Annotated in this window: 48 protein-coding genes (2 of these 48 only partly in view); 28 read left to right on the top strand and 20 right to left on the bottom strand. The window is 56.0% G+C overall.

Annotated elements, in window-relative coordinates:
* The 5 genes in view from glgB to glgP are tightly spaced (at most 18 nt apart) and all read left to right on the top strand, a layout consistent with a single transcriptional unit that may run on beyond the window.
* On the top strand, positions 1 to 742 hold the end of the coding sequence (gene glgB, locus HV242_RS21790) for a 1,4-alpha-glucan branching enzyme (RefSeq protein WP_020884557.1). It extends 1,445 nt beyond the left edge of the window; the window shows 742 of its 2,187 coding nt (coding positions 1,446-2,187); its start codon lies off the left edge, out of view; it ends in the stop codon at positions 740 to 742.
* Positions 739 to 2,712, top strand: coding sequence for a glycogen debranching protein GlgX (gene glgX, locus HV242_RS21785; protein ID WP_050737695.1), 1,974 nt, complete (start codon positions 739 to 741; stop codon positions 2,710 to 2,712). The genes glgB and glgX overlap by 4 nt, the downstream gene beginning before the upstream one ends.
* A gap of 17 nt (positions 2,713 to 2,729) precedes the next feature.
* On the top strand, positions 2,730 to 4,025 hold the full coding sequence (glgC, locus tag HV242_RS21780; protein WP_020884559.1) for a glucose-1-phosphate adenylyltransferase: 1,296 nt from the start codon (positions 2,730 to 2,732) through the stop codon (positions 4,023 to 4,025).
* Positions 4,025 to 5,458: a glycogen synthase GlgA gene (gene glgA / locus HV242_RS21775; protein WP_014171982.1), complete on the top strand. Its 1,434-nt coding sequence runs from the start codon at positions 4,025 to 4,027 to the stop codon at positions 5,456 to 5,458. Before glgC ends, glgA begins: the two co-directional genes overlap by 1 nt.
* Positions 5,459 to 5,476: 18 nt before the next feature.
* On the top strand, positions 5,477 to 7,924 hold the full coding sequence (glgP, locus tag HV242_RS21770) for a glycogen phosphorylase (RefSeq protein ID WP_014171981.1): 2,448 nt from the start codon (positions 5,477 to 5,479) through the stop codon (positions 7,922 to 7,924).
* A gap of 87 nt (positions 7,925 to 8,011) precedes the next feature.
* Here the strand turns inward: glgP and glpD are convergent, their stop codons facing one another.
* Positions 8,012 to 9,520, bottom strand: a complete 1,509-nt coding sequence (glpD, locus tag HV242_RS21765) for a glycerol-3-phosphate dehydrogenase (protein ID WP_020884561.1) — start codon at positions 9,518 to 9,520, stop codon at positions 8,012 to 8,014.
* A gap of 252 nt (positions 9,521 to 9,772) precedes the next feature.
* Here glpD and glpE point away from each other — a divergent pair, with 252 nt between their 5' ends.
* The 3 genes from glpE to HV242_RS21750 are packed head-to-tail and all read left to right on the top strand — an operon-like array spanning position 9,773 to position 11,758.
* Complete coding sequence (gene glpE / locus HV242_RS21760) at positions 9,773 to 10,105, top strand: thiosulfate sulfurtransferase GlpE (protein ID WP_020884562.1); 333 nt, start codon at positions 9,773 to 9,775, stop codon at positions 10,103 to 10,105.
* Between the two features lie 47 nt (positions 10,106 to 10,152).
* Positions 10,153 to 10,983: a rhomboid family intramembrane serine protease GlpG gene (glpG, locus tag HV242_RS21755; RefSeq protein WP_047954777.1), complete on the top strand. Its 831-nt coding sequence runs from the start codon at positions 10,153 to 10,155 to the stop codon at positions 10,981 to 10,983.
* Between the two features lie 16 nt (positions 10,984 to 10,999).
* The gene (locus tag HV242_RS21750; RefSeq protein ID WP_008503060.1) at positions 11,000 to 11,758 is read left to right on the top strand and encodes a DeoR/GlpR family transcriptional regulator; all 759 of its coding nucleotides are present in this window, start codon (positions 11,000 to 11,002) and stop codon (positions 11,756 to 11,758) included.
* Positions 11,759 to 11,842: 84 nt separating this feature from the next.
* Here HV242_RS21750 and malT read toward each other — a convergent pair whose 3' ends face one another.
* On the bottom strand, positions 11,843 to 14,548 hold the full coding sequence (gene malT, locus HV242_RS21745; protein WP_050737694.1) for an HTH-type transcriptional regulator MalT: 2,706 nt from the start codon (positions 14,546 to 14,548) through the stop codon (positions 11,843 to 11,845).
* A 585-nt stretch (positions 14,549 to 15,133) separates the two neighbouring features.
* Between malT and malP the strand changes: the two genes are divergently transcribed.
* Together malP and malQ are read left to right on the top strand one after the other, a co-directional pair.
* On the top strand, positions 15,134 to 17,527 hold the full coding sequence (gene malP, locus HV242_RS21740) for a maltodextrin phosphorylase (protein WP_050737693.1): 2,394 nt from the start codon (positions 15,134 to 15,136) through the stop codon (positions 17,525 to 17,527).
* A 9-nt stretch (positions 17,528 to 17,536) separates the two neighbouring features.
* Positions 17,537 to 19,618, top strand: coding sequence for a 4-alpha-glucanotransferase (gene malQ, locus HV242_RS21735; protein ID WP_025202852.1), 2,082 nt, complete (start codon positions 17,537 to 17,539; stop codon positions 19,616 to 19,618).
* Between the two features lie 52 nt (positions 19,619 to 19,670).
* Here malQ and gntT read toward each other — a convergent pair whose 3' ends face one another.
* From gntT to gntX, 3 genes are all read right to left on the bottom strand, one after another.
* Positions 19,671 to 20,987 carry a gluconate transporter gene (gene gntT, locus HV242_RS21730; RefSeq protein WP_014171973.1) on the bottom strand — a complete coding sequence of 439 codons (1,317 nt, stop codon included), beginning with the start codon at positions 20,985 to 20,987 and terminating at the stop codon, positions 19,671 to 19,673.
* Between the two features lie 307 nt (positions 20,988 to 21,294).
* Complete coding sequence (nfuA, locus tag HV242_RS21725; RefSeq protein ID WP_003861601.1) at positions 21,295 to 21,870, bottom strand: Fe-S biogenesis protein NfuA; 576 nt, start codon at positions 21,868 to 21,870, stop codon at positions 21,295 to 21,297.
* 61 nt (positions 21,871 to 21,931) lie between these two features.
* On the bottom strand, positions 21,932 to 22,615 hold the full coding sequence (gene gntX / locus HV242_RS21720; RefSeq protein WP_032679118.1) for a DNA utilization protein GntX: 684 nt from the start codon (positions 22,613 to 22,615) through the stop codon (positions 21,932 to 21,934).
* Between the two features lie 36 nt (positions 22,616 to 22,651).
* On the opposite strand from gntX, the gene bioH reads away from it, so the two are divergent.
* Both bioH and HV242_RS21710 read left to right on the top strand, forming a co-directional pair.
* Positions 22,652 to 23,425: a pimeloyl-ACP methyl ester esterase BioH gene (gene bioH, locus HV242_RS21715; protein WP_063858539.1), complete on the top strand. Its 774-nt coding sequence runs from the start codon at positions 22,652 to 22,654 to the stop codon at positions 23,423 to 23,425.
* 111 nt (positions 23,426 to 23,536) lie between these two features.
* The gene (locus HV242_RS21710; RefSeq protein ID WP_020884569.1) at positions 23,537 to 23,806 is read left to right on the top strand and encodes a YdgH/BhsA/McbA-like domain containing protein; all 270 of its coding nucleotides are present in this window, start codon (positions 23,537 to 23,539) and stop codon (positions 23,804 to 23,806) included.
* A gap of 30 nt (positions 23,807 to 23,836) precedes the next feature.
* Here the strand turns inward: HV242_RS21710 and feoC are convergent, their stop codons facing one another.
* The 5 genes from feoC to greB all read right to left on the bottom strand — a co-directional run bounded on the left by feoC (position 23,837) and on the right by greB (position 29,848).
* Complete coding sequence (gene feoC / locus HV242_RS21705) at positions 23,837 to 24,076, bottom strand: [Fe-S]-dependent transcriptional repressor FeoC (RefSeq protein WP_014171968.1); 240 nt, start codon at positions 24,074 to 24,076, stop codon at positions 23,837 to 23,839.
* A gap of 10 nt (positions 24,077 to 24,086) precedes the next feature.
* Positions 24,087 to 26,405, bottom strand: coding sequence for a Fe(2+) transporter permease subunit FeoB (gene feoB, locus HV242_RS21700; protein ID WP_181616869.1), 2,319 nt, complete (start codon positions 26,403 to 26,405; stop codon positions 24,087 to 24,089).
* 30 nt (positions 26,406 to 26,435) lie between these two features.
* Positions 26,436 to 26,663 carry a ferrous iron transporter A gene (gene feoA / locus HV242_RS21695; RefSeq protein WP_020884570.1) on the bottom strand — a complete coding sequence of 76 codons (228 nt, stop codon included), beginning with the start codon at positions 26,661 to 26,663 and terminating at the stop codon, positions 26,436 to 26,438.
* A gap of 292 nt (positions 26,664 to 26,955) precedes the next feature.
* Positions 26,956 to 29,286 carry a Tex family protein gene (locus tag HV242_RS21690; protein WP_014171965.1) on the bottom strand — a complete coding sequence of 777 codons (2,331 nt, stop codon included), beginning with the start codon at positions 29,284 to 29,286 and terminating at the stop codon, positions 26,956 to 26,958.
* Positions 29,287 to 29,374: 88 nt separating this feature from the next.
* Positions 29,375 to 29,848, bottom strand: a complete 474-nt coding sequence (gene greB / locus HV242_RS21685; protein WP_014171964.1) for a transcription elongation factor GreB — start codon at positions 29,846 to 29,848, stop codon at positions 29,375 to 29,377.
* Between the two features lie 232 nt (positions 29,849 to 30,080).
* Between greB and ompR the strand changes: the two genes are divergently transcribed.
* Positions 30,081 to 30,800, top strand: a complete 720-nt coding sequence (ompR, locus tag HV242_RS21680) for an osmolarity response regulator transcription factor OmpR (protein WP_006177890.1) — start codon at positions 30,081 to 30,083, stop codon at positions 30,798 to 30,800.
* Positions 30,797 to 32,143: a two-component system sensor histidine kinase EnvZ gene (gene envZ / locus HV242_RS21675; RefSeq protein WP_050737690.1), complete on the top strand. Its 1,347-nt coding sequence runs from the start codon at positions 30,797 to 30,799 to the stop codon at positions 32,141 to 32,143. Before ompR ends, envZ begins: the two co-directional genes overlap by 4 nt.
* A gap of 47 nt (positions 32,144 to 32,190) precedes the next feature.
* On the opposite strand, the gene pckA is transcribed toward envZ, so the two are convergent.
* From pckA to HV242_RS21650, 5 genes are all read right to left on the bottom strand, one after another.
* Positions 32,191 to 33,810 (bottom strand): phosphoenolpyruvate carboxykinase (ATP), encoded by a 1,620-nt coding sequence (gene pckA, locus HV242_RS21670; protein WP_014171961.1) that lies wholly within the window; start codon positions 33,808 to 33,810, stop codon positions 32,191 to 32,193.
* A 353-nt stretch (positions 33,811 to 34,163) separates the two neighbouring features.
* On the bottom strand, positions 34,164 to 35,042 hold the full coding sequence (gene hslO / locus HV242_RS21665) for an Hsp33 family molecular chaperone HslO (protein ID WP_014171960.1): 879 nt from the start codon (positions 35,040 to 35,042) through the stop codon (positions 34,164 to 34,166).
* Positions 35,043 to 35,066: 24 nt separating this feature from the next.
* Complete coding sequence (gene hslR / locus HV242_RS21660) at positions 35,067 to 35,468, bottom strand: ribosome-associated heat shock protein Hsp15 (protein ID WP_014171959.1); 402 nt, start codon at positions 35,466 to 35,468, stop codon at positions 35,067 to 35,069.
* Positions 35,465 to 36,148, bottom strand: coding sequence for a GMP/IMP nucleotidase (gene yrfG, locus HV242_RS21655; RefSeq protein ID WP_025202858.1), 684 nt, complete (start codon positions 36,146 to 36,148; stop codon positions 35,465 to 35,467). Before yrfG ends, hslR begins: the two co-directional genes overlap by 4 nt.
* Positions 36,149 to 36,215: 67 nt before the next feature.
* Positions 36,216 to 38,351, bottom strand: a complete 2,136-nt coding sequence (locus HV242_RS21650; protein ID WP_032679110.1) for an intracellular growth attenuator family protein — start codon at positions 38,349 to 38,351, stop codon at positions 36,216 to 36,218.
* A 326-nt stretch (positions 38,352 to 38,677) separates the two neighbouring features.
* On the opposite strand from HV242_RS21650, the gene nudE reads away from it, so the two are divergent.
* Entirely contained in the window at positions 38,678 to 39,238 is a 561-nt protein-coding gene (nudE, locus tag HV242_RS21645) for an ADP compounds hydrolase NudE (protein ID WP_014171956.1), read from the top strand.
* 72 nt (positions 39,239 to 39,310) lie between these two features.
* On the opposite strand, the gene mrcA is transcribed toward nudE, so the two are convergent.
* A complete protein-coding gene (mrcA, locus tag HV242_RS21640; RefSeq protein ID WP_020884575.1) occupies positions 39,311 to 41,863 on the bottom strand; it encodes a peptidoglycan glycosyltransferase/peptidoglycan DD-transpeptidase MrcA in 2,553 nt (850 codons plus the stop codon).
* Positions 41,864 to 41,982: 119 nt separating this feature from the next.
* On the opposite strand from mrcA, the gene HV242_RS21635 reads away from it, so the two are divergent.
* The 12 genes from HV242_RS21635 (at position 41,983) to trpS (ending at position 51,975) form a co-directional block, all read left to right on the top strand.
* Entirely contained in the window at positions 41,983 to 42,759 is a 777-nt protein-coding gene (locus HV242_RS21635; RefSeq protein WP_050737689.1) for a type IV pilus biogenesis protein PilM, read from the top strand.
* Positions 42,756 to 43,250 (top strand): PilN domain-containing protein, encoded by a 495-nt coding sequence (locus HV242_RS21630; protein WP_050737688.1) that lies wholly within the window; start codon positions 42,756 to 42,758, stop codon positions 43,248 to 43,250. The genes HV242_RS21635 and HV242_RS21630 overlap by 4 nt, the downstream gene beginning before the upstream one ends.
* 3 nt (positions 43,251 to 43,253) lie before the next feature.
* A complete protein-coding gene (locus tag HV242_RS21625; protein WP_050737687.1) occupies positions 43,254 to 43,715 on the top strand; it encodes a HofO family protein in 462 nt (153 codons plus the stop codon).
* Positions 43,705 to 44,109 carry a HofP DNA utilization family protein gene (locus tag HV242_RS21620; RefSeq protein WP_063157143.1) on the top strand — a complete coding sequence of 135 codons (405 nt, stop codon included), beginning with the start codon at positions 43,705 to 43,707 and terminating at the stop codon, positions 44,107 to 44,109. The genes HV242_RS21625 and HV242_RS21620 overlap by 11 nt, the downstream gene beginning before the upstream one ends.
* Positions 44,021 to 45,259 carry a DNA uptake porin HofQ gene (hofQ, locus tag HV242_RS21615; RefSeq protein WP_050737686.1) on the top strand — a complete coding sequence of 413 codons (1,239 nt, stop codon included), beginning with the start codon at positions 44,021 to 44,023 and terminating at the stop codon, positions 45,257 to 45,259. Before HV242_RS21620 ends, hofQ begins: the two co-directional genes overlap by 89 nt.
* 286 nt (positions 45,260 to 45,545) lie before the next feature.
* Positions 45,546 to 46,067, top strand: a complete 522-nt coding sequence (gene aroK / locus HV242_RS21610) for a shikimate kinase AroK (protein ID WP_003861630.1) — start codon at positions 45,546 to 45,548, stop codon at positions 46,065 to 46,067.
* 57 nt (positions 46,068 to 46,124) lie between these two features.
* A complete protein-coding gene (gene aroB, locus HV242_RS21605; RefSeq protein ID WP_044866298.1) occupies positions 46,125 to 47,213 on the top strand; it encodes a 3-dehydroquinate synthase in 1,089 nt (362 codons plus the stop codon).
* A 92-nt stretch (positions 47,214 to 47,305) separates the two neighbouring features.
* Positions 47,306 to 48,625: a cell division protein DamX gene (gene damX / locus HV242_RS21600; protein ID WP_032680152.1), complete on the top strand. Its 1,320-nt coding sequence runs from the start codon at positions 47,306 to 47,308 to the stop codon at positions 48,623 to 48,625.
* A 67-nt stretch (positions 48,626 to 48,692) separates the two neighbouring features.
* A complete protein-coding gene (gene dam / locus HV242_RS21595) occupies positions 48,693 to 49,505 on the top strand; it encodes an adenine-specific DNA-methyltransferase (protein ID WP_014171946.1) in 813 nt (270 codons plus the stop codon).
* Between the two features lie 41 nt (positions 49,506 to 49,546).
* Positions 49,547 to 50,224 carry a ribulose-phosphate 3-epimerase gene (gene rpe, locus HV242_RS21590; RefSeq protein WP_014885523.1) on the top strand — a complete coding sequence of 226 codons (678 nt, stop codon included), beginning with the start codon at positions 49,547 to 49,549 and terminating at the stop codon, positions 50,222 to 50,224.
* A complete protein-coding gene (gph, locus tag HV242_RS21585; protein ID WP_020884582.1) occupies positions 50,217 to 50,978 on the top strand; it encodes a phosphoglycolate phosphatase in 762 nt (253 codons plus the stop codon). The genes rpe and gph overlap by 8 nt, the downstream gene beginning before the upstream one ends.
* On the top strand, positions 50,971 to 51,975 hold the full coding sequence (trpS, locus tag HV242_RS21580; protein ID WP_047355665.1) for a tryptophan--tRNA ligase: 1,005 nt from the start codon (positions 50,971 to 50,973) through the stop codon (positions 51,973 to 51,975). Before gph ends, trpS begins: the two co-directional genes overlap by 8 nt.
* Positions 51,976 to 52,077: 102 nt before the next feature.
* Here the strand turns inward: trpS and HV242_RS21575 are convergent, their stop codons facing one another.
* The 4 genes from HV242_RS21575 to nirB all read right to left on the bottom strand — a co-directional run bounded on the left by HV242_RS21575 (position 52,078) and on the right by nirB (position 56,770).
* On the bottom strand, positions 52,078 to 52,248 hold the full coding sequence (locus HV242_RS21575) for a YhfL family protein (protein ID WP_063858540.1): 171 nt from the start codon (positions 52,246 to 52,248) through the stop codon (positions 52,078 to 52,080).
* A 145-nt stretch (positions 52,249 to 52,393) separates the two neighbouring features.
* Positions 52,394 to 53,767, bottom strand: a complete 1,374-nt coding sequence (gene cysG / locus HV242_RS21570; RefSeq protein WP_020884584.1) for a siroheme synthase CysG — start codon at positions 53,765 to 53,767, stop codon at positions 52,394 to 52,396.
* 136 nt (positions 53,768 to 53,903) lie between these two features.
* A complete protein-coding gene (gene nirD / locus HV242_RS21565; protein WP_049023795.1) occupies positions 53,904 to 54,230 on the bottom strand; it encodes a nitrite reductase small subunit NirD in 327 nt (108 codons plus the stop codon).
* Positions 54,227 to 56,770 carry a nitrite reductase large subunit NirB gene (nirB, locus tag HV242_RS21560; protein ID WP_063858541.1) on the bottom strand — a complete coding sequence of 848 codons (2,544 nt, stop codon included), beginning with the start codon at positions 56,768 to 56,770 and terminating at the stop codon, positions 54,227 to 54,229. The genes nirD and nirB overlap by 4 nt, the downstream gene beginning before the upstream one ends.
* 240 nt (positions 56,771 to 57,010) lie before the next feature.
* Between nirB and HV242_RS21555 the strand changes: the two genes are divergently transcribed.
* Positions 57,011 to 57,671, top strand: the 5' portion of a protein-coding gene (locus HV242_RS21555; RefSeq protein WP_050737684.1) for a cytosine deaminase. Its footprint extends 656 nt past the window's final position; only the first 661 of its 1,317 coding nucleotides appear in the window; it begins with the start codon at positions 57,011 to 57,013; its stop codon lies beyond the right edge, outside the window.

Here is a 57,671-nt window from a genome sequence, read left to right as displayed (position 1 = left end):
CCTGGGGTGGATGCACGACACGCTCGACTACATGAAGCTGGATCCCGTCTACCGCCAGTATCACCATGACAAACTCACCTTCGGGCTGCTCTACAACTACACCGAGAACTTCATGCTGCCGCTGTCGCATGACGAAGTGGTGCATGGCAAAAAATCCATTCTCGACCGCATGCCGGGCGATGCATGGCAGAAGTTCGCCAACCTGCGCGCCTACTACGGCTGGATGTTCGCCTTCCCGGGTAAAAAACTGCTGTTTATGGGCAATGAGTTCGCCCAGGGGCGCGAGTGGAACCACGACACCAGCCTCGACTGGCATCTGCTGGAAGGGGGCGACAACTGGCACCACGGCGTGCAGCGTCTGGTGCGGGACCTGAACCTGACCTACCGTCACCACAAAGCTCTGCATGAGCTTGATTTTGACCCGTACGGTTTCGAGTGGCTGGTGGTGGATGACCATGAGCGCTCGGTGTTTGTCTTTGTGCGGCGGGATAAAGCCGGCAACGAAATTATCGTCGCCAGCAACTTTACCCCTGTACCGCGCCATCATTACCGCTTCGGGATTAACCAGGCCGGCAAGTGGCGTGAAATCCTGAATACCGATTCCACGCACTACCACGGCAGCAATGCCGGTAACGGTGGTCTGGTGCAAAGCGATGCCATTGAAAGCCACGGGCGACCAAATTCCCTGAGCCTTACGCTACCGCCGCTCAGCACCATCTGGCTGATCCGGGAGGGGGAATGACCCAGCTTACGGCAGGTAAACCCGAACCGCTCGGGGCACGTTTTGATGGAAAGGGGGTGAATTTCACGCTCTTTTCTGCCCATGCGGAGCGGGTTGAACTGTGCGTATTTGACGGCGAGGGTAATGAACATCGTTACGACCTGCCGTCTCGCACAGGAGATACCTGGCACGGCTACCTGGCCGGGGGACGGCCAGGAATGCACTACGGCTATCGCGTACACGGCCCGTGGGCACCTGCGCAGGGGCACTGGTTTAACCCGGCGAAGCTGCTGATCGATCCGTGTGCGCACCGCGTGGATGGCGAGTTTAAAGACGACCCTATTTTCCATGTCGGCTACGGTGAACCCGACCACCGCGACAGCGCCCCCGTGGCGCCTAAAAGCGTGGTGGTGAACGATCTCTACGACTGGGAAGACGATGCCCCGCCGCGCACGCCGTGGGGCAACACCGTTATCTACGAGGCGCATGTCAAAGGGCTGACGTATCTGCATCCGTCGATCCCGAAAGAGATGCGCGGCACCTACAAGGCGCTCGGTCATCCGACCATGATTGCCTACTTCAAGCACCTCGGGATCACGGCCCTGGAGCTGTTGCCCGTCGCGCATTTTGCCAGTGAACCTCGTCTGCAGCGGCTGGGGCTCAGTAACTACTGGGGCTACAACCCGCTGGCGATGTTTGCGCTCGAACCCCGCTATGCCGCTCATCCGGACAAGGCGCGGGACGAGTTTCGTGATGTGGTAAAGGCGCTTCATGCGGCAGGTATTGAGGTCATTCTGGACGTGGTACTGAACCACAGTGCGGAAAGCGATCTCGATGGACCGACGCTCTCCATGCGCGGAATTGATAACCGTAGCTATTATTGGATCAGGGACGATGGCGATTACTTCAACTGGACCGGTTGCGGTAACACGCTCAATCTCAGCCACCCGGCGGTCATGCATTTCGCGTATGAATGCCTGAAGTACTGGGTGGACACGTTCCACGTCGACGGTTTTCGTTTTGATCTGGCACCCGTTATGGGGCGTACGCCGGCCTTCAGCCAGCAGGCGCCGCTGTTTGAAGCGATTAAAAACTGTCCGGTGCTGTCACAGGTGAAGCTCATTGCCGAGCCGTGGGACATCGGTGAAGGGGGGTATCAGGTCGGGAATTTCCCGCCCCTGTTTGCCGAGTGGAACGATCACTATCGCGATGCCGCGCGCCGCTTCTGGCTGGAACGGAATCTGTCGCTGGGGGAGTTCGCCGGACGCTTTGCCGGGTCCAGCGATCTTTTTAAGCGCGATGGCAAACGACCGTCTGCGACGATCAACCTGCTGACGGCGCACGACGGTTTTACGCTCCGGGACTGCGTTTGTTTCAATCAGAAACACAATGAAGCGAACGGCGAGGAGAATCGCGATGGCACTAACAATAACCATAGCTTCAATCATGGTATAGAAGGGTTAGGCGGAAGCCTTGATGTTATCGAGCGGCGACGCGCCAGCGTGCATGCGCTGCTGACAACGCTGTTATTGTCGCAGGGCACGCCGATGCTGCTGGCAGGCGATGAACATGGTCACAGTCAGCATGGTAACAACAATGCGTATTGCCAGGACAACACGTTGACCTGGCTCGACTGGGGTGAAGCGAACAGCGGGTTGATTCACTTTACCGCTGCGCTGATCCATCTTCGCCAGCAAATTCCCGCGCTCACCGCCGAACGCTGGTGGGAAGAGGGCGACGGTAATGTCCGCTGGCTGAATCAAGACGCGCAACCCTTAAGCGCGCAAGAGTGGCAACACGGCGTACCACGCCTGCAAATCCTGCTTTCGGAGAGGTGGCTGGTCACGCTGAACGCGACGGATGACGTCGCTGAGATTGTTTTACCTGACGGGGAATGGCGCGCTGTTCCCCCATTTGCCGGAGCGGATAATCCGGTAGTAATGGCTGTCTGGCACGGGCCTGCGCACGGAGTGTGCGTATTCCAAAGATGATAAAAAAGGAGTTAGTCATGGTTAGATTAGAGAAGAACGATCCCTTAATGTTGGCACGCCAGCTACCATTAAAAACTGTTGCCCTGATACTCGCAGGCGGGCGTGGTACTCGTCTGAAAGATTTGACCATCAAACGCGCCAAACCTGCCGTCCACTTTGGTGGTAAGTTCCGTATTATCGACTTTGCGCTCTCCAACTGCCTGAACTCAGGCATTCGCCGCATTGGCGTCATTACGCAGTATCAGTCGCATACTCTGGTGCAGCACATCCAGCGCGGCTGGTCATTCTTCAGTGAAGAGATGAATGAGTTTGTCGATCTTCTGCCTGCCCAGCAGCGCGTTCACGGTGAGAACTGGTATCGCGGGACGGCGGATGCGGTGACGCAAAACCTCGACATTATTCGCCGTTATAACGCGGAATACATCGTGATCCTCGCGGGCGATCATATCTACAAGCAAGACTACTCCCACATGCTGATCGACCACGTCGAAAAAGGGGCGCGTTGCACCGTGGCATGCCTGCCCGTGCCTGTTGCTGAGGCGACGGCATTTGGGGTGATGCATGTCGACGCCGACGACAAGATTATCGATTTTGTCGAAAAACCGGCGAACCCACCGACAATGCCTGGGGACGATACCAAATCGCTCGCCAGCATGGGGATCTATGTCTTTGATGCCGATTATCTTTACGCGCTGCTGGAAGAAGACGACAAAGACGAAAACTCCAGCCACGACTTCGGCAAAGATATCATTCCGAAAATTACCAAAGCTGGCATGGCGTATGCACATCCCTTCCCGTTGTCCTGCGTGCAGTCTGATCCGAATGCTGAACCTTACTGGCGCGACGTCGGAACGCTTGAGGCCTACTGGAAGGCAAACCTCGATCTCGCGTCGGTGACGCCTGAACTGGATATGTACGACCAGAACTGGCCAATCCGTACCCACATGGAATCGCTGCCGCCGGCGAAATTCGTTCAGGACCGCTCCGGCAGTCACGGCATGACGCTGAACTCGCTGGTGTCCGGCGGATGCATTATCTCGGGGTCGGTGGTGGTGCAGTCGGTGCTGTTCCCCCGCGTGCGCGTGAACTCATTCTGTAATATCGATTCGGCGGTGCTGCTGCCGGATGTCTGGGTCGGACGCTCATGCCGTCTGCGCCGTTGCGTTATCGACCGTGCCTGCGTCATACCTGAAGGCATGGTGATTGGTGAAAATGCGGAAGAAGACGCGCGTCGTTTCTACCGTTCGGAAGAGGGGATCGTGTTAGTAACACGGGAAATGTTGCGGAAGCTGCAGGTCAAACAGGAGCGATAATGCAGGTTTTACATGTATGTTCTGAGATGTTCCCGTTGTTAAAAACGGGCGGTCTGGCGGATGTTCTTGGCGCATTGCCTGCGGCGCAAATCGCCGGGGGTGTAGATACCCGAGTTCTGTTGCCCGCTTTTCCGGATATCCGGCGTGGTATTCCAGATGCAAAGGTGGTCACTCGTCGTGAAACCTTCGCCGGACGCATCACCCTGCTGTTTGGACATTACAATGGCGTAGGCATTTACCTGATTGATGCGCCGCATTTATACGATCGACCGGGTAGCCCGTATCACGATACGAACCTGTTCGCCTATACCGACAACGTGCTGCGTTTCGCACTGCTCGGCTGGGTCGGTGCTGAAATGGCAACCGGGCTGGATCCGTTCTGGCGCCCGAATGTGGTACACGCTCATGACTGGCACGCCGGGCTTGCACCGGCGTATCTGGCGGCGCGCGGCCACCCGGCGAAATCGGTCTTTACCGTTCACAACCTGGCGTATCAGGGCATGTACTATGCCCATCACATGAATGACATCGATCTGCCATGGTCGTTCTATAACATGCACGGGCTGGAGTTTAACGGGCAGATTTCGTTCCTGAAAGCCGGCATCTACTACGCCGATCACATTACGGCCGTGAGCCCGACCTACGCCCGGGAAATTACCCAGCCGGAGTTTGGTAACGGTCTGGAAGGGTTGCTGCGACAGCGCCATCGTGAGGGCCGCCTGTCGGGGATCCTCAACGGCGTTGATGAGCAGATCTGGAATCCGGAGACCGATCTTCTGCTGGCGGCACGCTATGGCCGCGATTCCGTGGAAGACAAAGCGGAAAACAAACGCCAGCTGCAGATTGCGATGGGGCTGAAGGTGAACGATAAAGTGCCGCTGTTCGCCGTCGTCAGCCGTCTGACCAGCCAGAAAGGGCTGGATTTAGTGCTGGAGGCGCTGCCGGGCTTACTGGAGCAGGGGGGACAACTGGCGCTGCTCGGTGCCGGCGACCCGGTGCTGCAGGAAGGTTTCCTTGCGGCAGCGGCGGAACACCCCGGGCAGGTAGGGGTGCAGATTGGCTATCACGAAGCGTTTTCGCACCGGATTATGGGCGGTGCTGACGTCATTCTGGTGCCGAGCCGTTTCGAACCGTGTGGCCTGACGCAGCTCTATGGCCTGAAATACGGCACGCTGCCGCTGGTACGTCGTACTGGCGGGCTGGCGGATACCGTATCGGACAGTTCTCTGGAAAACCTTGCGGACGGTATCGCCAGTGGGTTTGTCTTTGAGGACAGTAATGCCTGGTCGCTGCTGCGGGCGATTCGGCGTGCTTTCGTCTTGTGGTCCCGTCCATCTCTGTGGCGTTACGTTCAGCGTCAGGCGATGTCTCTGGACTTTGGCTGGCACGTTGCGGCGCAGTCATACCGCGACCTTTATCAACGCTTGATGTAACGAGGCGAAGTTACTGATATGAATGCTCCTTTTAGCTATTCTTCACCCACGCTCAGCGTTGAGGCGTTAAAGCACTCTATCGCCTATAAGCTGATGTTCACCATCGGGAAAGACCCGGTCATCGCCAACAAACACGAGTGGCTGAACGCCACGCTGTTTGCCGTGCGTGACCGCTTAGTGGAACGCTGGCTGCGCTCTAACCGCGCCCAGCTCTCGCAGGAAACGCGGCAGGTTTATTACCTGTCGATGGAATTTTTGATTGGCCGCACGCTGTCCAATGCGCTGTTGTCGCTCGGTATCTATGACGACGTCAAAACCGCACTGGAAGAGATGGGGTTAGATTTAGAAGAGCTGATTGACGAAGAGAACGACCCGGGCCTCGGTAACGGTGGCCTGGGGCGCCTGGCCGCTTGTTTCCTGGACTCGCTGGCGACGCTGGCCCTGCCGGGCCGCGGCTACGGGATTCGCTACGACTACGGCATGTTCAAACAGAACATTGTGGAAGGCCGACAGAAAGAGTCTCCGGACTACTGGCTTGAGTACGGCAACCCGTGGGAATTCAAACGACACAACACGCGCTACAAAGTGCGCTTTGGTGGCCGTATTCAGCAGGAGGGAAAAAAATCCCGCTGGGTTGAGACGGAAGAGATCCTGGCCGTGGCCTATGACCAGATTATCCCCGGCTACGACACCGATGCCACCAACACCCTGCGCCTGTGGAGCGCCCAGGCCAGTAGCGAAATCAACCTCGGTAAATTCAACCAGGGCGACTATTTTGCGGCGGTGGAAGATAAAAACCACTCTGAAAACGTCTCCCGCGTACTTTATCCGGACGACTCGACCTATTCCGGACGCGAACTGCGTCTGCGTCAGGAGTATTTCCTTGTGTCCGCGACGATTCAGGACATCCTGAGCCGTCATTATCAGCTGCATAAAACCTACAGCAACCTGGCGGAAAAAACCGCGATTCACCTCAACGACACCCACCCGGTGCTTTCGATCCCCGAGCTCATGCGTCTGCTGATCGACGAGCACAAGTTCAGCTGGGATGATGCGTTTGAAGTGACCTGCCAGGTCTTCTCCTATACCAACCACACCCTGATGAGCGAAGCGCTGGAAACCTGGCCGGTCGACATGCTCGGTAAAATTTTGCCGCGCCATCTGCAGATTATCTTTGAGATTAACGACTACTTCCTGAAGACGCTGCAGGAGCAGTATCCGAACGATACTGGCCTGCTGAGCCGGGCCTCAATCATTGATGAATCCAACGGTCGCCGCGTGCGTATGGCCTGGCTGGCGGTGGTGATCAGCCACAAGGTGAACGGGGTTTCCGGACTGCACTCGAACCTGATGGTGCAGTCGCTGTTTGCTGATTTCGCGAAGATCTTCCCGACGCGTTTTTGCAACGTGACGAACGGTGTTACCCCGCGTCGCTGGCTGGCGCTGGCTAACCAGCCGCTCTCCGACGTCCTGGACGAACATATTGGCCGCACCTGGCGTACTGATTTGAGTCAGCTGGGCGAGCTTGAACAGCACCTGGATTTCCCGGCGGTGAACAAAGCCGTGCGTGAAGCCAAGCTTCTGAACAAGAAGCGGCTGTCGGTGTATCTTGCGCTGCACCTGAACGTGGTGGCCAACCCGAAAGCGTTGTTTGATGTGCAAATCAAGCGTATCCATGAGTACAAGCGACAGCTCATGAACGTGCTGCACGTCATCACGCACTACAATCGCATCAAAGCCGACCCAACGGCCGACTGGGTGCCACGGGTGAAAATCTTTGCCGGTAAGGCGGCGTCGGCATACTACATGGCGAAGCACATTATTCATCTCATCAATGATGTGGCGAAGGTGGTCAACAACGATCCGGATATCGGTGACAAGCTGAAGGTGGTCTTTGTCCCGAACTACAGTGTGAGTCTGGCGCAATTGATCATTCCGGCGGCGGACCTGTCTGAGCAGATTTCCACGGCCGGTACGGAAGCCTCCGGCACCAGTAATATGAAGTTTGCCCTGAATGGCGCACTGACCATAGGTACGCTGGATGGCGCGAACGTTGAGATGCTGGAGCATGTCGGGGCAGAAAATATCTTTATCTTCGGTAATACGACGGAGGAGGTGGAGGCGCTTCGCAGGAAGGGCTACTCGCCGCGCGAGTACTACGAAGAAGATGAAGAGCTGCGCCAGGTGTTGACGCAAATCGCCACCGGTGTGTTTAACCCTGAAGAGCCGAGCCGCTATCGCGATCTGGTCGATTCACTGATTAACTTTGGTGACCACTATCAGGTGCTGGCGGATTACCGCAGCTATGTCGACTGCCAGGACAACGTGGACGAGTTGTACCGTCAGCAGGAGAAGTGGACCAGCGCCGCGATGCATAACATCGCCAATATGGGGTATTTCTCATCAGACCGTACTATCAAAGAATATGCTGAAACTATCTGGCATATCGATCCCGTGCGATTATAAAAAAACAGAGCCGGGTGGCGGCTTCGCCTGACCCGGCTTATGCGATCTGCAGGCCCGGGAAGCGTAACGCCACCGGGCTTTTTTACATCACGATGCTAATGACAGCTCACGCTTTCCCGCGTTCTGCGCCAGCCACTGCGCCACGCGCGACTGCTGCTCGGCATCCAGCCACATCCCTTCTTTGGTACGACGCCAGATGGCATCATCCAGGCGGCGCACCCACTCGTTCTCAACCAGATAGCGCAGTTCGGCTTCGTAGAGTTCGTGACCGAAATGTTCACCCAGGTCGGCAAGCGTTTTGGCTTCACCCAGGATCCATTCCGTATTACTGCCGTAGGTACGGGCGTAGTGACGCGCCATCCCTTCGGTGATGAACGGGTAGCGACGGCGCAGTTTCGCAGCATAATCATCGCGGTTATCCCCAATATCGCCGCCAGGCAATACGGCACCTTTAGTCCAGGCCGGGCCAATGCCTTTGTAGTACGGCACCAGTTTTTCCAGCGCGTGTTCGGCCAGCTTACGATAGGTAGTGAGCTTGCCGCCAAAGACCGACAGCAACGGTGCCTGGCCGTCCACGTCATGAATATCCAGTGTATAGTCGCGGGTGATGGCCTGCGGTGAGTCCGATTCGTCATCACACAGCGGACGCACGCCGGAGTAGGTCCAGACCACGTCATCGCGTGCCAGCTGTTTTTTGAAGTGTGCGTTATACACTTTCAGCAGGTAGCTGACTTCACTTTCGTCGATCTCGACATTTTTCGGATCGCCTTTGTACTCCACGTCGGTGGTGCCGATGATGGAGAACTCGTCCATCCACGGGATCACAAACACGATACGTTTATCTTCGTTCTGCAGGATATAGGCCTGCTTCTGGGTATGCACGCGTGGCACGACAATGTGGCTGCCTTTGATCAGGCGGATGCCGTACGGCGAAGGCAGGTGCATTCCCTCATCAAAGAACTGTTTCACCCACGGACCGGTGGCGTTCACCAGGCCGCGCGCTTTCCAGCTGAACTTCTCGCCGGTATCCACGTCTTCCGCTTCAACAACCCACAGGCCGTTTTCACGACGGGCAGCTGTGGCGCGGGTGCGGGTTTTCACCTCGCCGCCTTTTTTCACCACCATCTGCGCATTGGCAAGGACCAGACGCGCATCGTCTACCCAGCAGTCGGAATATTCGAATCCGCGCACGATTTCAGGTTTAAGGACCGATTCTGAGCCAAAACGCAAACCGGTCGATCCTGGCAGGCTGGTACGTTTGCCCAGATGATCGTACATAAACAGACCGATTCGAATCATCCACGCCGGACGCAGATGCGGGCGGTGGGGCAGGCGAAAGCGCATCGGAATCGCCAGATGCGGGGCCATTTTCAGCAGCACTTCACGTTCGGCCAGGGCTTCGCTGACCAGGCGGAATTCGTAGTGTTCCAGGTAGCGCAGGCCACCGTGGATCAGTTTGGAGCTGGCGGACGAGGTCGCGCAGGCGAGATCGTTAGCTTCCAGCATCAGCACGGATAAACCGCGTCCTGCAGCATCGGCCGCAATCCCGGCACCGTTGATGCCACCGCCTATCACAATCAGATCTTTGGTTTCCATAACACCCTCACGCACTTTCGTTAAAGCTCATAAATGTTCGATATCGCTCATAATAGCAAAGGAACGCGCTTTTGGTAACATCAAAAAAACAATTTAGAGTGATATGGATAACATAATGGCGTTTACCCGCCGCCAGGACGTACACTACGGGGTAAAATAGTGCCGCTTGATGCCCTCGCCCAACCTTCTCACTTCAGGAGAGAGTGGAGGTGAGAGGAAGCGCACCACACCTGAATATAAGATGAGAGCACCATGGATCAGTTTGAATGTATTAACGTAGAAGAAGCCCATCAGAAAATGCACCAGGGAACGGCTGTGCTGGTGGACATCCGCGATCCACAGAGCTTTGCGATGGGCCACACGCCAGGCGCGTTCCACCTGACCAACGACTCCCTGGGCGCGTTTATGCGCGATAACGACTTCGACACGCCGGTGATGGTCATGTGCTACCACGGCAACAGCAGTAAAGGTGCAGCGCAGTACCTGCTTCAGCAGGGCTACGATGCGGTTTACAGCGTCGATGGCGGCTTCGATGCCTGGCATCGTCATTTCCCGGCAGAAGTTGAATACGCGTTTGAGCGCTGATACCGCTATACTGTCCCCTTTTGTGTGGAAATAAGCGACGGCTGCCCATGTTGATGATCACCTCTTTTACCAACCCGCGCGTCGCCCAGGCGTTTGTCGACTATATGGCGACGCAGGGCGTTATTCTGACCATCCAGCAACATCATCAGACCGATGTGTGGCTGGCCGACGAGAGCCAGGCCGCGAGGGTAAATGAGGAGCTGGCGCGATTCCTTGAGAACCCTGGCGACCCGCGCTATCTGGCCGCAAGCTGGCAATCAGGCCAGACGGGCAGCGGGCTGCACTATCGTCGTTTTCCCTTCTTTGCCACCGTGCGCGAACGCGCGGGTCCGTTTACGCTGCTGCTGATGGCGGCCTGCATTATCGTGTTCATTATGATGAACGTGATCGGCGACCAGAGCGTCATGATCGCCCTGGCATGGCCCTATGACCCTTCACTGGACGTTGACGTCTGGCGCTATTTTACCCACGCGCTGATGCACTTCTCGGTGATGCATATTCTCTTTAACCTGCTGTGGTGGTGGTACCTTGGCGGTGCCGTCGAGAAGCGTCTTGGCAGCGGGAAGCTGATTGTGATCACCGTCATCAGTGCCCTGTTGAGTGGCTATGTGCAGCACAAATTCAGCGGCCCGTGGTTTGGCGGATTATCAGGTGTTGTGTATGCCCTGATGGGCTACGTCTGGCTCAGAGGTGAGCGCGATCCTGAAAGTGGCATCTATCTGCAACGCGGGTTAATAACCTTTGCGTTAATATGGCTAATTGCCGGATGGTTTGATCTGTTTGGTATGTCTATCGCCAATGGTGCACACGTCACCGGGCTGGCCGTTGGGCTGGCGATGGCGTTTGCCGACACGCTCCATGCGCGAAAACGAACATAATTCTCAGGGATAATCGATGAAACAAACACAACGTCATGACGCCATTATCGAACTGGTTAAAAAACAGGGATATGTCAGCACCGAAGAGCTGGTCGAGCAGTTTGCCGTCAGCCCGCAGACCATTCGTCGTGACCTGAACGACCTTGCCGATCAAAACCGTATTCTGCGCCACCACGGCGGGGCGGCGCTGCCGTCCAGCTCGGTCAACACCTCATGGCATGACCGTAAAGCCACACAAACGGCGGAGAAAGAGCGCATTGCGCGGAAAGTCGCCAGCCAGATCCCTAACGGGGCGACGCTGTTTATTGATATCGGCACCACGCCGGAAGCGGTCGCCCATGCGCTGCTGGATCATGAAAACCTGCGCGTCGTGACCAATAACCTGAATGTCGCGAATACCCTGATGCAGAAAGACGATTTCCGCATCATTCTTGCGGGCGGCGAGTTGCGCAGCCGCGACGGCGGCATCATCGGTGAAGCGACGCTCGACTTTATCTCTCAGTTCCGTCTCGATTTCGGCATTCTCGGGATCAGCGGTATCGACAGCGATGGCTCCCTGCTGGAGTTTGATTATCATGAAGTCCGCACCAAGCGTGCGATTATTGAGAATTCACGCCACGTTATGCTCGTGGTGGACCACTCCAAGTTTGGCCGTAACGCGATGGTGAATATGGGCAGCATCAGCATGGTTGATGCGGTTTATACCGACGTGATGCCGCCGGCAGGCGTGATGCAGGTGATTAAGGATAATAATCTGCAGCTGGAACTGTGCTGACGTAAAAGCAAAACGGCAACCGAAGGTTGCCGTTTTTAGTTTCTGCAAAACAGGCCCGGGTGAGGGCACCCACGCGCACCAGAATTACACGCCGTACCCCATCATCTTCAGCAACTGCTGTGCATGCTGCACCGCATCCTGACGATGCGCCACGCCCAGCTTCTGATAGAGATTGCGGATATGGGTTTTGATGGTGGTCGCCGCCACCGCCAGTTCACCGGCGATCTGCTCGTTGCTGTAGCCTGAGTAGATCAGCCCCAGCACCTGCCATTCGCGCTGAGTGAGCGGACTGGTGCGGATCAGTTCCGGTACTTCCGGATGGTTCAGCAGACGTTCAACGAAGTTCTCATCAAAGTGCGCAAACTTATGGCGATGGTGCTGGTTAATCTCGCGCAGAATACGCTGGGCACGATGCTGATCCAGCTCTGGCAGCGTATTGAGTTGAATCAACTGTCGCAGCTGCTGGGCCATCACTTCACCTTCGATGACAAAGTGGCTGATAAATCCGGTGCGGTTCGCCAGCTGCAGCGCTTCCAGCAGGACACGCTGGGCATCGTTTTTGCGGCCCGCCTGCCAGTAAAGCTGGTTCAGCAGAAGCAGGTTGCGGTTGAGATCGCTCATCAGCCGCAGGCTGCGGGCGTTTTCATTAAGCTCTTCCAGCACGATTTCGGCAGGTTCTAATTCACCGAGCAGGATCTGGACGCGGGCAATATTGCGCCACTGGCTCTGCAGGAAGTGGTTGTTGGCAAATTCCGGTTTAGGGGTCTGACGTAACCAGTTAGCGGCGGATTTTTTGTCGCCGGTCATCTGCCAGTAAATCACCCGCACCTTATCGGCGTTGGACACCCAGTCGCTGTGGTACTGACCGTTACCGAGCAGGTTTTCCAGACGGTTAAGGTGGTTGCGGGCGTTATCGAGATCGCCACGCGCCAGCGAGCACTGGACCAGCAGCGCCAGACACTGCAATTGCTGCTGTGGCTGGAAGCTGGAGAGAACGTCCACACCCTGACGGGCGCAGCTTTCCGCTTCATCCAGACGCGACCATGCCCAAAGAAGCTGTGCACGAATGCGCAGCAGGAACTCGTGCATCGGCAGCTGTTCCAGATGCTGCTCACGAATCAGCTGGAAGGCCTTTTCCTGGTTTTCCCAGGCGGCCTGCAGGAACCCCTGCGCAAACAAAATTTCACTTTGCTGGATCAGGCTCCACAGCGCGTAATGCCAGACATCGTGGCGGCGGGCCATCTGTTCAGTTTGTTGCATGAGCGAAAGGGAGCGCGTCAGCTCGCCTTTGCAGTGCAGAACTTCACCGTGTACCGAGGTGGCCACAATACGGCTGTAGAAATTGGCCAGCGGCAGTTCATCCAGCGCAACCATCGCCAGGCGCTCAGCCTCTTCCGGATCACCGTCGTTAATCGCCACCTGCGCCCGCAGGGCGTTGAATTCGCCGTGCAGGGTGGCATCCATATCGCTTTCCATCTCCTGCTCGGCACGTGCCAGCAGGGTATTTACTTCACTGTAGCGATGCTGGCTCTGCATCAGCCAGGCCTGCAGCAGCACCAGGCGCGGATTCTCCAGCAGGCTCTCCCACGGCAGGGCTTTCAGTGACTCTTCAAGCAGCGTCAGCTCGCTGTGGTTAAACAAGCCCCATGCGTGGTTAAGGAGGATATCGCGCAGCATGCCGGCATCACCGGCGGCAAGCGCGTGGTGAATCGCCTCGCTCGGGAAACCTTGCGCCATCCAGCTTTCGGCGGCGGCGCGATGGATTTCCGGCAGTTCCGTCGCAAGCTCCCACTGACAGCGCTGGCGCAGGAAGCTGCCGAACAGTGGGTGATAGCTGAACCACTCGCCGGGATCGTCCATTCGGGTCAGGAACAGGCCCTGGCGTTCAATCTCTTCCAGCTGCAGTTGACCGTTTTCACAGCCGGTCACGCGCACGATCAGCGCGTCGTTCATGGAACGCAGCAGAGAACTTTTGAGCAGGAAATTTCGGGTCGACGGATCAACGCTGTTCAGCACTTCGTCGACGAGATAATCAGAAAGATGGCTCGCGTTAATCCCCGCCAGGCGACGCGCAGACTGGTGCGTCGGGCTGTTATTTTGCCGGGCAGAGAGAGCAATCAGCTGCAGCGCCGTCGCCCAGCCGGCGACATCATCACACAGGCGGCTGCTTTCGGAGGCCTCAATTGGCGAGTTCAGTCGACAGTCAAAAAACTGTTTTGCTTCCTGATGGGTAAAGGCCAGCTGCTGGCTGCCGACTTCCAGCAGCTGATCGCGCACGCGCAGGTTGGCGATGCCCAGTTGCGGCAGGTTACGCGACAGCACGACCAGGGTCAGGTTTTCCGGCTGATGACGCAGGAAGAAACGCATCGATTCATGGATAACCGGGTTAGTGATGAGATGATAATCATCAATCACCACGTACAGCGGGCGATGCCATTCGGCCAGTTCGATAAACAGCTGTGAGAAAAGGGAAGACAGGCTGGCGTACTGGCGCTTTTGCACCATGACCTCACTGGCGATGCAGTGTCCGTTGGTTGCCTGCTGAATGGCGGCAATCAGATAGCTGGCAAAACGCTCTTGCTGGTTATCGCCCTCATCAAGGGAGTACCAGCCAAGGTCGCTCTTACCTGCGGCCCATTGCGAAATGAGCGTTGTTTTTCCATAACCTGCAGGGCTCGTAACCAGCGCCAGTCGGAAATTATGCGCGCCGGAAAGTTTAGCCAGCAGACGCTCGCGGACCACTGTATGGTCAAGACGAACCGGGCGACTTAATTTAGACGGAATCAACATAGTTTTCACTTCACTGTGGGGAACGAGAGAATTTATTTTTTTTGCGCTTCGTAATTAATAGCTATAAGGTCGGCCAGAAAGAGAACTATTGCAAGTTATGTCTGGGTTTTGTGGCTCTGAATTTGCACTCTGTCACAAAACATTCAGGCGAGTACCGGAACTTTTCCAGAATGGCTTTAACACCGCGTCAGCGCTGGCTTGTCCCAGTGTCACACGGTTACGCTGAAACTGGTTTCAGAAAGGTATAGTGACGTCAAATTTAATAAAGTTCGGGTAAAGTTGAGTGAGATTAATAATCCCCTTAGGTAAGGCCCCATTGCAGAAATATTATTCTGCGTAAGTAATCATTTCGGCGCGGATTAATTTCATCCGAAACTGTATTTCATTTTTTTGACATTCTCCCCGGTTATCTTTTTTTCTTCCTGGCACACTCACACTATGCTCTCAGAGTGGCCTTGATCACACTTTTATGCTCATCCCCGCTACTCCTCCCTGCCTAATCCCCTGCGGGATGAGGAAGAGGCGAAATGAGCCTGGCACACTAGCGCCAACATGTGTTTTCTCTCTACAGGATGCCAATTCCCTATGTCACAGCCTACCTTTAACAAAGCTCAATTCCAGGCTGCCCTGACGCGTCAGTGGCAGCGTTTTGGCCTTCACGCTGCAAACGAGATGACGCCTCACCAGTGGTGGCAGGCAGTGAGCGGTGCGCTCGCGGAGCAGCTGGATGCTCAACCGTTGGCAAAACCGACGAAAGACCAGCGCCACGTTAACTACATCTCAATGGAGTTCCTGATTGGCCGTCTGACAGGTAATAACCTGCTGAACCTCGGCTGGTATCAGGAGGTGGGTGATGTGCTGAAAGAGCATGACATTAACCTGACTGACCTGCTGGAAGAAGAGATTGACCCGGCGCTGGGTAACGGTGGTCTGGGACGTCTGGCGGCCTGTTTCCTTGACTCGATGGCCACCGTCGGTCAGTCGGCCATTGGCTACGGTCTGAACTACCAGTACGGCCTGTTCCGTCAGTCGTTTGCTGATGGTCATCAGATGGAAGCGCCGGATGACTGGCACCGCAATACTTACCCCTGGTTCCGCCACAATGCACAGCTTGATGTGCAGGTGGGCATTGGTGGTAAAGTCACGAAGCAGGGGCTGTGGGAGCCTGCGTTTACCCTGACCGGCGAAGCCTGGGATCTGCCGGTGCTGGGCTACCGTAACGGCGTGGCGCAACCGCTGCGTCTGTGGCAGGCAAAGCACGCTCATCCCTTCAACCTGACCAAATTCAACGACGGCGATTTCCTGCGTGCCGAGCAGCAGGGGATCGACGCTGAGAAACTGACCAAAGTCCTTTACCCGAACGACAACCATCTGGCGGGCAAGAAACTGCGTCTGATGCAGCAGTACTTCCAGTGTGCCTGTTCCATTGCGGATATTCTGCGTCGTCATCACCTGGCGGGCCGCAAGCTGGCGCAGCTGCCGGACTTCGAAGTGATCCAGCTTAACGATACGCACCCGACGATTGCGATTCCTGAACTGCTGCGCGTGCTGATTGACGAGCACCAGCTGGGCTGGGATGACGCGTGGGCGATCACCAGCCGTACGTTTGCCTATACCAACCACACCCTGATGCCTGAAGCGCTGGAGTGCTGGGATGAGAAGCTGGTGAAAGCCCTGCTGCCGCGTCATATGCAGATCATCAACAAGATTAACGACGCGTTTAAAAAGCAAGTGGATAAAACCTGGCCGGGCGACAAAGCGGTGTGGGCGAAGCTGGCTGTGGTACATGACAAACAGGTGCGCATGGCGAACATGTGCGTGGTAAGCGGTTTTGCGGTGAACGGTGTGGCGGCGCTGCACTCGGATCTGGTGGTGAAAGACCTGTTCCCGGAATACCACCAGCTGTGGCCGACCAAATTCCATAACGTGACTAACGGCATCACGCCGCGTCGCTGGATTAAGCAGTGCAACCCGCTGCTGGCTGGCCTGCTGGACAAAACCCTGAAGAAAGAGTGGGCCAACGATCTGGACCAGCTTATCAATCTGGAAAAGTATGCCGACGACGCGGCATTCCGCGAGCAGTACCGCGCCATTAAGCTCGAAAACAAAGTGCGTCTGGCGCATTTTGTCAAAGCGCGTACCGGGATTGAGATCAACCCGAACGCCATTTTCGATATTCAGATCAAACGTCTGCATGAGTACAAACGCCAGCACCTGAACCTGCTGCATATTCTGGCGCTGTATAAAGAGATCCGCGAGAACCCGCAGGCTGACCGCGTACCGCGCGTGTTCCTGTTTGGGGCGAAAGCCGCACCGGGCTACTACCTGGCGAAAAACATTATCCTCGCCATTAATAAAGTGGCCGCGGCCATCAATAACGATCCGAAAGTGGGTGACAAGCTGAAGGTGGTGTTCCTGCCGGACTACTGCGTCTCTGCAGCTGAGATGCTGATCCCGGCGGCGGATATCTCCGAGCAGATCTCCACGGCAGGGAAAGAAGCTTCCGGTACCGGCAACATGAAGCTGGCGCTGAACGGTGCGCTGACCGTCGGTACGCTCGACGGCGCGAACGTCGAGATCGCCGAAAAGGTGGGGGAAGAGAACATCTTTATCTTCGGCCATACCGTCGAAGAAGTGAAAGCCCTCAAGGCCAAAGGTTACGACCCGGTGAAATGGCGTAAGAAAGACAAAGTTCTTGATGCGGTTCTGAAAGAGCTGGAAAGCGGTAAGTACAGCGATGGCGATAAACATGCCTTTGACCAGATGCTGCACAGCATGGACAAACACGGCGGTGACCCGTATCTGGTCATGGCGGACTTTACGGCCTATGTGGACGCGCAAAAACAGGTCGACGTGCTGTATCGCGACCAGGAAGCGTGGACCCGGGCGTGCATTCTGAACACCGCCCGCTGCGGGATGTTCAGTTCTGACCGCTCAATCCGTGATTATCAGGCTCGTATCTGGCAGGCAAAACGCTAAGGAAGCGCGATGGAGAGTAAACGTCTGGACAGTGCCGCGCAGGCGGCGGGGATCAGCCTCAGTTACATTAATGCTCACGGCAAACCACAGTCTATTGGCGCCGACACCAAAAGACGTTTGCTGGATGCCATGCACAAGACCGACGCGAAAGCGTCGGTTGCTCCGGTGCCGAACGTGAAGGTGTTTACCGCCGGTAAGAAGATGCCGCTTACGGTAAACGGGCGCGGCGAATTTAGCTGGCTGCTCACGACCGAAGAGGGGCAACAGCACAAAGGCCACGCCACCGGTGGCAAAGCACTTAACCTTCCGGCAAAACTGCCGGAGGGCTATCACACGTTAACCCTCACGCAGGACGACCAGCGTTTTCATTGTCGGGTGATTGTTGCGCCAAAACGCTGCTATGAGCCGCAGGCGTTGCTCGAGGGTAAAAAGCTGTGGGGGGCCTGCGTGCAGCTCTACACGCTGCGCTCTGACAGCAACTGGGGTATCGGCGATTTTGGCGACCTGAAAAAGATGCTGGCGGATGTGGGCGAGCGCGGCGGTGCGTTTATCGGCCTCAACCCCATTCATGCGCTCTATCCGGCGAACCCGGAAAGTGCCAGTCCGTACAGCCCGTCATCCCGTCGCTGGCTGAACGTGATTTACATTGACGTGAACGCCTTAGACGATTTCAAAAGCAGCAAAGAGGCGCAGGCGTGGTGGAACCTCACGACCACTCAGCAGGCGCTGAAGCAGGCGCGCGAGACGGACTGGGTAGACTATGCCACCGTCACCGCACTGAAAATGGCCGCGTTACGTCTGGCGTGGAAAGGTTTTTCGCAGCGTGATGACGAGCAAATGTCGGCTTTCCGCCAGTTTGTAGCTCAGGAAGGCGAGAGCCTTTACTGGCAGGCGGCGTTCGATGCATTGCACGCTTATCAGGTAAAAGAGGACGAAATGCGCTGGGGCTGGCCGGTATGGCCGGAAGCGTATCAATCTGTCGATACGCCCGAAGTGCAGGCGTTCTGCAAAAAGTATGCTGACGAGGTGGATTTCTTCCTCTGGCTGCAGTGGCTGGCTTACAGCCAGTTTGCCGCCTGCTGGCAGGTGAGCCAGGGCTATAAAATGCCGATCGGCCTGTACCGCGATCTGGCCGTTGGCGTGGCGGAAGGCGGGGCGGAAACCTGGTGTGACCGCGAGCTTTATTGCCTGAAGGCCTCCGTGGGCGCACCGCCGGATATTCTTGGCCCGCTCGGCCAGAACTGGGGTTTGCCGCCGATGGATCCACACGTCATGGCTGCGCGGGCTTACGAGCCGTTTATCGACCTGCTGCGCGCCAACATGCAAAACTGCGGCGCGCTGCGAATTGACCACGTGATGTCCGTCCTGCGTCTGTGGTGGATCCCTTATGGTGAAACGGCTGACCACGGCGCGTATGTACAATATCCGGTTGACGATCTGCTCTCGATCCTGGCGCTGGAGAGTAAACGTCATCAGTGCATGGTGATCGGCGAAGATCTCGGTACCGTGCCGGTTGAGATTGTCAGTAAGCTCCGCGACAGCGGTGTTTACTCCTATAAAGTGCTCTATTTTGAAAACGACCATGAGAAAACCTTCCGCGCGCCGAAAGCGTACCCTGAACAGTCAATGGCAGTCGCGACGACGCATGACCTTCCTACGCTTCGTGGCTATTGGGAAAGCGGCGATCTGACGCTCGGTAAAACGCTGGGTCTGTATCCGGATGAAGAGGTCTTACGTGGGCTGTATCAGGATCGCGAGCTGGCGAAGCAAGGGTTGCTTGATGCGTTACACAAGCATGGCTGCCTGCCGAAACGCGCCGGGCATAAGGCATCACTGATGTCGATGACGCCTACGCTCAACCGCGGATTGCAGCGCTATATAGCCGACAGCAACAGTGCCCTGCTGGGTCTGCAGCCGGAAGACTGGATTGATATGGCGGAGCCGGTGAACATTCCGGGTACCAGCTATCAGTACAAGAACTGGCGTCGCAAATTGTCCATCACGCTTGAGAAGATGTTTGCCGATGACGGGGTGAACAGGCTGATTAAGGATTTGGATAAGCGCAGAAAAGCGGTGGGTAAAACGCGGTAGTCTCGCAGAGAGAAGAAAGCCGGGTAAGCGCAAGCTACCCGGCTTTTTGATATCAGATAACCATGTTCAACAGCAGAACCCCGACCAGACCACACACCGAAATAATGGTTTCCAGTGCAGACCAGGACTTGATGGTTTCACCGATAGTCAGGTTGAAATATTCCTTGAACAGCCAGAAGCCCGGATCGTTCACGTGAGAGAAAATCACGCTACCGGAACCTACCGCGATAACCATCAGCTCAGGGCTCACGCCCGTCGTCGCAATCAGCGGCGCAACGATACCACCGGCGGTGATTGCCGCAACGGTTGCAGAGCCGAGCGCGATACGCAGCACCGCAGCGATAGACCACGCCATCAGCAGCGGTGACACATTGGTTTCATGCATCATGGCCGCGATGTATTTATCCACGCCGCTGTCGACCAGCACCTGCTTGAACGCACCGCCACCACCGATAATCAGCAGCATCATGGCAATGATTTTGATGGAAGAGGTCAGCGTGTCGTTAATCTGATCCATCGAACGACCACGGTTCAGGCCGAAGGTGAACATCGCAATCAGCACCGCAATCAGCGTCGCCATCACCGGGTCGCCCAGGAACTCGGCAACGGACAGGAACGGGTGGCCTTTTGGCAGGATCATTTCCGCCACGGCACGCATCGCCATCAGGATGACCGGCACCAGAGAGGTCCAGACGCTGACGCCAAAACCAGGCATCTCTTCTTCCGTGAAGGTTTTCGCGCTGTACAGACCTTCCGGGATAGGCTTATCAATCCCTTTCAGGAAACGGGCATAAACCGGGCCGGCCAGGATCACCGTCGGGATTGCCAGAATCGTACCGAACAGCAGGGTTTTACCCATATCGGCATGGAAGATGGTGGCGATCGCGGTTGGACCCGGGTGTGGTGGCAGGAAACCGTGCGTAACGGACAGCGCGGCGGCCATCGGTACACCGACATACAGCAGTGGAATGTTCGCTGCCGCTGCGATGGTGAACACCAGTGGCAGCATCAGCACGAAGCCCACTTCATAGAACAGTGCGAAACCGACGGTAAACCCGGTTAACACAACCGCCCACTGGATATTCTTCTTACCAAATTTGGCAATCAGCGTGGTGGCAATACGCTGGGCGCCCCCACAGTCCGCCAGCATTTTGCCGAGCATAGCGCCAAAGCCCATGATCAGTGCCAGGCTACCGAGCGTGCCGCCGACACCGGCTTTAATGGAGCTGATGACTTTCACCAGCGGCATCCCTTGCATCAGACCGACTGCAAGTGCCACCAGAACCAGAGCGATAAACCCGTTCATTTTGAAACGGATCATCAAGAGCAGTAATAACACAACACCGATAGCAACGATGACTAATGGCATGATTTACCTGGCCTTTGAATTGTTATGGGTAACGTCATTGTTTCAACGACAAATTCCGATTGTCCCAACTGGGAACAGAGTGTTAACGGCACTAATACTGTTGCCTTGGAAACTATTAAGTTTAGTCGGCTGTTATGAAGGTGCTTAGTGCCCACGAGAATGATACGGGTAACATATCGTGGTTGAGAATCACCCTGGGGGGCTAAATTTGAATTATGAGACGCAGGTCAACATATGGGGAGGCAAGGCAGGGAGGGGAAAACAGGCCCGGTAAGCATAGCGCCACCGGGCAAAAGCAGGCGGACGCTTAGTAGTAAGAGTGCTCGCCGCGCTGGTGTTCGGTCAGATCGCGCACACCTTTCAGTTCCGGGAATTCGTTCAGCAGCTGCTTCTCGATCCCTTCTTTCAGCGTGACATCAACCATTGAACAACCGTTACAGCCGCCGCCGAACTGCAGGATCGCCAGGCCGTCTTCAGTGATTTCCATCAGGGAAACACGACCGCCGTGGCCCGCCAGCTGTGGGTTGATCTGAGACTGCAGCAGGTACTCGACGCGCTCCATCAGTGGGGCATCGTCAGACACTTTACGCATTTTGGCGTTTGGCGCTTTCAGGGTCAGCTGAGAACCCAGCTGATCGGTGACGAAGTCGATCTCCGCATCTTCAAGATACGGTGCGCTCAGCTCATCAACGTAAGCCGTGAGCTGTTCAAATTTAAGGGCAGTGTCAGTCGCTTCCACTGCGTCCGGAGGACAATAAGAGACACCACATTCTGCATTCGGAGTGCCTGGATTGATCACAAACACGCGGATCTGCGTCCCTTCTTCCTGATTTGCCAGCAGTTTGGCAAAGTGCGCTTGTGCAGAATCGGAAATACGGATCATAGCTTTGGCCTAATAGTTGACTAAATTACCTGGGTATAATCATACGCCCATTGAAGAAGGGCTACAAGGTACGGCACAGACACCATACCTGAACCGACGCGGCGCCGCTTTGCAAAAGCAGTCGGGAAAGTTCAGCAACGGTACTGCCTGTGGTGACGACATCATCCACAATCGCGATATGGAGGCCTTTGACCGGGAATTCAAGACGAAAGGCATTTTTGAGGTTCCTTTTGCGAAGCCGGGCCGTGAGCTGATGCTGGATAGCCGTATTATGGACGCGTTTGAGCGCACGGGCGTCGTACCGGCAACCGAGCCATCGCGCGAGCGGGCGGCAAAGCAAGTCACTTTGGTTGTAGCCGCGTCGCCAGTGTCGGCGACGGTATAAAGGCACGTTGACCACCATGTCGATGTTCGGCAGGCCGCGGGTGCGTCGCGCCTGTAAAACGGCCAGCAGTAACAGGCGGGCGAGGGGACGCGCCAGCACACTCTGGCCGGCAAACTTCAGCGCATGTATAAGGCCGCTTAACGGCGCAACATAATCATCCACAGCCACCAGGGCACACCACGGCGGCGCTTTTTTCAGGCAGCGGCCGCAGGGAACGTCTCGCCCGGTGGCCGCTAGCCCACACTGCGGACACGTCATCGCCTGCCTTTTCAGCGAGCGGGTGCAAACGGAGCAGACGCCCCATGCGCTGAGGGCAAGCGGCATCCGGCATAGCCAGCACAAGCCAGGCACTGTTAACATGTGCAACCTCCATGTGAAAAAAGAGAACAGTAACTGATGAAGACGCTGTGGTGGCAGACCGTAGGGACGGGAAATTGCCATCTTGTGCTGCTGCACGGATGGGGCCTGAATGCCGAAGTATGGAATTGCATAACCGGGGAACTCGCCTCGCAATTTACCCTGCATCTGGTGGATTTACCGGGCTTTGGCCGCAGTCGCGGCTCTGGGGCAATGTCGGTTGAGGAGATGGCGCAGCAGGTGCTGGACGCTGCGCCGCAACACGCCATCTGGCTGGGCTGGAGCCTGGGCGGGCTGGTGGCGAGCCAGATTGCCTTGACCCATCCCGAGCGCGTGCGTGCGCTGGTCACGGTAGCCTCGTCACCGTGCTTCAGTGCAAAGGACGACTGGCCGGGCATAAAACCGGATGTGCTGGCCGGGTTCCAGAAACAGTTGAGCGAAGACTTCCAGCGGACCGTTGAGCGTTTCCTGGCCCTGCAGACAATGGGAACCGACACCGCGCGTCAGGATGCCAGAGCGCTGAAGCAGACCGTGCTTTCCCTGCCGATGCCGGACGTTGAGGTGCTTAACGGGGGGCTTGAGATCCTCAAAACCGTCGATTTGCGTGAGCCGCTGGCCGCGCTGGCGATGCCGCACCTGCGTATCTACGGCTACCTCGATGGGCTGGTGCCGCGCAAAGTGGTTCCAGTGCTGGATTCACTCTGGCCACAAAGTGAGTCTCTGGTGATAAACAAAGCCGCGCATGCGCCGTTTATCTCTCATCCGGCGGAGTTTTGTTCAGCGCTCGTTGCGTTAAGTCAACGTTTAGACTGATTATTTTCTATCCAGCCTGGAAAAAGTTTCACACCGCAACCATACTCCAGATGTCGTTGCGGTTGTTCTGCCTACGATAATCAAAACAACAATCCTATGGAGAGTCAGGCTATGAAACTTGTTACAGGTATCGTCACTTCTCTGGTTATTGGGTCACTTTCATTTGGCGCCTTTGCGGCACAAGAGCTGGAAAAAGATAAAGTTGCCGGGATGAATCTGACCAAAGTTGGTGAGATTTCTACGTCTGACACGACCGCGCCGATGGACGCCAAAAGAGAGCTGTCTAAGAAAGCGGATGAGCTGGGTGGGAAGTACTACGTCGTCACCAGTGCCGAAAAACAGACCAAAAACGTGCGCGCAACGGCGGACGTCTATAAGTAATACGTTAATGCCGGGCAGCGATGCCCGGCTTTATGCGCGCAGTGCCCACCACTCTCTGAGGCAGGCTTTTCCTTCCGGGCAGCTTTTACAACTGCCGGACAGGCAGCCCTCCGCCTCTTCCTGAATACGCACAGCTTTTCCCATGGCTTCCAGTCTTTCCAGCATGGCATCGATCATCGGCTGTGGCGTATGCAGGGTGAGGCTCAGCTGTTTCGCCTCCATTCGCCCTTGTAACGCCAGCAGATCACGTACCTGAATCAACGATGCCATGGCTTACCCCTTAGTGACAGTCGCCCGCCGGGCTGTTGCAACAGGTGGCAGCCGTTTTGCGGTTTGCCAGCAGGTTGATATCAACCCGGCTGCGTGCCCGGCGTAGCAGGCCGAGAACGAGCACGTTAAACAGCACAACCGCCAGGATGCACACCAGGCTATAACGCGGGTGCTGGCTAAAGTTAACGGTCTGATAAAAGAGCGTCGCCAGCGAGTACGCGATGTTGAGCCCCCACAGAATGGAGAAGCCCATCCAGCCACGGCTGGACTCGCGGGCAATCGCACCCATGACGGAGATGCACGGAATATAGAGCAGAACAAAGATGAGGTAGCTGTAGGCCGCAGAGGCGCTGCCAAATTTCTCGCTCATCACGCCCATGGCACCCGTTGCCATTTCGCCGTCACCTTTACTGGCCTCGATAGGGTTCGCCAGCACGCTCAGACTGAAGGTGTCTTTCAGGCTCTGCCATGTCTCTTCGACGGCGCCCAGCAGTTTGTTACCGAGATGAAACTCTGCCGGATTGAACGCTTGCTCCTGGATGTTCTCCGCGGTGTAGAGCGTATTCAGGGTCCCGACGACCACCTCTTTCGCCATCGCACCGGTGAAAAGACCGACGGTCGCCTGCCAGTTATCGTCATGGACGCCAATCGGTTTGAAGACCGGGGTTATGACGCGGCTGACGGAGGCGAGGGCGGAGTCGTTGATGTTATCCGCAGCCTGTCCGCTCAGGGTGAAGCTGTTCAGCGCGCTCAGGAAAATACTCACGATAACAATCACTTTACCGGCACGCAGGACGAAGCCTTTCAGGCGCTGCCAGGTCTGGATCACCAGGCTTTTAAGATGGGGGACGTGGTAGACCGGCAGTTCCATAACGAACGGCGACGCTTCGCCGCGCATGATGGTGTGTTTCAGCATCAGCCCCGTGAGAATGGCCATGACGATACCCAGCACGTACAGCGAGAAGACCGCCAGCGCCCCCTGCTGCCCAAAGAAGGCCGCGGCAAAGACCGCGAAGATAGCCAGTCGCGCACCGCAGGACATAAACGGTGCCATCATAATGGTCATCAGACGTTCACGCGGTGCATCCAGCGTACGGGCACCCATAACCGAGGGCACGTTACAGCCGAAGCCCACGATCAGCGGCACGAAGGATTTGCCTGGCAGACCGAGCGCCTGCATCAGGCGATCCATGACGAAGGCGGCGCGCGCCATGTAACCGGAATCCTCAAGGAAGGAGAGGAACAGATACATCATGCCGATTTGCGGCACCAGAGGCAGTACGGTGTTGATACCACCGCCAATCCCCTGGGCAAGGAAGATGGTCAGCCATTCCGGGAAATGCAGGGTGTAACCCACCCACTGAATGCCATGAACAAAGATAGCAACGGAACCGGCATCGAAAATCGGCTGGAGTGCGCCACCAATGTTAATGGCGAGCAAGAACATCAGGTACATCACCAGCAAGAAGACCGGCAAACCGAGGAAGCGGTTAAGCACAACCTTATCTACGGCCGCGGTGAAGCGGCTCGGTTCCGCCGTCAGGGCGTTACTGACCACGTCGCAAATCGCGGCGATGGCCTGATAGCGAGCATCAGCGATATGCAGGGCCGGGTCATCCAGCTCGTCGCTCAGACGGGCGAGGACCACGTCCAGTTTATCTGCCGCATGACCAGCATAGGCGCGGCTGTAGATATCCCCTTCCAGCATTTGCAGGCCGAGCCACAGGCGCTGTTTCGCGGGCATGCTTTGGTCCATCTCTTGTGCCAGCAGATCCGCTTCGCGCAGAAGTGGCTGGGCGTAGTGCACCAGCTCAACGTTACGATTTCCCGCGTGGCGATCGATAGCCAGTTTCAGGGCATCAATACCGCGGGCGCGCGTCGACACCAGCGGAACGACCGGGCACCCCAGCCGTGCGGAGAGGGCATCGACGTCGATACGCAGTTTCTGTTTCTCTGCAATGTCGAGCATGTTGAGCGCCACGATGCAGGGAATGCCCAGCTCCAGCAGCTGCAGCGTCAGGTAGAGGTTACGCTCAAGGTTTGAGGCATCAACCACGTTGATGAGCAGATCCGCGTCGCCGCTAAGAATATAGTGGCAGGCAATCTGCTCATCGAGCGAAGTTTGCGAGGAGATCGTGGTTAAGGAGTACGTGCCGGGCAGGTCAACCAGCGTGACCTGGTTATCTGTTGTTGAGAACAGGCCTTCTTTACGTTCAACCGTTACGCCAGCCCAGTTACCGACGCGCTGGCGCGCACCCGTGAGCTGGTTAAATAGCGTTGTCTTGCCGGAATTAGGATTGCCAATTAAGCCAATAGTTAATTTTTTCATTTTTCTGGACTCACTGAAACCGCTGGCTTGTTATCGGGATAAGGCTTCGACTTCTATTAATGCGAGATCTTTTTTACGCAATACCAGATTTACGCGTCGGGTTTCGATATGCACCGGATCACCTAACGGGGCGACGCGCACGACCTGAAATGACGAGCCGGGCAGCATGCCCAGCGACAGCAGCTTTTGTCGATAGGCCGGGCTAATTTCGTGGGTAAAACCGGTAATTTTCCATGCACTGTCTGGAGTGAATTGCATAATGCCTGATTCCACGAGAGGTTAAAATATCTACTATGGGATGATAATGAGAATAGTTTTTATCAGCAATAATAAAACTGTGACGGAATGTTGTTTGCGGTATTAATTTACGGCCTGTTTGACCTTGCTCAATATTTACTGATTCTGCGGCAGGGAGAGGAAAGGCTTATTTGTTAATAGTGTGATCACTGATAGTTGAAATATAGATATACAACCGGTTTCATATTTTACAATTAATTTCGGCGGGATATCGGCCCGGTGAGTGACGCATCACCGGGCCTTTTTTATGCGGTTAGCGTTTCTTACCCATTGCTGCCGCCAGCGCATCCATCATGGCGCTGTTGCCCGCAGGCTGGGCGTCACGTCCGCGTGGCTTCGCCGCTTTTGCGGCCGGGCGCTGCTGCTCGCGTCCGCCGCCGTTACTGCCGCGGCGCGCGCTGGTTTCACCTGGCTGCTCGTCCAGACGCATCGTCAGGGCAATACGCTTACGCTGCAGATCCACTTCCATCACCTTCACCTTCACGATGTCGCCCGCTTTGACCACGGTATGCGGATCTTCAACGAATTTATCGGCAAGGGAAGAGATGTGGACCAGACCATCCTGGTGCACGCCGATATCGACAAACGCGCCAAAGTTGGTGACGTTAGTGACTGCCCCTTCGAGTACCATGCCCGGAAGCAGGTCATTCATGGTTTCAACGCCGTCGGCGAAGGTCGCGGTTTTAAACTCAGGACGCGGATCGCGGCCCGGTTTTTCCAGCTCTTTGATGATGTCCGTGACCGTCGGCACCCCGAACTGTTCGTCGGTAAAATCGACCGCCTTCAGGTTGCGCAGCGCGCTGCTGTCGCCCATCAGGTCTTTCAGCGCCTGCTGGGTTGCGGCCAGAATGCGTTCCACTACCGGGTACGCTTCCGGGTGAACGGTCGAGGCATCCAGCGGGTTATCGCCGTGGTTGATGCGCAGGAAGCCCGCGCACTGCTCAAACGCTTTTGGCCCCAGACGGCTCACCTTCAGCAACTGCTGGCGGTTCTGGAACTGGCCGTTTTCATCACGCCAGGCAACGATGTTTTGCGCCATCATGCGGGTTAAGCCCGCCACGCGGGTCAGCAGGGGAACAGAGGCCGTGTTCAGGTCAACGCCGACGGCGTTTACGCAGTCTTCCACGACCGCATCCAGCTTACGGGCCAGCTGAGTCTGGCTCACGTCATGCTGATACTGGCCGACGCCGATGGATTTCGGGTCGATCTTAACCAGCTCCGCCAGCGGATCCTGCAGACGACGGGCGATAGAAACTGCACCGCGCAGGGAAACGTCCAGGTCCGGGAACTCCAGGGCGGCCAGTTCAGACGCTGAATAGACGGAAGCGCCCGCCTCGCTGACAATCACTTTCTGTGCGGTGACTTTCGGGAACTGTTTCTGCACGTCGAGGTAGAAACGCTCGGTTTCACGGGAGGCCGTACCGTTGCCGATGGCCACCAGCTCCACGTTGTATTTCTCGCACAGCGCCGCAACCACGACGGCAGCCTTCGCCGCCTGGCCGGTATGCGGATAAATGGTGTCGGTAGCCACCAGCTTGCCGGTACCGTCAACCACGGCCACTTTTACGCCGGTACGCAGACCCGGATCGAGACCCATGGTGGCGCGCAGGCCGGCAGGTGCGGCCATCAGCAGGTCGTGCAGGTTACGGGCGAAGACGTTGATTGCTTCGTCTTCGGCGCGTTCACGCACGGTGCCCATCAGTTCGGTTTCGAGGTGCATCAGCACCTTGATGCGCCACGTCCAGCTCACCACGCCTTTGCGCCAGCTGTCTGCCGGCGCGTTGTTCAGGCGCAGGCCGAGGTGGTCGATAATGATCTGCTCGCAGTGGCTCTCTTTTGGTGGCTCGTCAAACTGTGGATCGGCATTCAGGGAGAGCTGGAGCACGCCTTCGTTGCGGCCGCGGAACATCGCCAGCGCGCGGTGTGAAGGGGTGGTAGAGATGGGTTCGTGATGATCGAAATAATCGCGGAACTTGGCGCCTTCTTCCTCTTTCCCGCTGACCACGGTAGAGACGATGTGGGCGTTTTTCCACAGATAGTCACGCACTTTCGCGAGCAGGGCGGCATCTTCGGAGAAGCGCTCCATCAGAATGTAGCGCGCGCCGTCGAGTGCGGCTTTGGTGTCTGCAACCCCTTTATCGGCATCGATAAACTTCGCGGCTTCGGTTTCCGGGTCGTGGGACGGTTCGTTCCACAGCAGTTCGGCCAGCGGCTCCAGGCCTGCCTCAATTGCAATCTGTCCACGGGTGCGGCGCTTCGGTTTGTACGGCAGATAAAGGTCTTCGAGTTCGGTTTTGCTCAGGGTGCCGTTGATTGCGGTTTCCAGCTCGCTGGTCAGTTTTCCCTGTTCGCCGATGGATTTGAGGATCGCCTGACGACGGTCTTCCAGTTCGCGCAGGTAACCGAGACGGGTCTCCAGGTTACGCAGCTGCGTGTCATCCAGACCGCCGGTGACTTCCTTACGATAACGTGCAATAAACGGCACGGTGTTCCCTTCATCAAGCAGGCGAACGGCAGCTTCTACCTGTTCGGCTCTGGCCTGAAGTTCACCCGCAATAATGCGGCAGAGCGAATCTTTCATCATGGCTTTATCATCTGTTGAGTCGAAAAAATCAGGGGATAGTTATACGGGCTGACACGGCAAAATGCCAGCCGCGGAGGGCGCTCTCGGACTATTTAACGTACGTAATTTCGTTGACGTACCAGCTGGCTTCGCCGCCAGGGGTCTGCACGACGGCCAAATCGCCCACTTCCTTTTTCAGCAGCGCACGGGCCATTGGTGAGTCGATAGAGATGTAATCCTTACGACCAAAAATTTCGTCATAGCCGACGATACGAAAACGCAGAGTGTCGCCATCGTCGTTCTCAATCTCGACCCACGCGCCGAAAAACACTTTGCCTTCCTGCTGTGGGGAGTAATCCACTATTTTGAGGTTCTCAAGGCATTTGGTCAGATAGCGGACCCGGCGGTCGATTTCACGTAACCGTTTTTTGTTGTACTGGTAGTCAGCATTTTCACTGCGATCGCCCAGGCTTGCGGCCCAGGTCACTTTCTTGGTCACTTCAGGACGCTCTTCGCGCCACAGGTAATCCATCTCTTTTTTGAGTTTCTCATACCCTTCACGGGTGATCAGGGGCGTTTTCATGGGGTGACCTTAAGACTCGACATCATTGCATTCTTTGCGCACATTACGTATCACGTAGTCTAACAGACAACGTTAATAATGATTTATGTGATGAAATGTGCAGATAAGCTGCTGTTAAATATGCTTTGTAACAATTTCGACTAGAATTTATACCAGAATTAGCTGGTCGAACACGTGCACTTTTTTAGAATACGCTGTTATTAGACTATCCGAACCTTTGGGAGTACACACAATGCAAGAGAACTACAAAATTCTGGTCGTGGATGACGACATGCGCCTGCGTGCGCTGCTTGAGCGTTATCTGACCGAGCAGGGCTTCCAGGTTCGTAGCGTGGCCAACGCTGAGCAGATGGACCGTCTGCTGACCCGCGAATCATTCCATCTTATGGTACTCGACCTGATGCTGCCTGGTGAAGACGGGCTTTCCATCTGCCGCCGTCTGCGTAGCCAGAGCAACCCTATGCCGATCATCATGGTGACGGCGAAAGGGGAAGAGGTTGACCGCATCGTTGGTCTGGAAATCGGCGCCGACGACTACATTCCAAAACCGTTCAACCCGCGTGAACTGCTGGCCCGTATTCGCGCCGTGCTGCGCCGTCAGGCGAACGAACTGCCTGGCGCACCGTCGCAGGAAGAAGCGGTGATTGCGTTTGGTAAGTTCAAGCTGAATCTCGGTACCCGTGAGATGTTCCGTGAAGATGAACCTATGCCGCTCACCAGCGGTGAGTTCGCAGTGCTGAAAGCGCTGGTCAGCCACCCGCGTGAGCCGCTTTCACGTGACAAGCTGATGAACCTGGCGCGTGGCCGTGAATACTCCGCAATGGAACGTTCCATTGACGTGCAGATCTCCCGTCTGCGCCGCATGGTGGAAGAAGATCCGGCGCATCCTCGTTATATTCAGACCGTATGGGGTCTGGGCTACGTGTTTGTCCCGGACGGCGCTAAAGCATGAGGCGAATGCGCTTCTCTCCGCGAAGCTCATTTGCCCGTACGCTGTTACTGATTGTCACCCTGCTGTTTGTCAGCCTGGTGACAACCTATCTGGTGGTGCTGAACTTTGCGATCCTGCCGAGCCTCCAGCAGTTCAATAAGGTTCTGGCATACGAAGTGCGTATGCTGATGACCGATAAACTGCAACTGGAGGACGGCACGCAGTTAGTTGTTCCCCCGGCGTTTCGCCGTGAAATCTACCGTGAGCTGGGTATTTCGCTTTACTCCAACGAAGCGGCAGAAGACGCTGGCCTGCGCTGGGCGCAGCATTATGAGTTCCTCAGCCAGCAGATGGCGCAGCAGTTAGGTGGCCCGACGGAAGTGCGCGTTGAGGTCAACAAAAGCTCACCGGTCGTCTGGCTGAAAACCTGGCTATCACCCAATATCTGGGTGCGCGTCCCGCTGACCGAAATTCATCAGGGTGACTTCTCACCGCTGTTCCGTTACACCCTTGCCATTATGCTGCTGGCGATAGGCGGCGCGTGGCTGTTTATTCGTATACAGAACCGACCGCTGGTCGACCTGGAGCACGCTGCGCTGCAGGTCGGTAAAGGGATTATTCCTCCGCCACTGCGTGAGTACGGCGCCTCAGAAGTGCGTTCCGTGACGCGGGCCTTTAACCATATGGCGGCCGGCGTGAAACAGCTGGCAGACGACCGTACGCTGCTGATGGCGGGCGTGAGTCATGACCTGCGCACGCCGCTCACGCGTATCCGTCTGGCGACGGAGATGATGGGCGAAGAGGATGGTTATCTTGCGGAGTCCATTAACAAGGACATCGAAGAGTGTAACGCCATTATCGAGCAGTTCATTGACTACCTGCGTACCGGGCAGGAGATGCCGATGGAGATGGCCGATCTGAATGCGGTACTCGGTGAAGTGGTCGCGGCGGAAAGCGGCTACGAGCGGGAAATCGATACCGACCTGCAGGCCGGTGAAATTCAGGTGCGGATGCACCCGCTTTCCATTAAACGTGCGGTGGCCAATATGGTGGTTAACGCGGCCCGTTATGGCAATGGCTGGATTAAAGTCAGCAGCGGATCTGAGCTCAACCGCGCCTGGTTCCAGGTGGAAGATGACGGTCCGGGCATTAAGCCAGAGCAGCGTAAGCATCTGTTCCAGCCGTTTGTGCGGGGCGATAGCGCGCGCAGTACCAGCGGAACCGGCTTAGGCCTGGCGATTGTGCAGCGTATTGTGGATAACCATAACGGCTTGCTGGAGATTGGGACCAGTGAGCGGGGCGGTTTAAGCATTCGCGCATGGTTACCGGTGCCGGTGACGCGCGGGCAGGTGAGAGATAGTTAAAAAAGGGTGGCAAAAGCCACCCTTTTTTTTGCAGGTCGGGTCAGCTGTTACAGCTTCGGTCCCGCACTCACCAGCGCTTCACCTGCCGGGGTATCGGTATACTTCTCGAAGTTCTCAATAAACAGTTTCGCCAGCGATTCTGCTTTCTCACGCCACTGCTCCGGTGAACCGTAGGTATTGCGTGGGTCGAGAATACGGGTCTCTACGCCCGGCAGCGCCGTCGGGATTGCCAGATCAAACATCGGCAGCGTGAAGGTTTCGGCGTTATCGAGTGAACCATCCAGAATGGCGTCGATAATGGCGCGGGTATCTTTGATGGAGATACGTTTGCCGGTGCCGTTCCAGCCGGTATTCACCAGGTACGCCTGCGCACCGGACGCCTGCATGCGTTTAACCAGCACTTCCGCGTACTGCGTCGGGTGCAGCGACAGGAACGCTGCGCCGAAGCAGGCGGAGAAGGTTGGCGTTGGCTCCGTCACGCCGCGTTCGGTACCGGCCAGTTTGGCGGTAAAACCAGACAGGAAGTGGTACTGCGTCTGGCTGGCGGTCAGGCGGGACACCGGAGGCAACACGCCGAACGCATCTGCCGTCAGGAAAATCACCTTCGTCGCGTGGCCCGCTTTTGACACCGGCTTCACGATGTTGTCGATGTGGTAGATAGGGTAAGACACGCGGGTGTTTTCGGTTTTCGAAGCATCGTCGAAGTCGATCGTTCCATCGGCACGCACGGTGACGTTTTCCAGCAGCGCATCGCGGCGGATGGCATGGAAGATATCTGGCTCCGCTTCTTCAGACAGGCGAATGGTCTTCGCGTAGCAGCCCCCTTCGAAGTTAAACACGCCGTCATCATCCCAGCCGTGCTCGTCATCGCCAATCAGGCGACGTTTCGGATCGGTAGAAAGAGTGGTTTTACCGGTGCCGGACAGGCCGAAGAACACCGCCACATCCCCTTTTTCACCGACGTTTGCCGAACAGTGCATGGAGGCGATACCGCGCAGCGGCAGCAGGTAGTTCATCACCGAGAACATCCCTTTCTTCATTTCGCCGCCGTACCAGGTACCGCCGATCAGCTGAATACGCTCGGTCAGGTTGAAGGCGATGAAGTTCTCGGAGTTAAGACCCTGCTCTTTCCACTGTGGGTTCGTGCATTTCGCCCCGTTCATCACGATAAAGTCAGGGGTGAAATCCTGCAGCTCTTTGTCGTCAGGACGAATAAACATGTTTTTCACGAAATGCGCCTGCCAGGCCACTTCAGTGATAAACCGCACGGAAAGGCGGGTATCGGCGTTAGCGCCGCAGAAAGCATCAACGATAAACAGACGCTTGCCGGAAAGTTGATGGGTAACGAGCCCTTTCAGATGCTGCCAGGTTTCCGGAGAGAGCGGTTTGTTATCGTTCTTCCCTTTGCCTTTATCAGCCCACCACAGCGTGTCGCGGGTGGTCTCGTCTCGGACGATGTATTTATCTTTCGGCGAACGACCGGTAAAGATACCGGTATCGACGGCGATAGCACCAAGGTTAGTCAACACACCTCGCTCGTATCCTTCCAGTGCTGGATTGAGCTCTTCCTGATACAGCGTATCGTAATCGGGGTTGTAGACGATTTCCTGGACGTCGTGAATACCATAAGCCTTGAGATCTTGCGGGGTTAAACCAGTAACACGCATATCACTGCTCCTTAGCCAATATGTACTGTCTGAAATTGTAGGGTTTTTGTGAGGTTGTTAACCGCGACGGGGCTCATAGATTTACGCATCTGGACAAAACCCTTACTAACGGAAAACGCTGCGACTCCAGTCACAGGGCAGGCGGATTATCGCAGGAATCGCTTTTTGGTTGGGGAAAATGTTCCGAAAAGGTTAATGGCTGGTGATTTTATCGGAAGGAATGTGAATGTAATCGCATACACGTAAGAAAATTACGTAAGAGTTACAGTGTTAAAAACGATTCAGCCAGAGAGGGCTTTTTTGCACCTTGCCCTCTCGCAAAAGGGAGAGGGCAAGGTGAGGGCAGGCTTTGCTTAGTGGACCTGAGGATCCGCCGGGGAGGCGTTGTTGCGGATCTCAGCAATATCCATCGAATTGAACACGTAGTGCGTACCGCAGTAGTCACAGTGCATATCGATTTCGCCGTCTTCCGCCATGATGCTGTCGATCTCCTCATCCGGCAGGGTCTTCAGCGCGCCAGCGCAGCGTTCACGTGAACAGGTGCACTTAAATTCCACCGACTGTGGGTCGTAAACCGTCACTTCTTCTTCGTGATAAAGACGCCACAGGACATCGGTCGCCGACAGGGTGAACAGCTCTTCTGCTTTGACGGTTTCCGTCAGAGTCGCGAGGTGCTCGAAGTCGTTGGTCTGCGCGTCCTGCGCAGGCAGAACCTGCAGCAGCATACCGCCAGCAGCAGGCTGACCGTCTACTTCACCGGTGCGGATGAACAGACGCGTCGGCAGCTGTTCTGAACGCATGAAGTAATCTTCCAGGCAGGCTGCCAGCGTATCGCCTTCGAGGCCAACCACGCCCTGATAGCGCTCACCTTCCTCCGGGGAGATGGTGATGACCAGATAGCCATTACCCACCAGCGTTTTCAGGTCCGCGTTTTCAGGAACATCGCCCTGTACGCGCGCCACGCCACGCATCTGCTGCTGGTTATTACCGTTGATGACCGCCAGGGTCATAGGGCCATCACCCTGCAATTGCACGGTGATATCCCCGGCAAATTTCAGGGTGGCAGTCAGCAGGCTGGTGGCAACCAGCAGTTCGCCCAACAGGGTTTTCACCGGCAGCGGGTAGTTGTGGTTTTCCAGAATCTGTTTCCAGGTTTCGGATACGGTGACCAGCTCGCCGCGCACGGCGAATTGTTCAAACAGATAGCGGTGTAATTGGTCGTGTTGGGCCATAATAGTCTCTCGTGCAGGTGAGGGTTACTCGATCTCACCGTGTTTAAATTTCATCAGATCGCGGCGCTCTTTTTTATCCGGACGCCGGTCCGGGTGGGGCATTGTCAGCGCATTCATTTTGCGCGCCAGCGCGGTCTTCTCGCGTTTTTCAATGCTCTCAGCCGTCTCTTCATACAGCAGGACGGCTTCGGTTGCGGGCCGTCGTTGTTCAGTAATGGCTTTAATCACCACGGTACGTTCATCGTTGCCCTGACGCAGCGTTAAGGTGGCATTCAGTTCGACCAGCTTGCTCGGTTTGCTGCGCTGGCCGTTGTAATGCACTTTACCGCCGTCAATCATGTCGCGGGCAAGGGCGCGCGTTTTATAAAAACGGGCCGCCCACAGCCATTTATCCAGTCTTACCCCTTCAGAGGGTTTTTCTTTCATGGCCTCTCCTTCACGGTCAGTGAGGGGATCATCTGGCGATAGTCGTTCAGCCCCGGATGGCGCAGATAGCTTTTTTCAGCCAGGCCAGAGTCAGGATTGGTAACGCCCAGACAATAGCGAATGCCAAACCTGGCCGCGGAATCCAGAATAGGCTCGCTGTCATCAATAAACAGCGTGCGTTCCGGCTGCAAACCGGTCTCTTCCGCCACCGCATGCCACAACCGCTGATCCTCTTTCGGATAACCAAATGTGTGGGTGGAAAGTAATAAATCAAGGTGCGAAGCAAGACCCGTATGCTCCAGCTTCACGGCCAGATTGTGAGGATGGGCGTTGGTCAGCAAGATACGGCGCTTGCCGCTCGCTTTCAGCGCATCCAGAAAAGGCACGGTATCCTCACGCAGTACGGCGCGCGGGCCCTGGGCGGTGGTCATGGCACAAATATCCAAACCGAGGCGCTCGCTCCAGTAGTCAAGACAGTACCAGTTTAGCGTATGCTGCACCGCGCTATATTGCGAACGAATGAATTCCTGCGCTTCTGCCGGGGAGATCCCCTGCTGTTCACCATAGGTTTCCGGAACCAGCTTTTGCCAGAAATAGTTATCAAAGGCGAGATCGAGCAGCGTGCCGTCCATATCCAGCAGAACGGTATCAACCTCCTGCCAGGCGATATCAAGATGCATAAGGGGGAACTCCAGCCTGAAGAAACGTGCGCGACAGGGTAGCACATCTTGTCGCGCATCGACGTTATCAGATCAGGCTCTCAGAGGAGGGGATCAGCTTAGGGTTAAGGCAATTTTCGTAATACTGCTGGATGTCGGCAAGCCTGGTACGAGAGCGCTGATAGCGACGCAGCGCCATAAAACCGTTCCAGCAAATGCATACCAGCATCGCAATCATCAGCAGCGAGGTGCCGATGTAGCGCCACAGGCCTGCGCTGTCCGGCATACGGTGCAGGCCGATGTGGCGCGTGCCGTTGGCATCGGTAAAGATACTCGTCACAATCCCTTCTGCGCTAAACGGCGTCTGCATCAGCATCTGCGCCAGGCGCTGGAACTGGCCCCACTGTTCCTGAGCCGGGTAGTCATAAAGTGCGACCTGCGGGTATGGCTGATCGACCAGGTCGCTCCCTTCATCACTGACGATCACAAAGCCGCCCGGTGCCGGGCTGTTCAACGCCTGCGCCGCTCGGGTGGTTTCGCGCATCACGAACGGTGCGGTTGACGTGGCGACCAGATTATCCAGCGACTCGGCGCTGACCGGACGCAGCAGCACGTTAACGCCATCCAGCCGTCCCGCTTCCGCGCGTTTCACCAGCGAATCCCAGTCTTTACTGTTACCCAGGTTCACAAGGGCGTTTTTGAGACGTACGCATTCGTCCTGAGCGGAACACAAATCCTGTGTTTTCAGAACGATGTCACCAAAGTCGTCCAGAAGCACCATCCCCGATTTCTGAATGGCCGAGCGCAGGGCAGGGCTCACGCGTGAGTCGTCATCGGGTTTCGGGTGCAGCTGGCGGTTGACCGTCTGGGTAAGCGACGTGGCTTTATTAACAACCTCAGATTCAGGCAGCGGCAGCGGCGGCGCATCATTCCAGATAATTTGCGAGCAATCGAACGGCATGAACGGCGAGCTCTGACGCGTATTCCATGCGCCAGGCGTATGAATGTTACACATGCCGGTGCCCTTCAGGCGCAGCGTATCACCGACCCGCACGCCAGCCTCGTCCAGTTGGTTGACGCTGGTTGCCTCAATGGTTTGCGCCCCTTTTATCCATGACAGGGTAAATTTAATGGGCATATCCAGCGGGACAAACAGCAGAAGCATGATAAAGACCAGCGCTGCCCCCCCGGCAATGACCGCACTGCGTAACCAGTGCTGAAGCGGGAAGTTTTTTACTTCATCATGCAGGGATAAAAAGCGCCCCTGGCGCACCACATGGCGGTCAAGGTAGATATCGATATCGGTTTTCTGCCCTAAATCCTGGGCAATCCACGGCTGCCAGTGGCGCGGGTAGATAAGATCGATAATACCGAGCGAGATATTATTGAGGTGCTCCTGGTCACTCTCACCGAACAGACCCCAGCGCTTAGGGGTACCGCGCAGGCAGTGGATCTCACGTAGCGAGGTTTTTGCCGGCGGAGCAAAGAGCCCCCACAGCCCGGCTGCCAGCAACAGCACCGCACCGCCAGCCAGCCAGGGAACAAACACATCCGGCGTCAGCAGGCAGATGAAAAAGAGCAGGAACGCGGCCACGATCAGAATCGCTTCGCGAATGCCGTCAGGGCGGCTCAGGGCGTACTCTTCATGCGTCTCCTGGCGAATGTTCAGCAGCTCGATCTGCTCTGTCTCTTCGCCACGAATGGAGGCCTGCGTTGAACTTGCGCGTTCCAGCGCAAAACGCGGGGCTTCCTGAAGATATTCATTCAACGTATGGCCGTTGAGCGAGATAACCAGCGGCAACGAATCGGTATGGATCAGCTCTACGCTGTTTTCGTCATTAATGTACTGCTCCCAGGACGGGGGCAGATGCACTTCAACCGAATCCAGGTAATAGCGCCATTTATTGGGATCGTCTGTGGTGATGCCATAGCGGGTGATGGAGCGCGTCACACTGAGCACTGTGTCACTTTGCGCATTTAACTTGAGCGCCACCGGCGCAGCAGTTGCCCCCGTCGGCCCAGGTGTTAACTGAGAACGGTTCAGTGTTTCGAGATAGTTTTCTACTGCATCGCGCTCTTCTTGCGTCAGTTTACGCGTCGTCGCACCGGCAAAGGCGTTTAAAAAGGGCAGCCGGTAACGACGCCTTACGCGACGCCTGTATACCCACCCTGCAACCAATGCGCCGGCCAGCATAGCAGCGAGAACAATCAAAATGGTGCTCATGCTTTCCCCATCTTACTTATCTTCTTACAGGTGTAGTCAGTAGCACCTTTAACATTGAATGAGAGTCTGTGGTTGGCTATCGGCAAGTATGGAGTCGAACTTGAGCATTCTGAAGCGCATCCCAGTGACCGATGATGATAGCAAAGCCTGTTATGGCGCGATATCAGCAAATTCCTGGAAACATTTCAACCTCTTGACATTTGTTTTGAATTGAGGATTGATTCCTGTTACGTTGCGTAAATGTAAATACAGAACAATTGACATTGCCGAAACCGTGCGGCGTATCGCACAATAAAGCCAGTTCCCACTGCTAAGACCCCATCACGATGAGCAAACCACTACAAAAACCCACCATTCTGAATGTTGAAACAGTCGCAAAATCGCGCCTGTTTAATGTCGAAAGTGTGGATCTGGAGTTCAGCAACGGTGTGCGTCGCGTTTACGAACGTATGCGCCCTTCTTCGCGCGAAGCGGTGATGATTGTTCCTGTCGTCGACGACCATCTGATCTTAATCCGCGAGTATGCCGTGGGAACCGAATCTTACGAACTTGGGTTCTCGAAAGGGCTCATCGATCCGGGTGAAACGGTCTTTGAGGCGGCCAATCGCGAGCTGAAAGAAGAGGTCGGTTTTGGCGCGAACGAACTGACGTTTCTGAAAAAACTGAGCATGGCACCCTCCTATTTTTCCAGCAAAATGAACATTGTGGTTGCTGAGGATCTCTATCCAGAATCGCTGGAAGGGGACGAGCCGGAGCCACTGCCACAGGTTCGCTGGCCGCTGGCCCATATGATGGACCTGCTCGAAGACCCTGACTTTAACGAGGCCCGCAACGTGAGCGCGCTGTTCCTGGTACGCGAATGGCTGAAGGGGCAGGGGCGGTTATAACAGCCTGATGTCCGCAACTTATGACAGAACAAAAAAAACGGCAACCTGAAGTTGCCGTTTTTACGTTGCCCGTTAGAACAACTCGTGCGTTTCGCCGTTATCAATGATTTCTGTACCCACCTCATGCACCGCCTGTGTGGTCGGCTGCGTGCCCTCGATGAAATACTCTGCACGGCTATTGCCGCCATTGGCGAGTTGCCCGGTGCTGCGGTCGATATTGACGGTAACCACGCCCGGTGGTGGCGTCAGCGGTTGCTCCGGAACGCCTTCCAGCACGGATTTCATATAGGCATCCCAGGCCGGTTGCGCACTCTTCGCGCCGCCTTCGTAGCCAGAAATCTGATCTTTAATCGCGCCTGAAGCCGTGGTGCGGCCTAAATCACGGCGATGATCGTCAAAACCGATCCAGACTGACGTCACCACGCCCGGGCCGTAACCGGAGAACCACGCATCTTTCGAGCTGTTTGTTGTCCCCGTTTTACCGCCGATATCATGGCGCTGTAAATCACGTCCTGCCCGCCAGCCGGTCCCTTGCCAGCCAGGTTCGCCGAAGATGTTGGTGTTCAGCGCGCTCTTTATCAGGAACGACAGCGGCGTGTTGATGACATGCGGTGCATACTCCTGCGCCCCGCTCTGCGCCACCAGCGACTGGTTAGCCTGTTCCAGCTGCGGCTGCGGCAACACAGGATTCGTCTGCTCCTGAGACACGGCAACGTCTTCCATGTCCTTGTTTTCAATCACCTCAGATTTTGGCGTATTGCCGTAAATGACCGGAATATCGCAGTCAGGGCAGGCAATTTTCGGCTTCGCTTCAAACAGCACGCCACCCTGGTCGTTCTCGATTTTACTGATGAAGTACGGGTCAATCAGGAAGCCGCCGTTAGCCATCACCGAGTAACCCCGCGCCACCTGAAGCGGCGTAAAGGACGCAGAGCCTAACGCCAGCGATTCGGTGCGCACGATGTTCTGAGCCGGGAAACCGAAGCGTTGCAGATATTCCGCGGCATAGTCGACACCCATCGCACGCATTGCGCGCACCATCACCACGTTTTTCGACTGCCCAAGACCCTGACGAAGACGAATAGGGCCTGAATATTCCGCCGGTGAGTTCTTCGGCTGCCAGTCAGAACCGGCACCGGCATCCCAGCGGGAGATAGGCACGTCGTTCAGGATACTGGCGAGAGTCAGTCCCTTATCCATGGCTGCGGTGTAGAGGAATGGCTTGATGTTAGAGCCAACCTGACGCAACGCCTGGGTGGCGCGGTTAAATTTGCTCTGGTTGAAATCGAACCCACCGACCAGGGCCAGCACGGCACCGTTCTGCGGATTGATGGACACCAGGGCCGAGTTAACGTCTGGGACCTGCGCCAGCCACCAGCTGTCGCCCACCTTGCGTACCCAGATTTGCTGTCCGGTCTGGACGACATCCGTCACTTTACGCGGCGTCGGGCCTTGCAGGGTGTCTGAGCGGTACGGGCGAGCCCAACGGATCCCGTCCATACGCAGGGAGACAGACGTTCCATCCGCCAGCGTTGCCACCGCTTCCTGCGGATCGGCCTGAGTCACCACGGCAGGAAGGAGCGGGCCATAGGTGGGCAGCGCTTTCAGCGTACTGGTGATTTTTTTGCTGTCCCAGGCGCTTTCGCCGACTTTCCACAGCACATTCGACGGGCCGCGATAACCGTGGCGCATGTCGTAATCCATCACGTTGTTACGCACCGCTTCCTGAGCCGCCTGCTGAACGTTGCGGGTCACGGTGGTGTAAACGCGGTAGCCATCTTCGTAGGCTTTATCGCCGTAGCGGCTCACCATCTCCTGACGCACCATTTCGGTGAGATAAGGGGCAGAGAAGGCAATCTCCGGCGCATGGTAGTTGGCATCGATGACATCGTTGCGCGCCTGTTCGTACTCGCTCTGGCTGATATAGCCTTCGCTCAGCATACGTGACAGGACGACGTTACGACGCGCCGTAGCGCGTTCAAGCGAGTAGAGCGGGTTGAAGGTCGATGGCGCTTTAGGCAGACCGGCAATGGTCGCCATTTCGCTTAACGTCAGCTGCTCGACAGGTTTACCAAAGTACACCTGCGCGGCCGCACCAACACCGTAGGCGCGGTAGCCGAGGTAGATTTTATTGAGGTACAGCTCAAGGATCTCGTCTTTGCTCAACAACTGCTCAATACGGATCGCAAGGAACACCTCTTTGATCTTACGGGTCAGGGTCTTTTCTGGGCTAAGGAAGAAGTTACGCGCCAGCTGCTGTGTAATGGTACTTGCCCCCTGAGAGGCATGACCGGAGAACAGCGCAATACTTGCAGCACGGAAAATCCCCACCGGATCGACACCGTGGTGCTCGTAAAAACGGCTGTCCTCGGTAGCGATAAAGGCTTTGACCATCACGGGCGGAATTTGATTTAAGGTCAGCGGGATACGACGCTTTTCGCCGTACTGCGCCATTAACTCGCCATCGGCGCTGTAGACCTGCATCGGGATCTGGAGTCGCACATCGCGAAGCGTAGCGACATCAGGCAGCTGTGGCTCAATATATTTGTACAAACCATAAATCGAGCCTGCTCCCAGCAGAATGCAACAGACTGCAAGGATTAATAAATACTTTACGAACTTCACCGGAGATTTCCCATTTGGTTTCACTTGGGCAGTTTCTAAACAATCGCGCGGTAGTATAAAGGCAAGCCTGATTCATTGATATAGCCGTCACCTGACGGGCGATAAGGAGATCGTGAAGCATGGCTTTCAAAACATGGCAAACAGGCGTTCATATTCAACAGGATAGGGTGCAGATAGTGGCGCTGGCCCGGGAGCGGTCGGGCTGGCGTTTGTGCCGCTGGTGGGCTATCACTCTGGCCGAAGGGATTATCCGGGATGGCAAAATTTGCCAGCCTGAACAACTGGTTGACGCCCTGCGCGACTGGCGGAAAACGTTGCCACACTCCCATCGGGTGTTTCTCTCATTTCCGGCGGCCCGCACGTTGCAACGATCGCTTCCCCGTCCGGGCGTGGCGTTGCGCGACAGCGAACAGCTCTCCTGGCTGGGGGCGACGCTCGCGCGTGAACTGGAGATGGCTGCTGACACGCTCTGTTTTGATTATGCGCAGGATACGTTCAGCAATACATTCCATGTCACCGCTGCACAAAACAACGAGATTCACCCCCTGCTGACGCTGGCAAAGATGTTGCGTTTACGGCTCGTGACGATCACCCCGGATGCCAGTGCGCTGGCGAATCTTCTCCCTGCGGTAGCGCCAGCGCAGTGTGTCGCCTGGCGGGATGGGCATCAGTGGCTTTGGGCGATGCGCCATCAGTGGGGACGGCGTTTTACCACGGAAGCGGAAAACGTGGCCGATCTCGCGGCACTGCTGGCCCTCACGCCGCAGGACATTGCCCTCTTTGATAGCCAGCGAGACCCCTGGGACGCCCTGGTTCGTTGCCATGCCCCTCTGCCGGCATGCGGCGCTGATTATACCGTCGCGCTGGCGCTGGCCATGAGTGAGGTACCGGAATGAGCATGACGAACTTTCTGCCGTGGCGGCGGCAGCGACGCGTGCGCTGCCTGCGATTCTGGGGCGTACTGTTTGTCGCTACGTGGCTGCTGATACTGATGGGGGTTTTCAGCCTGCGGATGAATCCTCTCGTGATGACACGTGCGCTGCATATTCAACTGGCGGGCATGCAGTCCGTGCAGCAGGCGCTGGTGTCTCGTACAGGGTCAGGTACGCAGACGCCAACGCCCGCGCCAGCGCCTCAACGACGCGCCTGGCAGCCGGTGCTGGAGTCCTTTGCCGGGATGATGCCATCCCAGGTCTGGCTGACCGAACTGCGCTATCAGCCCCCTTCACTGATGTTAACCGGATATGCCGCAACACTCCCCGCGCTCTCTGCTCTGCGGGATGGGCTCGGAAAGATGGCGGGGTTTACCCCCGGGCCTACGGGGGAATTACAGCGGGATGACCTGGGGCGCTGGATGTTCACCTTTCATCTGCGAAGCGAGGGCTAATGCGTGGAAACCTTGTTCGAACGCTGGTGCGAAAGCAGCCCCCGATGGCGGGTGCTGTGCTGGTATCTGAGCGTTCTCTTTCTGGGGAGTACGACATGGGGCATGGTGCTTCGACCGGTTGCAAAGCAGGTGGCTGAACTTCAGCGGCAGGTCAGCGAGGCCGCACTGGCTAATGTCTCGCTATGGCCCGCCGCCAGTCAGGTGCCGCGGCGTCACGCACCCCGTGAAGCCACGGTAATGACGCCTTTTTCGCCACTCGAGTTTCAGGGGGCGGGTACAAGACTGGTTCACTGGAAGCCGTTGCAAAACGGAGGGGAACTGACGCTGGATGCTGAATGGCAGGCCATCCCGACTGTTTTCACCCGGCTGGCGCAGCAGGATGTTCAGGTTGCCGCCTTTGCTCTCTCTGCACAGGGTTCGGCATTACGCCTGCGGGTGGAGCTGGAGGAGCAGCATGCGAACTAGCGCGCGTTGCCTGCTGGTGTGTTTTGCCCTGTTAGTGACCGGGATGCGGGATCCTTTTCGCCCGCCGGATGACCCTTGTGCGGTAGGGCAACTGGCGCAGTGGCATTACCACGGGATGGTGGGCGGCACTCAGGACACCGGCATTTTACAGGACGGGCAAAAGCGCTGGCATCGCCTGACACCGCAACAGCGCCTCCCGGTGGGCTGGCGGGTAACGGCCCTCAATGAAAGGGAACTGGTCGTCGATGTGGGGGATGCATGTGAACCCAGACAATGGACGTGGCAACGAGAAGGAACGAAAAAGAATGAACATAAGGAAAACGCTGTGGCTGCTGGCGTTCAGTCATCCGCTGTGGGCCGCCGCGCCAAAGCCGGTCACGCTGGTGGTGGATGAGGTACCGGTGGTGCAGGTGCTACAGGCGCTGGTCGCACAGGAGAACCGTAATCTGGTGGTATCGCCAGATGTCAGCGGCACGCTGTCGCTCAATCTGACACGCGTCCCCTGGCGACAGGCGCTACAGACGGTCGTCACCAGCGCCGGGCTTGTTCTGCATGAAGAAGGAGGCATTTTTTATGTTCACACCGCAGCCTGGCAGCGTGAACAGCTGGAACGCAAAGAGCAGGAGCGGATACGCCGACAGCTTGATGCGCCGCTGGTCTCGCACAGCATACCTTTTTCTTACGCTGACGCCGGGGAACTGCAAAAAGCGGCGGAAAAACTGCTCAGCCCAAAGGGGAGTTTATCTGTCGACAAGCGCACGAACCGTCTGCTGATACGGGATAACCAGGCGGTGCTTGATACGCTGCAGCACTGGGCGACACAGATGGATATCCCTGTCGAGCAGGTGGAACTGGCGGCGCATATCGTGACCATCAATGAAAAAAGCCTGCGTGAGCTGGGGGTGAAGTGGAATCTCGCAGACGCAACGGAGGCGGGCAAGGTCGGGCAACTCACAACGCTTGGCAGCGATTTGTCCGTGGCAAACGCCACCACCCATGTGGGTTTTAATATTGGGCGGATTAACGGCAGGCTGCTGGATCTGGAGTTGTCGGCGCTGGAGCAAAAGCAGCAGGTCGATATCATCGCCAGCCCACGACTGCTGGCCTCGCATATGCAACCGGCCAGTATTAAGCAGGGCAGTGAGATCCCATATCAGGTCTCCAGCGGTGACAGCGGGGCGACCTCCGTGGAATTTAAAGAGGCGGTGTTAGGCATGGAGGTGACGCCGGTGGTGCTGCCCGGCGGTCGCGTACGCCTGAAGCTGCACATCAGTGAAAATATGCCAGGACAGGTGCTGCAGCAGGCCGATGGTGAAACGCTCGCCATCGATAAACAAGAAATTGAAACCCAGGTGGAAGTAAAAAGTGGAGAAACGCTGGCGCTGGGCGGAATTTTTTCGCAAAAGAATAAAACCGGAAGCGATCGCGTGCCTGGGCTGGGCAACATCCCGTGGCTTGGACAGCTTTTTCGCCATGACGGAAAGGACAATGAACGACGGGAGTTAGTGGTGTTTATTACACCACGACTGGTCGGTATTCGCTGAAGAGTCACGATCCTCCCAATGATTTTGCATTCAGATTGTTGCAGATGTTTGACGTGGGGCATGAATTAGCATACAAGGAGTACCGATTTGAGTTGGACTTACGTCTTATTGCCTTATGCGTCTGGTGCGGTGATTTAATCAGTTGCCAAACAAGCCGGAGTATTGAGATAATTTTTAGTCTGACTCTCGCTCTATTGCATATGAGGTTTCAGTTCATGTCCTGCTACGCCGGGTGTCTGCGAAGCGGGGATTACCATTAACGAATAGTCTTAGTAGTACCGATAAAATGGCAGAGAAACGCAATATCTTTCTGGTTGGGCCTATGGGTGCCGGCAAAAGCACTATTGGGCGTCAGTTAGCTCAACAACTCAATATGGAATTTTACGATTCTGATCAAGAGATTGAGAAACGAACCGGAGCTGATGTGGGCTGGGTTTTCGACGTAGAAGGCGAAGAAGGTTTCCGTGACCGAGAAGAAAAAGTGATCAACGAACTCACGGAAAAGCAGGGCATTGTTCTGGCAACAGGCGGTGGCTCTGTCAAATCTCGCGAAACCCGCAACCGTCTCTCCGCCCGTGGCGTAGTGGTCTATCTCGAGACGACCATCGAAAAACAGCTGGCACGTACGCAGCGCGATAAAAAGCGCCCGCTGCTGCAGGTTGAAACGCCACCACGCGAAGTTCTGGAAGCGTTGGCCGATGAACGCAATCCGCTGTACGAAGAGATTGCTGATGTGACCATTCGTACTGACGATCAGAGCGCTAAAGTGGTTGCAAACCAGATTATTCATATGCTGGAAAGCAACTGATTCTGGCTTTATATACAATCGCCTGCGGGTAAAAGCATTAAAGGTGGATGTCGCGTCATGGAGAGGATTACCGTTACTCTCGGGGAACGTAGTTACCCAATCACCATCGCGGCTGGTTTGTTTAACGACCCAGCTTCCTTTTTACCACTGAAAGCGGGTGATCAGGCGATGCTGGTCACCAATGAGACGCTGGCTCCGCTTTATCTCGACCGCGTTCGCCACCTGCTTGAACAGGCGGGCGTTAAAGTCGACAGTGTGATTCTGCCCGATGGCGAGCAGTATAAAAGCCTGGCGGTACTGGATACCGTCTTTACCGCATTGCTGCAAAAACCGCATGGTCGCGATACAACACTGCTTGCCCTGGGCGGCGGTGTTGTGGGCGATCTGACGGGCTTTGCGGCTGCAAGTTATCAACGTGGTGTGCGTTTTATTCAAATCCCTACCACGTTACTGTCTCAGGTCGACTCTTCTGTCGGCGGCAAAACGGCCGTTAACCATCCGCTCGGTAAAAATATGATTGGCGCGTTCTACCAGCCGGCATCGGTGGTGGTGGATCTCGACTGTCTGAAAACCCTACCGAAACGCGAGCTGGCTTCTGGCCTGGCTGAAGTGATCAAATACGGCATTATTCTGGATGGCGAGTTCTTTGACTGGCTGGAAGAGAATATGGATGCGTTGCTGCGCCTGGATGAGGCGAAACTGGCTTACTGCATTCGTCGTTGTTGTGAGCTGAAAGCGGAAGTTGTCGCTGCAGACGAGCGTGAAACGGGCTTACGTGCTTTACTGAATCTTGGGCATACGTTTGGTCACGCGATTGAAGCCGAAATGGGTTACGGTAACTGGCTTCACGGTGAAGCAGTCGCTGCCGGAATGGTAATGGCTGCCCGCACTTCTGAACGTCTGGGGCAGTTTAAACCGGCAGAGACGGCACGCATCATCACGCTGCTTGAGCGTGCGGGCTTGCCGGTAACCGGGCCGAAAGAGATGTCGGCACAAGCGTATTTACCCCACATGATGCGCGATAAAAAAGTATTGGCAGGTGAGATGCGTCTTGTACTCCCGCTTGCAATAGGGAAGAGTGAAGTACGCGGCGGAGTGCCGCATGATGTGGTTCTTGGCGCTATTGCTGACTGTCAGCAGGCGTAACAACTAGAAAGGTCAGGCCACTGTTACAGGTGGTCGTTTAGCTTCAGGCGAAATGCAAAGTCGTTGGCATAAGCCTTTGAGTGGGGTGTTAAATGGATGAATTCAAACCAGAAGACGAGCTGAAACCCGATCCCAGCGATCGTCGTACTGGTCGTTCTCGTCAATCTTCAGAACGTGATAACGAGCCGCAGATCAACTTTGACGATGTTGATCTGGATGCAGACGATCGTCGCCCTTCGCGTAGCCGCAACGCGCGTGATGAGCGAGAAGAAGAGGGTTATGAGTCCGAAGAAGATTCAATGGACGAAGAGCCTGTAGAGCGTCGCCCACGTAAACGTAAAAAAGCCGCTGCGCAGAAACCCGCCTCCCGCCAGTACATCATGATGGGACTCGGCGTTCTGGTGCTCGTGCTGCTGATTGTCGGTATTGGTTCTGCGCTAAAAGCGCCTTCGACCCCTTCCGGTGAGCAAGCGGCATCCACTGAGAAGAGCATCAGCCTCTCTGGTAACGATGCGACCGATCAGGCGAATGGTGCACAGCCAGCGCCGGGTACCACCTCCGCCGAGCAGACTGCCGGAAATACAACACAGCCGCAGGATGTTTCTCTGCCGCCAGTTTCTTCTACCCCCGCACAGGGTCAGGCACCTGCCACGCCTGAAGGCCAGCAGCGTGTAGAAGTTCAGGGCGACCTGAACAATGCCCTGACGCAGCCGCAAAATCAGGCGCAGGTGGACAATGCCGTGGTTAACTCTACGCTGCCAACTGAACCTGCGACCGTTGCACCGATCCGCGGTGGTAACGCTCAGCCGCAAACGGCTGCAACCGAAACCAAACCGCGCCAGACGCAACCTGCGACCCGTCCTGAACGTAAGCAGGCTGTGATTGAACCTAAGCGTGAAACCAAACCTCAGGCAGTCGTCAAAGCGCCTGAAGTGAAAGCGCCGGCTCAGACAAAACGTACTGAAACGGCCACGGTGAGCGAACCGGCAAAAGCACCGGTTACGCAGACTGCACCGAAAGCAACGGCGACCACCACGGCACCGGCTGCCACTTCGGCACCAGCTGCAACTGCACCTACTGCACCTGCAGCAACGGCAACAACCAGCGCCGCAGCAGGCAAGACTGCAGGTAACGTCGGTTCGCTGAAGTCAGCCCCGTCCAGCAATTACACGCTGCAGCTGAGCAGTTCGTCTAACTATGACAACCTCAACGGTTGGGCGAAGAAAACAAATCTGAAAAACTATGTGGTTTATCAGACGACCCGTAATGGTCAGCCGTGGTACGTGCTGGTAAGTGGCGTTTATGCTTCAAAAGATGAAGCGAAACGTGCTGTCGCAACGCTGCCCGCCGACGTTCAGGCGAAAAACCCATGGGCTAAGCCAATTCATCAGGTTCAGGCTGATCTGAAGTAATGTTTAAAGCGCAGGATGCTGTCGGAGCTTTCTCCACAGCCGGAGAAGGTGTAATCAGTTAGTCAGCATGAAAAAAAATCGCGCTTTTCTGAAATGGGCAGGGGGGAAATACCCCCTGCTCGATGATATTAAAAAGCACCTGCCGAAAGGCGAGTGTCTTATCGAGCCCTTTGTGGGCGCTGGATCGGTATTCCTGAATACCGATTTTTCTCGTTATATCCTGGCGGATATCAACAGCGACCTCATTAGCCTCTACAACATCGTCAAGCTGCGGACCGACGAGTACGTGGAAGAGGCTCGGAAGCTGTTTACACCCGAGCACAATAATCCGGACGTTTACTACCAGTTCCGCACTGAGTTTAATCAGAGTCAGGATCCGTTCCGCCGGGCGCTGTTGTTCCTCTATCTCAATCGACACGGCTACAACGGCCTGTGCCGGTATAATCTTCGTGGTGAGTTTAACGTGCCGTTTGGCCGTTATAAGCGTCCGTATTTCCCACAGGATGAGTTGTATCACTTTGCCAAAAAAGCGCAGAATGCCGAATTCCACTGCCTCTCCTATGAAGAGTGCATGGAGCTGGCAGGCGTAAACTCGGTGGTCTATTGCGACCCGCCTTACGCACCGCTGTCTGCGACGGCAAATTTCACCGCTTATCACACCAACAGCTTCAGTCCGGCCGAGCAGGCCCGTCTGGCGGAGATGGCGGAAAAGCTGGTCAGCAAAAGAATTCCGGTGTTAATTTCGAATCACGATACCCCTGATACGCGCGAATGGTACAAAGCCGCGAAGCATTTTCAGGTTAAAGTGCGGCGTAGCATAAGCAGCAACGGCGGCACACGTAAAAAGGTGGACGAACTCCTGGCTCTTTATCGCCCCTGAGCCGTTTTGCCCGCCGGTAAACACATTTCAAGGAGATGCGGATGAAACAGTTTTTGATTGCTCCCTCAATTCTGTCGGCCGATTTTGCCCGCCTGGGTGAAGACACTGCAAAAGCACTCGCGGCGGGCGCGGATGTCGTCCATTTCGACGTTATGGATAACCACTACGTTCCTAATCTGACCATTGGCCCGATGGTGCTTAAAGCGCTGCGTAACTACGGTATTACCGCGCCGATTGACGTCCATCTGATGGTGAAGCCTGTTGACCGTATCGTGCCTGATTTTGCCGCTGCGGGAGCCAGTATCATCACCTTCCACCCTGAAGCGTCTGAACATGTGGATCGCACGCTGCAGCTCATCAAAGAGAATGGCTGTAAAGCGGGTCTGGTTTTCAACCCGGCTACGCCGCTGAGCTATCTCGACCATGTGATGGATAAGCTGGATGTCATTTTGCTGATGTCCGTTAACCCGGGCTTTGGCGGTCAGTCGTTTATCCCTCATACGCTGGATAAACTGCGTGAAGTGCGCCGTCGTATTGATGAGTCAGGTTACGACATTCGTCTGGAAGTCGACGGTGGCGTAAAAGTGAATAACATTGGTGAAATTGCGGCAGCGGGCGCGGATATGTTCGTTGCAGGTTCAGCGATTTTCGACCAACCGGATTACAAAAAAGTCATTGATGAAATGCGCCGTGAACTGGCGAAGGTAAGTCATGGATAAATTGCAGGCAACCCGGGGTATCGCATTTGACCTCGACGGCACGCTGGTCGACAGCGCGCCGGGCTTAACCAGCGCCGTAGACCAGGCGCTGTATGCTCTTGAACTGCCCGTTGCGGGCGAAGAGCGTGTCATCACGTGGATTGGCAATGGCGCCGATGTTCTGATGGAGCGCGCGTTGACATGGGCCCGCCAGGAGCGTGTGTCCCAGCGTTCCGCACAGGGTAAACCGAGCGTGGATCATGCGGATATCCCCCAGGAAGAACAGCTGCGTATCCTGCGTAAATTGTTTAATCGTTTCTATGAAGAGACGGTCGAAGAGGGCAGTTTCCTGTTCCCGGATGTCGCAGAAACGCTGAGTGCGCTTCATGCCAACGGCATTCCGCTGGGGCTGGTGACAAACAAACCGACACCTTTTGTCGCCCCTCTGCTGGAAGCGCTGGATATCGCGAAGTATTTTTCCGTCATTGTTGGCGGTGATGATGTGCAGAACAAAAAGCCGCATCCGGAACCGTTACTGCTGGTGGCAGGAAAATTATCCTTAACGCCCGCGGAGCTGCTCTTTGTCGGGGATTCCCGCAATGATATTCTGGCTGCCAGAGCGGCGGGTTGTCCTTCAGTGGGATTAACCTATGGCTACAACTACGGTGAGGCCATCACGCTGAGTGAGCCGGACGTCGTGTTCGACCACTTCAAAGATTTGTTGCCCGCACTCGGGCTTTCGCACAGTGATAATCAGGAATTGAATAATGACTAAGCCCATCGTTTTTAGTGGCGCACAGCCGTCAGGTGAATTGACCATTGGTAACTACATGGGTGCGTTACGTCAGTGGGTCAGCATGCAGGATGATTACCATTGCATTTACTGCATCGTGGATCTGCATGCTATCACTGCACGTCAGGATCCTGAGAAGCTGCGTAAAGCCACCCTGGACACCCTGGCGCTGTATCTGGCCTGCGGAATTGATCCTGAGAAGAGCACCATTTTCGTTCAGTCTCACGTTCCAGAGCATGCGCAGCTGGGCTGGGCGCTGAACTGCTACACCTACTTCGGCGAACTGAGCCGCATGACGCAGTTCAAGGATAAATCCGCGCGCTACTCAGAAAACATCAACGCCGGTCTGTTTGATTACCCGGTACTGATGGCAGCAGACATTCTGCTGTACCAGACCAACCAGGTGCCGGTTGGCGAAGATCAGAAACAGCATCTGGAACTGAGCCGCGATATCGCCCAGCGCTTTAACGCGCTGTACGGCGACGTGTTCAAAGTGCCTGAGCCGTTCATTCCAAAATCCGGCGCACGCGTGATGTCGCTGCTGGAGCCAACCAAGAAGATGTCCAAGTCTGACGATAACCGTAACAACGTTATCGGCCTGCTGGAAGACCCGAAATCGGTGGTTAAAAAGCTCAAGCGTGCGGTGACCGACTCCGATGAGCCACCTGTTGTGCGTTACGACGTGCAGAACAAAGCGGGCGTCTCCAACCTGCTGGATATCCTCTCCGGTGTGACGGGTCAGAGCATTCCTGAGCTGGAACAACACTTCGAAGGCAAGATGTATGGTCACCTGAAAGGGGAAGTGGCGGATGCCGTTTCCGGCATGCTGACCGAGCTGCAGGCGCGTTATCACCGCTACCGTAACGACGAAGCTTTCCTGCAGAAAGTGATGAAAGAGGGCGCGGAAAAAGCCAGTGCCCGCGCGTCTGAAACCCTTAAAGCGGTGTACCAGGCGATTGGGTTTGTGGGTAAACCGTAACCCTGTTTTGTCGGGTAAGCATGAGCGCTCCCCGACAAAAAACGTGCTGAGCCAGACAAAAAAACCGGGACATTCCCGGTTTTTTTTACGCCTGAAAAACGCTTACTGCTGTGCGGCCGGGCCGCAGCCACCGATGATCTTCGAAATGGAAATTGCCGGGTGCAGCAGGTAATCATAGCTGCAATTATTTTTGGTATTTTGAACGTGACCGGTGCAGGCGGTCAGAGTCGATAACATGCCTACCAGAGCGGCGGTTTTTGCCAGTTTAAACATACGCATTCCTTGTCTGAAAAAACGAAAATTGGATCTAACGTGAGGGAATAAATGAAAAAATTCCATTTCGCGGGCGGTATGTTATCGGGAGCGGTAAGAGGGGAGTAGTCCGCATAAGGACTACTCCGGGAAGGGGGAATATGCGTTAGTGATTCGAGAACCAGTTCAGTTTATCGCGCAGCTCCACCACGCGTCCGACAATAATCAGCGCCGGGCTTTCAACCTGCTGTGCCAGCTCACCTAACTGTGTCAGCACGCCGTTCACCACGCGCTGCTTAATGGACGTGCCGTTTTCCACCAGCGCGACGGACATATCCTCTTCCATGCCGTGCTCAAGCAGTTTGGCCTGAATGGTCGCGGCCTGGTTTAACCCCATATAGAACACCAGCGTCTGTTTTTCGGCGGCCAGGTTATGCCAGTCCAGCTCACTGCCGGTTTTCAGGTGTCCCGTCACCAGGCGTACGCTCTGGGCATAGTCACGGTGGGTCAGCGGAATGCCCGAGTAAGCTGAGCAACCGGAGGCTGCCGTGATGCCCGGCACCACGGAAAACGGAATACCCGCGTTGCACAACGTTTCCAGCTCTTCACCGCCGCGACCAAAGATAAACGGGTCGCCACCCTTGAGGCGTACCACGCGTTTTCCTTTTTGCGCTTCGCGCAGCAGGATCTGGTTAATCTCCTCCTGCGGCACACAGTGGTACCCGGCACGTTTACCGACAAATACGCGGTCAGCATCGCGGCGGACCAGGTTCATTATCTCATCGGAGACCAGACGGTCATAAACCACAATATCCGCCTGCTGGATCTGCTGCAGCCCTTTCAGCGTCAGCAAACCGGCATCGCCCGGGCCGGCACCCACCAGCACCACTTCACCACGATGATCCAGCGGCTCGCAGAGCAACTGCGCCGTCGTCTCTTCCACCGCTTTATGATCCTGATTCGCCAGCGACTGGGCCAGCCTGTCATTCACAAAGAATTTTTCCCAGAAGCGGCGGCGTTCACCCACGGTCGCGAAGGTTTGCTTAACCCGGGAACGCAGCTGCCCGGCATAGTGGGCAATCTGGCCAAGATGCTGCGGCAGGATGGCTTCCAGTTTTTCCCGCAGCAGGCGGGCCAGAACGGGAGAGCGGCCTCCGGACGATACCGCAATCATCAGCGGCGAACGGTCAATGATCGACGGCATGATAAAGCTGGCCTCCTTCGGGGCATCCACCACGTTACAGAAGATGCGGCGCGCTTCACAGGCGTCGCTGACGCGCTGATTCACTTCATCGTCATCCGTGGCGGCAATGGTCAGCCAGCAGGTATCAAGCAGGGATTCATTAAACCCCCCCTGCACCAGCGTGAGCATCCCTTCTTTTTCCCAGGCCTCAAACTGCGGGGCAAAAGCCAGGGCGTTAACGGTGAGTCGGGCTCCTGCTTCTAACAGCAAGCGCGCTTTGCGTTCAGCCACATCGCCGCCGCCTACAAGCAGACAGTCGCGATGGCGTAATTGACAGAAAATCGGCAGGTGGTCCACGACATTACCTCACAGCATTCAAGGAGGGGGTAAGAAATTGAGGTCAGGATAACAGCAGGAATCGTACAGAACATACGGTTTTTCCTGCCGTTACCCATAAGGGGTCATAAGCTTTTCATATTGAAAAGGCGAGAGATTAGCCTTTCAGCTGCACCTTACCGTCCTTCACGCGGACATCGTAGGGCGTCACGGAATAACGCTCATCTTCCATGCAATACCCGTCGCGTAAACGAAAACGCTGTTTCTTCAACGGGCTGGCGACCCAGAGTTCACCCTGATGCTCCGCGATTAATCCCCGGGACAGGACGCTGGCCTCAAAGAACGGGTCGATATTGCTGATGGCAAAAACCTGTTCATCATGGCGAGGGCGGAATATCGCGACCTGCTCGTTACCCAGCAGGGCACAGACCCCGGTGGCAGGCAGAATGTCGTTAATGTTGCAGATGTTTACCCACTGGCTCATGCGTTTTCCTCCACCAGAGTCACCGGAATACGTTCATAAGGTGTCGCCGGACGATGTTGCTCGCGTTCTGCCACAACCTGCACATTCGGGTCGCGCTGGGTGCTGTTGATAAAGTGTCTGAAGCGAGTCTGCGCCGCCGGGGTGTTGACGGTTTCAGTCCACTCGCAGATCACCGCCTCGCGCAGGCGCGCCATTTCCGCTTCCAGATGGTCGTTCAGGCCCAGTTTGTCGTCAATGATGACCGATTTCAGGTACTCGATACCGCCTTCCAGGTTATCGAGCCAGGACGCGGTACGGGTCAGCTTATCGGCGGTACGGATGTAGAACATCATAAAGCGGTCGAGATACTGAATCAGCGTATCGCGGTCGAGGTCAGCCGCCAGCAGGTCTGCATGGCGTGGTTTCATGCCGCCGTTACCACAGACGTACAGGTTCCAGCCTTTCTCGGTGGCGATGATACCCACATCTTTACCCTGCGCTTCCGCACATTCGCGGGTACAGCCGGAGACGCCAAACTTCATTTTGTGCGGTGTACGGATGCCTTTGTAGCGGTTCTCCAGCTCCACACCGAAGCCGACGCTGTCGCCTACGCCGTAACGGCACCAGGTGCTGCCCACACAGGTTTTCGCCATACGCAGCGCTTTCGCGTAGGCGTGGCCGGTTTCGAATCCCGCGTCAATCAGCTGACGCCAGATTTCAGGCAGGTCATCTTTCTGCGCACCAAACAGGCCGATACGCTGAGAGCCGGTGATTTTGGTATACAGGTTAAATTCACGCGCGATACGGCCAACGGCGACCAGCCCTTCCGGGGTGATTTCGCCACCGGCGGAGCGTGGGATGACGGAGTAAGTCCCGTCTTTCTGAATGTTCGCCAGGAAGTTATCGTTGGTATCCTGCAGCGGCGTATGCACTGGTTTGAGAACGTACTCGTTCCAGCAGGAGGCCAGCAGGGAACCCACGGTAGGTTTACACACTTCACAGCCATAACCCTGGCCGTGTTTCGCCAGCAGTTCGTCGAAGGATTTGATGCCTTCCACGCGGATCAGGTGGTACAGCTCCTGGCGAGAGTAAGCGAAATGCTCGCACAGGTTATTGTTGACTTCGATACCCTGTTTCGCCAGTTCTGCGTTCAGAACCTGTGTGACCAGCGGGATACACCCACCGCAGCCGGTACCGGCTTTGGTTTCCGCCTTCAGGGCCGCGACGGTATGGCAGCCTTTATTGATGGCCGAAATCAGCATGCCTTTGGTCACATCGAAGCAGGAGCAAATCTGCGCGCTGTCGGGCAGTTTATCCACGCCGATGGACGGCTTACCGCTGGACGCATGCGCCGGAAGGATCAGCGCGTCCGGGTTTTCCGGCAGTTCGATGGCGTTCAAGACCAGCTGAAGCAGGTTACCGTAGTCGCTGGTATCGCCCACCAGCACCGCGCCGAGCAGAGTTTTGTTGTCCTGACTGACGATAAGACGTTTGTACACCTCTTTGCTTTCATCGAGGTAAACATAGCTGCGTGCGCCCGGCGTGCGGCCATGCGCATCGCCAATACCGCCTACGTCTACGCCCAGCAGTTTCAGCTTGGCGCTCAGGTCAGCCCCTTCGAAGGCGTTCTGGTTGCCGAGAATATGGTCAACGGCAACATGCGCCATTTTGTAGCCAGGCGCGACCAGACCGTACACGCGGTTGTTCCAGCTGGCGCATTCGCCGATGGCGTAGATATCCGGGTCGGAGGTCTGGCAGGTATCGTTAATCATGATCCCGCCGCGCTGAGCGACGGCCAGACCGCACTGGGTGGCCAGCTTGTCGCGTGGGCGAATACCGGTAGAGAAGACGATAAAGTCCACTTCCAGTTCGCTGCCATCGGCAAAGCGCATGGTTTTCCGCGCTTCGGTGCCTTCCTGCACAATCTCTTTGGTGTTTTTGCTGGTGTGAACCTTTACGCCCATGCTTTCGATTTTACGGCGCAGCTGGTCACCACCCATGTGGTCAAGCTGCTCTGCCATCAGCATCGGGGCAAATTCGATGACGTGGGTTTCAACACCGAGGTTTTTCAGCGCACCGGCGGCTTCCAGACCCAGCAGCCCCCCCCCGACCACGGCGCCACGTTTACTGCGGCGGGCACATGATTCGATCGCATTGAGATCTTCGATGGTACGATAAACGAAGCAATCCTGCGTTTCCGAGCCTTTGATCGGCGGGATCCACGGGTACGAGCCAGTCGCCATGATCAGCTTGTCGTAAAAAACCGTACGTCCGGCGCTGGAGTGGATCACTTTTTCCTGACGGTTGATGGTGATAGCGCGTTCGCCCACCAGCACTTTCACGCCATGCTTCTCGTAGAAACCATCGCGCACCAGAGAGAGCTCTTCAGCGGTATGATGGGAGAAGTAGGAAGACAAGTGCACACGGTCGTACGCCTTGCGGGGTTCTTCACAGAACACGGTAATATCGAACTGGTTAGCATCGGCTTTATCGAGAAGATCCTCAATAAAGCGGTGGCCGACCATGCCGTTACCGATGATAGCGAGTCTGACTTTGCTCATTTTTGCCTCGATTTCTTTTCTATTACTGCCTACCTTAACGATTCAGCAGTGGCACTTATTGATGCAAATCAAATACGCCTTCGCCTACTCCTTAGGTGGTATATGACTGATTTGTCAGGATTTTTATAAGTTGTGGAAATCGCTGGCTTTTCGAGGTCGCCGATTTTGTGTACAAATTAAGGGGCGCGTTGTCAAAAATGCGTACTCCCAAATTTCAGCCGCGTTTTTCAGGGGAAAGGCATGTCTACAATACCGCTTGGGCTTATCCAGAATGTTCGCTTACCGGGTCGCGAAGGGCTGTGGCAAATCGCCATTGAGCAAGGCCGTTTTGGTGGCATTACGCCGATGGGCGATACCGAAGACGAAAACGTAAGAATCTTAAACGCGCGTGGCGGCCTTGCCATCCCCCCGTTTATTGAACCGCATATCCACCTTGATACCACCCAGACGGCAGGCGAGCCGAGCTGGAACCAGTCCGGTACGCTGTTTGAAGGCATTGAGCGCTGGGCGGAGCGTAAGGCACTGCTTAGCCATGAAGATGTAAAAGCGCGCGCCTGGAAGACGCTGAAAGGGCAAATTGCCAACGGTATTCAGTTTGTGCGCACCCACGTGGACGTCTCTGACCCGACGCTCACCGCCCTGAAGGCCATGCTGGAGGTGAAGCAGGAGGTTGCGCCGTGGATCACGCTGCAAATCGTGGCGTTCCCGCAGGAAGGCATCCTTTCTTACCCGGACGGCGCGGCGCTGCTTGAGGAGGCGTTGAAGCTGGGCGCCGATGTGGTCGGGGCAATCCCGCATTTTGAATTCACCCGCGAGTATGGCGTGCAATCGCTGCACATTGCCTTTGAACTGGCGAAGAAATATGACCGTCCGCTGGATATCCATTGCGATGAAATTGACG

It is taken from the genome of Enterobacter sp. RHBSTW-00593, from assembly GCF_013784105.1.
GTDB lineage: Bacteria > Pseudomonadota > Gammaproteobacteria > Enterobacterales > Enterobacteriaceae > Enterobacter > Enterobacter ludwigii.
Note: the sequence above shows the minus strand (reverse complement) of the source record. Positions and strands in the feature narration are given on the sequence as shown.

Coding starts and splice junctions, on each gene's coding strand:
- glgX (WP_050737695.1), top strand. CDS start 739: ATGACCCAGCTTACGGCAGGTAAACCCGAACCGCTCGGGGCACGTTTT.
- glgC (WP_020884559.1), top strand. CDS start 2,730: ATGGTTAGATTAGAGAAGAACGATCCCTTAATGTTGGCACGCCAGCTA.
- glgA (WP_014171982.1), top strand. CDS start 4,025: ATGCAGGTTTTACATGTATGTTCTGAGATGTTCCCGTTGTTAAAAACG.
- glgP (WP_014171981.1), top strand. CDS start 5,477: ATGAATGCTCCTTTTAGCTATTCTTCACCCACGCTCAGCGTTGAGGCG.
- glpD (WP_020884561.1), bottom strand. CDS start 9,520: ATGGAAACCAAAGATCTGATTGTGATAGGCGGTGGCATCAACGGTGCC.
- glpE (WP_020884562.1), top strand. CDS start 9,773: ATGGATCAGTTTGAATGTATTAACGTAGAAGAAGCCCATCAGAAAATG.
- glpG (WP_047954777.1), top strand. CDS start 10,153: ATGTTGATGATCACCTCTTTTACCAACCCGCGCGTCGCCCAGGCGTTT.
- HV242_RS21750 (WP_008503060.1), top strand. CDS start 11,000: ATGAAACAAACACAACGTCATGACGCCATTATCGAACTGGTTAAAAAA.
- malT (WP_050737694.1), bottom strand. CDS start 14,548: ATGTTGATTCCGTCTAAATTAAGTCGCCCGGTTCGTCTTGACCATACA.
- malP (WP_050737693.1), top strand. CDS start 15,134: ATGTCACAGCCTACCTTTAACAAAGCTCAATTCCAGGCTGCCCTGACG.
- malQ (WP_025202852.1), top strand. CDS start 17,537: ATGGAGAGTAAACGTCTGGACAGTGCCGCGCAGGCGGCGGGGATCAGC.
- gntT (WP_014171973.1), bottom strand. CDS start 20,987: ATGCCATTAGTCATCGTTGCTATCGGTGTTGTGTTATTACTGCTCTTG.
- nfuA (WP_003861601.1), bottom strand. CDS start 21,870: ATGATCCGTATTTCCGATTCTGCACAAGCGCACTTTGCCAAACTGCTG.
- gntX (WP_032679118.1), bottom strand. CDS start 22,615: ATGTTAACAGTGCCTGGCTTGTGCTGGCTATGCCGGATGCCGCTTGCC.
- bioH (WP_063858539.1), top strand. CDS start 22,652: ATGAAGACGCTGTGGTGGCAGACCGTAGGGACGGGAAATTGCCATCTT.
- HV242_RS21710 (WP_020884569.1), top strand. CDS start 23,537: ATGAAACTTGTTACAGGTATCGTCACTTCTCTGGTTATTGGGTCACTT.
- feoC (WP_014171968.1), bottom strand. CDS start 24,076: ATGGCATCGTTGATTCAGGTACGTGATCTGCTGGCGTTACAAGGGCGA.
- feoB (WP_181616869.1), bottom strand. CDS start 26,405: ATGAAAAAATTAACTATTGGCTTAATTGGCAATCCTAATTCCGGCAAG.
- feoA (WP_020884570.1), bottom strand. CDS start 26,663: ATGCAATTCACTCCAGACAGTGCATGGAAAATTACCGGTTTTACCCAC.
- HV242_RS21690 (WP_014171965.1), bottom strand. CDS start 29,286: ATGATGAAAGATTCGCTCTGCCGCATTATTGCGGGTGAACTTCAGGCC.
- greB (WP_014171964.1), bottom strand. CDS start 29,848: ATGAAAACGCCCCTGATCACCCGTGAAGGGTATGAGAAACTCAAAAAA.
- ompR (WP_006177890.1), top strand. CDS start 30,081: ATGCAAGAGAACTACAAAATTCTGGTCGTGGATGACGACATGCGCCTG.
- envZ (WP_050737690.1), top strand. CDS start 30,797: ATGAGGCGAATGCGCTTCTCTCCGCGAAGCTCATTTGCCCGTACGCTG.
- pckA (WP_014171961.1), bottom strand. CDS start 33,810: ATGCGTGTTACTGGTTTAACCCCGCAAGATCTCAAGGCTTATGGTATT.
- hslO (WP_014171960.1), bottom strand. CDS start 35,042: ATGGCCCAACACGACCAATTACACCGCTATCTGTTTGAACAATTCGCC.
- hslR (WP_014171959.1), bottom strand. CDS start 35,468: ATGAAAGAAAAACCCTCTGAAGGGGTAAGACTGGATAAATGGCTGTGG.
- yrfG (WP_025202858.1), bottom strand. CDS start 36,148: ATGCATCTTGATATCGCCTGGCAGGAGGTTGATACCGTTCTGCTGGAT.
- HV242_RS21650 (WP_032679110.1), bottom strand. CDS start 38,351: ATGAGCACCATTTTGATTGTTCTCGCTGCTATGCTGGCCGGCGCATTG.
- nudE (WP_014171956.1), top strand. CDS start 38,678: ATGAGCAAACCACTACAAAAACCCACCATTCTGAATGTTGAAACAGTC.
- HV242_RS21635 (WP_050737689.1), top strand. CDS start 41,983: ATGGCTTTCAAAACATGGCAAACAGGCGTTCATATTCAACAGGATAGG.
- HV242_RS21630 (WP_050737688.1), top strand. CDS start 42,756: ATGAGCATGACGAACTTTCTGCCGTGGCGGCGGCAGCGACGCGTGCGC.
- HV242_RS21620 (WP_063157143.1), top strand. CDS start 43,705: ATGCGAACTAGCGCGCGTTGCCTGCTGGTGTGTTTTGCCCTGTTAGTG.
- hofQ (WP_050737686.1), top strand. CDS start 44,021: ATGAACATAAGGAAAACGCTGTGGCTGCTGGCGTTCAGTCATCCGCTG.
- aroK (WP_003861630.1), top strand. CDS start 45,546: ATGGCAGAGAAACGCAATATCTTTCTGGTTGGGCCTATGGGTGCCGGC.
- aroB (WP_044866298.1), top strand. CDS start 46,125: ATGGAGAGGATTACCGTTACTCTCGGGGAACGTAGTTACCCAATCACC.
- damX (WP_032680152.1), top strand. CDS start 47,306: ATGGATGAATTCAAACCAGAAGACGAGCTGAAACCCGATCCCAGCGAT.
- dam (WP_014171946.1), top strand. CDS start 48,693: ATGAAAAAAAATCGCGCTTTTCTGAAATGGGCAGGGGGGAAATACCCC.
- rpe (WP_014885523.1), top strand. CDS start 49,547: ATGAAACAGTTTTTGATTGCTCCCTCAATTCTGTCGGCCGATTTTGCC.
- gph (WP_020884582.1), top strand. CDS start 50,217: ATGGATAAATTGCAGGCAACCCGGGGTATCGCATTTGACCTCGACGGC.
- trpS (WP_047355665.1), top strand. CDS start 50,971: ATGACTAAGCCCATCGTTTTTAGTGGCGCACAGCCGTCAGGTGAATTG.
- HV242_RS21575 (WP_063858540.1), bottom strand. CDS start 52,248: ATGTTTAAACTGGCAAAAACCGCCGCTCTGGTAGGCATGTTATCGACT.
- nirD (WP_049023795.1), bottom strand. CDS start 54,230: ATGAGCCAGTGGGTAAACATCTGCAACATTAACGACATTCTGCCTGCC.
- nirB (WP_063858541.1), bottom strand. CDS start 56,770: ATGAGCAAAGTCAGACTCGCTATCATCGGTAACGGCATGGTCGGCCAC.